This window comes from Xanthomonas sp. GPE 39 (assembly GCF_000963005.1).
GTDB lineage: Bacteria > Pseudomonadota > Gammaproteobacteria > Xanthomonadales > Xanthomonadaceae > Xanthomonas_A.
The window spans coordinates 832,713-890,383 of the sequence record NZ_JZHZ01000007.1 but is presented as its reverse complement, the minus strand read 5'-3'; the positions used below and the strand labels follow the sequence as shown (position 1 = coordinate 890,383).

Sequence of the window (57,671 nt, the reverse complement as noted above, 5' to 3'; positions counted from 1 at the left end):
CAGCGAGTTGGGGATGATGTCCATCAAAAAGCCGGTCATGGTCAGTTGGTGCGACTGCTGCACGTAACTGTCGATCTTGCTCTGGTCCAACGTCGCCAGATTGGCATTCATGCCCGCGCCGGGCTGCACCACATGCGCGACGATCATGCCCACCACCAGTGCCAGCGTGGAGAAAAACAGGAAATACACCATCGCCTTGACGAAGACCCGACCCACCGTCTTCAACTGCGTCATCCCGGCGATACCGGTCACGATGGTCAGGAAAATCACCGGGGCGATGATCATCTTCACCAATTTGATGAATGCGTCGGCCAGCGGTTTGAGTTGTACAGCCCAGGCCGGATCGAGATGGCCGAGGACGGCACCGACGACAATGGCGAACAGCACCTGGACATAAGTGTGCCGGTAGAACGGTACGGGCTGCGACCCGCGACCTGCCGCTGGAAAAGGACTGTGCATCTGAACGCGCTCCGGAACGGCCCGACAACCCGACGCGGGTCGCGGAATGCAGCCTTTGTACGCGTCAAGGCGGTAAAAGCAGATAACCCATTGGTCGTAGTCTTCGTTGCGGGCACCTTCGGCGCGTGGGCGCACGCCCAAACGCGCACGGAAGCCGGCGTCCTCGGGAACCAGCATCACCTTCAGAACAGATGCGTCGCGCCACCCTGCACTTTCGCCAGGACGCGGCCCTTAAGTTGAACGATTCACATATTAATTGTGATTTTATCGTTAAAGAATTGTAGCCAGCGACCGCTATTGCCTAGATGTCAGCCGTTATCGAGGACTGCATCCGCCTCGATGACCGTCTTTCATGCGTCGCCGCCCACGTGTCACATCGCGTCCTGACCAGGGGCTGTGGCGCTTCTTTGACCTTAATCGAGACAAATTCCATCATGCGCCACAGCCTCCTTTTCGCCGCACTGGGCCTGACCGCCGCCGCTCCCGCCATCGCCGCCAACGGCTTCGATAACTGGCCGACCAAAGCGACCTTCAACGACGGCACCACGCTGGCTGCGGTCGGCACCTACCAGTACGACTGGAACACCTTCTCCAACGACAACGCTCGCCTGCTGGAGAACAACCACACGTTCCGGCGCAAGGAATTCGGCGTCCATTTGAATAAGGATGGCGTCTACGACGCGATGGTGGGCTTCGACTTCCAGTCCAAGCAGTGGCTGGACGTGTTCTTCGGCCTGGAAACCAAGGCGCTGTTCGGCAACGACTACGGCCACGTGCGCCTGGGCTACATCAAGGTGCTGGGCGGTCTGGAAGCCGTGACCAGCGGTGCCGCGGGCAGCTTCATGGAAGCCGCGCTCCCGGTGCAGGCGATCTATCAAGGCCGCCGCACTGGCGCGGAGTGGACTTTCGAGCAGCCGCAGTACCTGCTGCAAGCTGCCGTGTACGGTGGCAAAGACCTGCAGGGCCACAATCCCGGCACCACCCAGGCTGTGCATGCCGCGTGGACCCCGTTCAAGGCCGAAGGCGATGTGCTGCACCTGGGCGTGGTGTATTCGCAGGAAAATCCGCGCGGCTATCACAACGGTCTGAACGTGAGCTTCAGCCCCAGCGTGCGTCTGCATACACCTCCTGAAGTCGCGCTGACCCCTGTGAGCCTGATCGATTCTGGCATCTTGATCGACGTCGACCAGATCCGCCGCACCGGGCTGGAAGCGCTGTGGATCAAGGGGCCGTTCTCGCTGCAGGGCGAGGCACTGCGCGCCGACGTGAGCCGCACCAACAGCCTTCCCAACTACAGCGCAGACGGCCAGTACGTGTTCGCCAGTTATGTGTTGACCGGCGAATCGCGCCCGTACAACGCCGGCAACGTCGATATGGTCAAACCGGCCAACGCCTATGGCGCCGTGGAAGTGCTGGTGCGCTACAGCCGCCTGGATCTGAACGACGGCAACGTGCTCGGCGGCAACCAACACGATTGGACCTTCGGCGCCAACTGGTACCTGACCAATCATTTCAAGTTCCAGTTGAACTACGTGCGCGCCGATGCCGAACGCGCCGGCATGCAATTCAAGCCGAACTCGGTGGACCTGCGCGCCCAAGTCCAGTTCTGATCCACCCGTCGCGAGTACGGTGGTCCGGGTACATGCCGGACCACCGCGCGATCACGCGTGCGACACGGCGGACACCGCGTCGCACGCCAGCTAAGCTGATGCGGAACTGGCCATCGTCCTTCTCCGCATGTCCTTCTTTTTGCATCACCGCCACCGCATCCTGCTACTGAGCGGCATCGTCGGCGCAATGGCGGTGGTCATGCTGTTGGCACAGCACTTGGCCGAACAGCGTGCGCGACGCAGCGAAGGCCTGCAACTGCGCCAGCAATTGCAGTTGTATGCGCAATCACTGCAACAACGCATCGAGCGCTATCGGACCATACCGCAGATACTGGCGCTGGACCCGGAGTTGCGCAACGCGCTAGAGCGGCCGCTGAGTCCAGCCACGCAGCGACGGCTGAATCTGAAACTGGAACGTGCAAACGCCGTCACCCACTCATCGACGCTGACCCTGATCGATACCAATGGCCTCGCCCTGGCCGCCAGCAACTGGCGCTCTGCCAGCAGCAATGTCGGGAGCGACTATGGCTTCCGGCCCTATGTGAAACAAGCACTGACTCAAGGCAAAGCAGGCTTCTACGGCATCGGCATGACCACCAACGTGCCAGGTTATTTCCTCTCGCAGGCGATCAAAGACGACGCCGGACGAGCACTGGGCGTCATCGTCATCAAGATCGAGCTGGCCGCAATAGAGCGCGAATGGCGGCATTTGTCCGACATCGTCCTGGTCAGCGACCGTCACGACATCGTCTTTCTGTCCAACCGCGATGTCTGGCGCTACCGTCAATTACAGCCGCTCGGTGCCCGCGAACACGACGAACTGCTGGCCACCCGCCAGTACGCCCAGCAGCCGCTACTGTCGATGCAACGGCGCGTACTGGATACGCTGGAAGATGGCGCTCAGGTGATCCGCATCGACGTCCCCGCGCAGCCGGAGCCACTGCTGTGGCAACGCATCGCGCTACCGGAAAACGGATGGCGACTGCATTTACTGCACGACATCAGGGGGCCGCGTGCCGCCGGCCACGCTGCGGCGCTGGCCGCAGGCGGCATCTGGCTCGCATTGGCATTGCTGGGCCTGTTATTCCAACAACACCAGCGCCTGGCGTGGCTGCGTCAACGCAGCCGACATGAACTGGAATCGCTGCTGCAACAGCATGCACAGGAGCTCCACACCGCACAGGACGGCATCGTGCAAGCAGCGCAACAGGCCAACACCGGGCTCAGCCGCAGCTTGGAACATTTACCACAAGGCGTGGTAATCATCGACACGCAACTGCGTCTTGTGGCGTGGAATTCGCGCTACCTGGAAATCTTCCGTTTCCCGCCAGAACTGATCTGCGTCGGTCGTCCGATCGAGGACGTCTTCCGCTACAACGCACGCCGAGGCTTGCTCGGTCCCGGCCCGGTGGAAGCGGCAATTCAACGCCGCCTGGACCACTTACGCAGCGGTCGCCCGCACATGCGCGAGAGCGAGAAAGAAGACGGCACCGTGTTGGAAATTCGTGGCAATCCGCTGCCTGACGGCGGCTTCGTGACCAGCTATGCCGACATCACCAGCTACAAAAACGCCGCGCGCGAACTGCGCTCGTTAGCCAATGCACTGGAAACCCGCGTCGCCGAACGTACCAGCGACCTAGCCGCAGCCAAACGCGAGGCCGAAAACGCCAACCGCTACAAAACCCGCTTCGTCGCTGCGGCCGTCCACGACCTGTTGCAGCCGCTCAACGCCGCACGCATGTTCGTCTCGGCGCTACGCGGCAAGTTGCACGACAGCGACACGCGGCAAATCGCCGACCATGTCGACAACGCACTGGTGGCGCAGGACGCGATCCTCAACAGCTTGCTGGATATCTCGCGACTGGAATCGGGCACGCTGAAGACTCAGGTGCAGGACATCGCACTGGACCCGCTCCTGCGAGCACTGACGCACGAGTTCGGCATTCTCGCCGAGGACCGCGGCCTGCGTCTGAACTACGTGCCAAGCCGGGCCACGGTGCGCAGCGACGCGACGCTGCTGCGACGCATCCTGCAAAACTTCCTATCCAATGCGCTGCGCTACACACCAAATGGATGCGTTCTGCTGGGCTGCCGGCGCGATGGCGCCAACCTGCGCATCGAAGTCCACGATCAGGGCCCTGGCATCCCCGATGCGCTGCAGCAAGAGATCTTCGAAGAGTTCCGCCGGCTCGGCGACGGCGTCGCCCAGGATCGCGGCGCCGGCCTGGGCCTTGCAATCGTGGAGCGCATCGGACGCCTGCTCGGACACCGCATCAGCCTACGCTCGCAGTTGGGGCGTGGCAGCGTGTTCGCTGTCACCGTGCCGCTGGGCGATGCCGCCGCCATGACGCAACCGCAGGCACCGGCTGCAGTGGCCAGCGACAACGGCGACGATCCTATCCTCCACGGCTGCAGGGTCTGGTGTATCGACGACGACCCACGCGTATGCCAAGCCAACAGCGCCTTGCTAACGCGCTGGGCGTGCCGAGTAGAGCTGGCAGCCAACCCGAAGCAAGCGCTGGCCGCAGCGCAGCCGCTACACGCACCGGAGCTAGTGCTACTGGACATCCACATGGACGAACACGATGGACCCAGCCTGTTCGCGCAACTTTGTGCCCGCTGGCAGGCTGAACCGCGCTTGATACTGGTCACTGGCGAAATGGACCCGAGGTTGCGCGCACTCGCCCAGCAGCACGGCTGGGGCTTGCTGGTCAAACCGGTCCGCGCGCCGGCCTTACGTGCCCTGATGACGCAAATGCTGTTGCGACGCGGCCAGAACATCTGATGACGTGTGGATTGCAATACCAACAGAATCGAAGACGATGCCATGCGGGCCAATCCTCAACCCCCGACCGCGCGCGTGGAGCAATCGACGCGCCGATATCGGCGAAGCAGTCGGCCTTGGCGATATACAGAAAATCCCTAGGCCGCAACCACGGCTCACGCCTCACCTTCCGGTTCCAGCGCCTTGACCAGCAGTGCAGCCTGAGTCCGACTATGACATTCGAGCTTCTTCAAAATGCCTGTCACATGGACCTTGACCGTGTTCTCGGCCAAACCCAGTGTGTAAGCGATCTGCTTATTGAGCAGCCCATCGGCCAGGCACAGCAGTACCCGGAACTGTTGCGGCGTGAGTTGGGCCAGACGGGCCGCCAACTGCGCATCGGCCTCCGAACGGGCGACTGTCAGCGGCGGGAACCAGGTACCACCGTCGAACACCGCCGCCACCGCCACCCCGATGGTTTCGGCAGGAGACGACTTTGGAATGAATCCAGCGGCACCGAACTGCTGCGCACGACGGATCACGCGTGGATGGTCGTTGGAGGAAATCACCACCACCGGTACATCCGGGCGCTCGCCACGCACATGCAAGAGCGCCGAAAAGCCACGCGCACCGGGCATCGCCAGATCCAGCAAGACCAGATCGGCATCGGCATGCGCGGCCAGTGCGTCATCCAAGTTGGCAGCGCTTGCCGCCTCCACGACCTGGGCGCGCGGCAACGACTGCCGCAACACATGCAACACAGCAGCCCGAAACAGGGGGTGGTCGTCAGCAACCAGGATCTTCGGCCCATCCATAGCGCATAGTCTGACATGCGCATCGGCGGCAAGGCAGTAACACGCACTCAAGCCAGGGGCCATTCCGGCCGATAATGCGGCGTGAGCACATTTCTCTCCACACTGACCCGCTGTTCGTCGCACGCCATTTACGGCTGCCTGCTAGGACTGCTTTTGACACCGGGTGCAGCCCTGGCGGTGAACAGGACCACGACCAGCAGCCTGGAGCACTTTGGCCTGGACGAGGGCTTGTCGCAACTGACGATCAATGCGTTGCAAAGCGACGACCAAGGATTCCTGTGGGTCGCCACGCAGGAAGGCTTGAACCGCTTCGACGGGCATCAGTTCCGCGCCTACCGGCGTGAACTCGATAGCAGCGAAAAGCAAAGCCTGGTCAGCAGCAGCATCGACAGCCTGGCCTTCGAATCCCAAGGCAAACGCCTATGGGTAGGCAGCAACGATGCCGGGCTGGAGGTGATCGAACTGACCACCTGGCGTCGCCACCGGCTCAATACGACCGATGGGCTGTCGAACAACCGTATCACCCAGATCCTGCTCGATCCACACGGAGGCGCATGGCTCGGTACCGAACGCGGTATCAATCGTGTGGATGCCACAGTGCGCCAGATACGGCAACTGGGCGGGGACACCTCCGTGGTGGGCTTGGATTGGATGCCGGATGGCAAACATGCCGTGGCACTGGACCGAAATTGCCGGCTGTGGCAACTGAGTCCCGACACCCGCCAGGAACTGCCGACGCCACACGGCATCGACGAGTGTGTGGCATTGAAGTCCGGCCCGGAAGGACTATGGCTCGCCTCGTCCAGAGGCGGCCTGTTCAAGCTCGACGCGCACGGTGCCTTGCTGGCGCATTGGACAACAGCGCAACTGCTGACAGACGGTGGCGACCTCACTGCGCTGATTCGGCTCAAGGACGGACGGATACTGGTTGGCACCAGCAATGGGCTCGTCACGCAATTGGGTCCCAATGGCCACGGCCCGCTGCGGCTGACCTTCGACACTCCGGTACACAGCAGCATCACCCGCTTCTACCAGACTTCCGAAGGCAACTGGTGGATCGGCACCTATACCGAGGGGTTGTACCGGGTACGGCCATTGTCGGCGATGATGCGCAACGACGAGGAAAACCTGAACGATACCCACGACTGGCCCAGCACGAGCGTGCGTAGCATCTGGCGCAATGGTGAGCGCATGCTCATCGGCACCGATCAAGGCCTGCTGATGCGCGACAATAACGCCGCCCCCTGGCGCATCCCACCTGGACTGGCGAGCGCGGCGATCCGCGCGCTCGTCGCCGATTCGGACGGTTGGTGGCTGGGAACGCGGCACGGGCTCTGGCATCTGAGTCACGACGGCAGATTGCGGCAACTGGAAGGCCTGTTGGACGAACAAATCAGCGACCTGCTGCTGGAAGGCAACACGCTCTTGGTCGCCACCCGGCGTGGTCTGAACCGTGTGGTCGACGGCCACATACAGGATGACCCGCGCGACGCGCCACTGGCCGGTCATCAGCTGACCCGGCTCTACCGCGATGCCGACAACACGCTGTGGATCGGCTGCAACGACTGCGGCCTGTGGCGCATGCGCAACAATCAGCCTGCCGCGCCCTACCATCCGCAGGGCGCAGAGTTGTATCCCTCGATCTGGTCGCTGTACGCACACAACGGCACGCTCTGGGTGGGCACGTTCTCCGGCGGCCTATACGCCATCGATCTCAAACGCGATACCGCGGTCCGCTACAGCGATCGCGAAGGACTGGGCAGCAATGTCATCTACACGATCCTGCCGGACATGCAGGGACGGCTATGGGTGAGTACCAACAACGGATTGAGTGTGCTCGATCCCGCCACCGGGATCGTGCAGAATCTAGGCCGACGCGACGGGCTGCCAAATCAAGAGCACAACAGCGGCCATGGCTATCGCGATGCACAGGGGATGCTGTACTTCGGCGCCCCCCAGGGCATGGACGTGATCGATCCGAAAATCTTGCCACGCCGCAGTGCGCCGGCACGCGCCGTGCTGACGGATCTACGCATCCTCAATGCAAGCGAAGGCCGTCATAGCGGCGCCAGTTATACCGAGACCAACGTGGTCTATGCGCATCACATCGCGCTGAATTACCGCGATAACGTGTTCACCGTCGGGATGACCGCGATCGACTTCGCCGCACCCGGCAGCGCGCGCTTGCGCTATCGCGTGCATGGGCTACAGCAAGGGTGGATCTATCCACAAAACGCGTACAGCGAACTCTCGGTCAGCCATCTACCACCGGATCGTTACATGTTGGTGGTGCAGGCCGCCGGCCGCGACGGCCAGTTTGGTGACTCACGCGCACTGGAGATCGAGGTACTCCCCCCACCATGGCGGCACCCGCTGGCCTATGCCTGCTACACACTGTTCGTCCTGGTGTTGATCGGTCTGGGATTACAAAGGTTCCGCCGCACGGTCAACCGCGAGCGCGAGATGGTGGAACTGCTCAACCTCACCGTCGCCGAGCGCACGCGCCAACTCGAACACGCCAATCAGCAGTTACTGCAGAGCAATCATCAACTGGAGTCCGTCACCCGCATGGACCCGCTGACCCGCGTCGCCAATCGCCGCGAGCTGCAAGACTGGCTGGCACGCGAGTGCCCCGCGCTACTGAGCGCATTGGAAGATGGCAGCAGCGGCGACGCCTTGTATTTCTTCATGATCGACATGGATAACTTCAAGCGCATCAACGACGACTACGGCCACCTGACAGGCGATGCCGCACTGGTGCATTGCGCGGAGATCTTGCGCGGACTGTGTGGCGAACGCGACCTGTTGGTGCGCTGGGGCGGCGAGGAGTTCATGCTCGTCACCCGCCTCCCCCGAAATGGTGCTGCCGAAACACTGGCCGAACGTCTGCGTGTGGCCGTGGCAACGCACCACCTCGCGCTGCCCGAACGCGAACTGGCGATGACCTGTTCGATCGGCTACGCACCGTGGCCATTCGTCGCCGCCTGGCCGACACTGGGCGACTGGGAACAAAGCGTGGGCCTGGCCGATCGCTGCCTATACGCAGCCAAGGGCGCAGGCAAAGACGGATGGGTCGGCCTGGCGCCTGGACCAGCCCCGGAGCGACCGCGCGTGCATGCGCTGTTGGCAGGCGGTGCTCCGGAAGAACTCGGCGACAACGTGCGCATCCTGCACTCCCCAGAAAAACTGCCGCGCTTCGCGCGCTGAGCGGCCACACATGGCCGGCTTCAGCGCGGACGAGGTGCGCGGCATGCCACCACGACGAGTCCACAGAACTGGCCCAGGTTGCGACACATCCACTGTGTTGGGATAGGCCAACGGTCATTACAGCGCCGTACTACTCGGCTGGCATACACTGCAATTTCAGCCTCACCTGCCGCCTCGCTCGATCGCATGCCCGACAAACCCGAACCCGCTGTGCCCAGCGCGCGTCTGCAGATGGCCGACATCGCGCGCATGGCCGGCGTTTCAGAATCGACCGTCTCGCGTGCACTGGCCGACAATCCGGTCGTCGCCGAGCGCACGCGTGCCTACATCAAGCAACTCGCCAACGAAGCCGGCTACCGGGTCGATCCGATCGCACGCAGCTTGCGTGCGCGACGCTCGAACATCATCTGCGTGGGCGTGCCGCTGATGCACGCGCACGAACAGCCGCTGTCGGACCCCTTCATGATGACCATGCTGGCGCTGCTCGCCGATGCCTTGACCGCGCGCGGCTACAGCATGCTGCTGTCCAAATTGCATCAGCACCAGGACCATTGGGTCGAAGACCTTGCGCGCAACAGCCGCGCCGACGGCATCATCATGCTCGGCCAGAGCCACGAACATGCCGCACTCGACGCCGCTGCGCGTGGCGGTCTGCCGATGATCGTGTGGGGCAGCCGCATCGACGGCCAGGCCTATACCAGCATCGGCAGCGACAACCTGCGTGGCGGTGAACTGGCCACCACGCACTTGATCGAACACGGCCGTCGCCGCATCGCCTTCCTCGGCGACGAGGCACTGCCGGAGGTGGCGCCGCGTTTCGCCGGCTACCGGCGCATGCTTGAGGCACACGGACTGAGCTTCGACCCGCGCCTGCACGCACGCAGCCATTTTCTCAGCGAGGACGCCTATCGGCTGACCCGCGCAATGCTCAAAAAAACCGCGCCGCCGGATGCGGTATTCGCCGCGTCGGACAGCATCGCCATCGGCGCGATCCGTGCTCTGATCGAAGCCGGACACCGCGTTCCGCAGGACATCGCACTGATCGGTTTCGACGACATTCCATTGGCTACCTACAGCCAACCACCGCTCACTACCGTGCGTCAGGATCTCGCTCACGCCGCCACCGCACTGGTGGACGGCGTACTGAGTCTGATCGCGGGCGAAGTCGTGGCCTCGGTGGAATTACCGGTGAGCCTGGTGGTGCGCGACTCGGCGTGAACCGCAGCAATGCCTGGCAATTCGTACACGCGCCGCGTCGCGGCACCAGCCGTCAGTTGCTGACGTCGTTCGCCTGACGTGTTTGCCATCGCGCAACCGGGCTCCTCACCAACAGCATCGCCACCGCCGCCGCCAGCATCAGACCACCCGCCAGACGGATCACATTGCGCGGATCTCCCTGCAACACAGAGTCGTAATACAGCGGCAAGGTCACGATCTGAATCAACATCGGCAGCACGATAAACAGATTGAACAAGCCCATGTACACGCCCGTGCGCTCGGGCGGAATGCTGTTGGCCAGCATCAAATAGGGATTGCCCATCATGCTGGCCCACGCCAGGCCAATGCCGACCATCGGCAGCAACAACAGCCATCGATCGTGGATCGACGGTAGCAGCCACATACCGACGCCCGCAGCAATCAGGCACGCAACATGCGTGAACTTGGGACCGACCCGGCGCGCCACCGGCACCATCGCGAACGCGGCCAGGAACGCAACGAAGTTGTAGAAGCCACCGATCTGACCATTGACCAGGCCCGCCTCGCGGAAACCATGCGAATCGGCCGCCGTGGTACCGAACAGCGTGGTCGACAAGGACAGCACGATGTACTGCCAGTAGCAAAACATCGCATACCACTGAAACAGCATCACCAACGCCATCTGCCGCATCGTCGGCGGCATTTGCCGGATCGCATCGACAATCTCGCGCACGGTAGCCAGTGGCCCGACGGACGCATGCCGCAAGCGTTCCAACGCCTGCGGCGACAACTTCGGCTCACGCACGCTATAGGCGGTGAGCAGGATCGAGACAGCGGAAAACGCCGCGCCGATGGCGAACGCAGCGATGGTGACATAGGGAATGTGATGCGCATTGGCCGCATCCTGGTTCATACCCAACCACACCAGTAGCGGCGGTGTCGCATAGGCCAGTGTCTGAGCGAGGCCGGTGAACGCGCTCTGGGTCAGATAGCCCAATGGACGCTGCGGCTGGGTCAGCACGTCGCTGACCAAGGCACGGTATGGCTCCATCGCCACGTTGTTGGCCGCGTCCAATAACCACAACAAGAGCACCGCCATCCACAACGCAACACTGAAAGGCATGGTCAACAGGCACACACTGCAAACCAGCGCACCCACCACCATGTACGGCATACGCCGGCCCCAACGGGTCACGGTGCGGTCGCTGAGCACACCGACAACTGGCTGCAATACCAGCCCGGTCATCGGGCCGGCCAGCCACAGGTACGGCAAATTGGCGTGGTCCGCGCCCAAGTAGTTGTAGATCGGACTCATGTTGCTCTGCTGCAGTCCAAAGCTGTACTGCACGCCAAAGAAGCCGGCGTTGAGCGCCAGCACGCGCGCGAGCGGAAGCAAGGGGCGATCAGAACGCATGAGCATCAACCTAGATGAGCCAGGTGCGCGGGAGGCACACCGCAGCGGCGAGCGGATGGTGATTTTCCTGCAATCGTTTGTAACGCTGCACCGCAACATCCGCATCATTCAAAAATCAAACAAAAAATAGCTTGATGCTCGATGGCGAATTTTGCTGCAATGCAAGTTGCAATCGATTGTAAGTACGCGTATCTGTCACTCGCCCCACCTTTTGCACGGGGCGTGCCCGCCAACGCTGTCGCGAGCACGGCCCGTCCCACCGTCATCACTTGCTTCGGGAGAGAACGCGATGCACCCCTCTTCAATCCGCCTGCAGACCCTGGCTCTGGCCGTTGCCGCAGCGCTGTCCGCACCAACTGCCGCCCTGGCGCAGCAGGCCACCGCTGCCACGAGCGACACGCCCCAGGCAAAAGGCGATGTGATCAGCCTGGACTCGGTGTTCGTCACCGGCACCGCCACGGCCAAGAGCAAACTCAAATCCAGCGTCTCGGTCAGCACCGTCGGCGCTGAGGCGATCGAACAATCCGCGCCGCGCAGCACCGCCGAGATCTTCCGCAACATCCCCGGCATCCGTTCCGAATCCAGCGGCGGCGAAGGCAACGCCAACATCGCCGTGCGCGGCCTGCCGGTCGCATCCGGCGGAGCCAAGTTCCTGCAATTGCAGGAAGACGGGCTGCCGGTGCTGGAATTCGGCGACATCACCTTCGGCAATGCCGATATCTTCCTGCGCTCGGACTACAGCCTGGAGCGCATCGAAGCGATCCGCGGCGGTTCGGCCTCGACCTTCGCCAGCAACTCGCCCGGCGGCATCATCAACTTCATCAGCAAGACCGGGGAGACCGCTGGCGGTAGCGTCGGCCTCACACGCGGCCTCGGCGGCTACGACAACACGCGGCTGGACTTCGACTACGGCGCGCCGTTCGCCGAACACTGGCAATTCAACATCGGCGGTTTCTACCGCCGCGGCGACGGCGCGCGCGATGCCGGCTACACCACCGACAAAGGCGGCCAACTCAAGGCCAACCTGACCCGGTTGTTCGACAACGGCTACGTGCGCGTCTACGCCAAATATCTCAACGACCGCGCTGCCGGTTATCTGCCCGTGCCGACCCTGGTCAGCGGCAGCGATGGCTCGCCGCACTTCGGCAGCATCAATGGATTTGATCCCGGCACCGATACGCTGTACAGCCCGTACTTCCGCAGCAGCACCACGCTGGACGGTAAAAATCGGCCATCGCGGGTGGAACTGAGCGACGGTATGCACCCGCTGTCGCGTGTGTTCGGTGCCGAAGCGCAGTTCGATGTCGGTAGCGGTTGGACCCTGACCGACAAATTCCGCATCGCCGATACCTCCGGTGATTTCGTCTCGCCATTCCCCGCACAAGTGACAGATGCCGGCACGCTGGCCAGCAGCATCGGTGGCGCGGGTGCCGGCCTGCGCTACGTCGACGGCCCGAATGCCGGCCAGGCTTACAGTGGACTGGCAATGCGCACGCATCTGTTCAACGTCCATCTCAACAACTTGGACAATGCGGTCAACGACTTCAGCCTGGCGCGCGACTTCGGCAACGGCAATGGTGGCAGTCTCAACGTTAAGGCCGGTTGGTACACCTCGCGGCAAACCATCAATGCGGACTGGACCTGGAATTCCTACGTGCTCTCGCTCGCGCACCGCGCGCGACTGCTGGACGTGGTCGGCGCCGACGGCAGCCTGCTCTCGCAAAATGGGCTATACGCCTACGGCGTGCCGTACTGGGGCCTGGACAACACCCGCCACTACGATGTGCGCTACGACATCAACGCGCCCTATCTAGCACTGAGTTGGGATCAAGGACCACTGAGCGTGGACGGCAGCCTGCGCTATGACATGGGCCGAGCGCGCGGCAACACGTCCGGCGGCGCGCTGGTCAACAACGTCGACGTCAATGGCGACGGCGTGATCGAGGCACCGGAGCGCAGCGTGGCGACCATCGACTACGCCAATCGCAAGCCGGTCCGCTACGACTGGAATTACCTGTCTTACTCGTTCGGCACCAATTACCTGATCAACGACGACCTGGCCGCTTTCGCGCGCTACAGCCGTGGCGCACGCGCCAACGCCGACCGTCTACTGTTCGGGGTGGTGCGCGACGATGGCTCGGTTTCTTCCAACGAAGCGGTGAACGTGGTCAAACAACTCGAAGGTGGCCTGAAATGGCGCAGCGGCGGCCTGAGCCTGTTCGCTACCGCCTTCGCCGCACGCACCCAGGAGCAGAACTACGAAGCAACCACCCAACGCTTCTTCGACCGCACCTACAAAGCGCACGGCCTGGAACTTGAGGCCGCCTACCGTATCGAGGGCTTCGGCCTCAACGGCGGACTGACCTGGACCGACGCCACCATCGACAAGGACCAGATCACCCCGGCCAACGCCGGCAACACGCCGCGTCGCCAAGCCCGATTCGTCTGGCAACTGACGCCGAGTTACCGCGGTGAGCGCTACGAGGTCGGCGTCAACGCAATCGGCACGACATCGGCCTACACCCAGGACAGCAACCAACTGAAAATGCCCGGCTACACGCAGGTCAATCTGTTTGCCGACTATCGCATCACCGATGCGTTGACCGTCTCGCTCAACGTCAACAACGTGTTCAACACCTTCGGCCTCACCGAAGCGGAGGAAGCCTCGATTGCCGATGCCTCCTCCAACATCATCCGCGCGCGCTCGATCCCGGGCCGCACCTCCAGCATCAGCCTGCGCTACGACTTCTGACCAAGGACTCGACGTCCGCGCCCCGCACGGGGCGCGGTCTCACTCCCATGACTGTTTCCTCTCCCGACACGCTTCCCCTTCTCGCCGCCCACACACTGTGGCAGCAACACCTCCACGCGGATGTCGCCGCGACAGTGCTGCCGCGCCTGCAACTACACGGCGAGCGCCTACTGGCGCCATTGCACGCGCTTTACGGCAAGCACCCAGCGTTTGCGCAATGGATGCCACAGTGGCTCGAACAACTCGCCAACGCCGCCAACGCACGTCCACTGGACCTGCGCCGGCTGGATGTCGAGCGCGCACCCGACTGGTTCGGCACACCGGCAATGCTCGGCTACAGCGCCTATGTAGACCGCTTCGCCGGCACCCTGAGCGGAGTGGGCGAACGTGTACCGTATCTACAGGAACTAGGCATCCGCTACCTGCACCTGCTGCCGTTCCTGCGCGCGCGCGCGGGCGATAACGATGGCGGCTTCGCGGTCAGCGACTATGGCCAGGTCGAGCCGCGACTCGGCAACAACACCGACCTGATCGCACTCACCACACGCCTACGCCAGGCCGGCATCAGCCTGTGCGCCGACTTCGTCCTCAACCACACCGCCGACGACCATCCCTGGGCACTGGCGGCCAAACGCGGCGACTCATGCTACCTGGACTACTACCACCACTTTCCCGACCGTGGCACGCCCGACCGCTACGAACAGACCTTGGCGCAGGTATTTCCGCATACCGCGCCAGGCAACTTCACCTGGGTGGAAGACGCCAATGCCTGGCTGTGGACCACGTTCTATCCCTACCAGTGGGATCTGGACTGGAGCAATCCAGCGGTCTTCGGCGAAATGGCATTGGCACTGCTGCACCTGGCCAACCTGGGTGTGGAGGTGTTCCGCCTGGATTCCACCGCCTACCTGTGGAAACGCCCAAATACCGACTGCATGAACCAGCCGGAAGCGCACACGATTTTGCAGGCACTGCGTGCGCTCACCGACATTCTCGCCCCAGCAGTGCTACTGAAGGCCGAGGCCATCGTGCCGATGGCGCAACTCCCACCCTACTTCGGCACCGCCGCCACTGGCGGCCAGGAGTGCCATCTGGCCTACCACAGCACGTTGATGGCCGCTTGCTGGGTGGCGCTGGCCGAGCAACGCGGCGACATCGTGCACAACGCGATCGCGCATACGCCCACACTGCCGCCGGCCTGCGGATGGCTGAGCTACGTGCGTTGCCACGACGACATCGGCTGGAATGTGCTGCAGCGCGAAGCCGCTGGCGGCGATGGCGTGGCACCGTTCGCGCTGACACGCGTGGCGCAGTTCTACGCCGGCAAACTCCCAGGCAGCTATGCGCGCGGCGAAGCATTCCAGAGCAGTGGCGAAGGCGTGCACGGCAGCAACGGCATGAGCGCGGCATTGGTCGGTATCGAAGCAGCCTTGGCCGCCAGCGATATCGCCGCACTGGAACTGGCCGTGCGCCGCCTGGTGCTGCTCTATGCAGTCGCACTGGCGATGCCCGGCATTCCACTGCTGTACATGGGCGACGAACTGGCGTTGGGTAACGACACGACTTACCGCGAGGATCCGCTGCGCCACCATGAAGGCCGCTGGTTGCATCGCCCGATGATGGACTGGGCGCGTGCCGCGCAACGCCATGACAGCAATCAGCTTGCTGGGCAGGTTTATTCCCGACTGCGTCGCCTGATCGATGCACGCGCGGGCACTGCGGCCCTGGCCGCCGACCAGCCGCTGCGCGCTGTGCCGCTACGCGATCCGGCCTTGCTTGGCCTCGCCCGCGGCGAGGATTTTTTCGCCATCTACAACTTCAGCGCACAACCTGTGGCGGTGAAACTGACGGCGATCACCGGCGAGGGCATATGGCAGGCCATCGCCGATGGCGGCAACGATCCTGCAACGCTGGCGGACTGGGATGACACCCTCCCCGCCTACAGTCTGCGCTGGTGGCGGCGCGGCTGAGCACAATCGCCGTCTCCTCCAGCAATACGCAACGCTTTGCTCTCCCCACGCGCGACCAAGCACTCCCTGCAAGAAAATATCGACTCAACCCGATGATTGTCTGAGTTACTGCATCAACCCGAACAGTGGCTGACAACACATCGCAAGTCACTCTCGAATCGGTACGCACAGCGCACAGGAACCGCCGTGTTCAGCGGCACATGCGGATTTCGAGCACTGCGCGTACCGATCCGGCAGCGATACCGTTGTGTTGTTAGTGACTCTAAATAACCGCGCATTGAATCGCCCAGGGTTCTATAGGCACTCATGACCCTGGCTGCGCGTCGCGCCGCTCACACGCTACAGGCGATCGGTCGCTGTTAGAACCGCGGCGGCGTTTGGGCTGTACAACATCTGGATGTCGTCAAACGCGGCGGCACATGCGTCATCCTGCGTTGGATAGATCACTCGGCTCATCCGCGAACCGTTGAGCAGGCCGAAGAAGCTCTGCACGGATGTAGTGTCGCGGCAGTTTCCGCGACGACTCATGCTGCACACCAGTCCATGGGACACATTCTAGATGTCGCGCTCCTCGGCGACACGGCATCACTCCGCCTTCAGGTGCCGAACCTTAGCGCATTGATCGCGCTCGGCCCGCTGCACGATGCCGGACTTACCGAACTTACCGAGCCAAGCGTCGCTGCACACTCTCGCGCCTAATCATTCGGCCACCTCCACCACCTTGAATTCGGGATCGGCCACCTGACAGGCCGCCTGTCTTTCGAATTCATCCTTATACGGCTTGCTGTTCGCACACACCTGCGAACTTGCCATTTTCCATGCGATGAGATGCCCCGAAAACCCTGAGCAATTCAAACCGAATTTTCGAGGATTTTGCAGAGGCTCCATCAATACCCCCTGCCGCAGACACCGCCCCTGAATTTCCCGCAAGACAGCAGCGATATTTTCAGAGCTGATAATTCCTGGATTTTTTACGCGAAATTTCGCGACACATCATAAATGAGTAGATGCACATCTCAATAAATGATGGCTCATATCACAAGTATTGCGCCGCCAATTACTTGTCGACGGCCTTTTAGTGCGATTCGCGTAATGTTTAATCGCCTGAATGACAGGCAAAAACTCCCCAATGGGGCAAGGAAATAGTTATGTTGAAAACTTCGAAAACCGTCCTGATTGCCTCGAGCATCGTCCTTTTCTCGGCACTGATTGTCGCTGCCGATGCGCAGAGTTGCTGCCCAGGAGGTGGAAATGGTTCTCCAATCTCCACGAATGGTTTCGGCGAGAGTGCACCTGCGGCGGCTAATCTTTCCAACAACCCATCCGTGCGCATCTATCAATTCGAGCGCAATGGCGTGACATACCTGCAGATCAACGACGCCACCGGCCAGGTGCGCGGCGCGATCGCGCGCGTTAACGACATCGCGTGGGTGACACCGATGGGTAAAGACGTGGATGAGGTGAAAACTGTCGAGAAATTCGACAAACTAAATGGCACAGTCGTCAGCAATACCCGCTACTTCACTGTCCAGGTCGCCAATGGCGCACACGGTGACGCCTGGACTGTCACCATCAAGAAATAACCAGCTTCTCCAGTGGTTCGGATACCAGAAAACTGAGTTTGCGCTCATGACGGCGCCGGCAGGAGCCGTCATGAGCCTTGAGCCGGTTGGCCAGCTCGTCCTCGATCTCACCCACATGACGCTCCGTGGTCTTGCCTCCCGGCATGCTGGGGTCAGCCTCAATACTCAACATGACCCCGCGCCGGCCATTGGCCGTCCACACCCTTGCAGCAATCCGATGACGTCCTGCACTGGGCAAAAGCTCCATTGCGTTGAACACGCAGCGGTAGGCGGCCAGTTGCAAACCAATCGACAGGCTCCGCGAATCGCCACGCAAGCGCTTCTCCACTTCGGTATCGCACGAATTGGCGAACGCGAGGGAATCCAGCGCTCCGTATAGACCATGCGTTTCGATTTCCAGCGGATACAGCGCAGCCACATAATCGTCCAGCAACTGCGCCTGGATGACTCCAGTGCGGTTCATCTCCATGGCCGCGGCGTAGTGACCGTGCTGCTTCAACGACATCGCGATGTCACGGCGCAGCTTATTGATGTGGATGTGAATATCGCTGTATTCGATCACCCGATTACGCAGGGTGCGTTCGGCTGACATATAGCTGGCCTGGGCGACCTGCAGCGCCTGTTGCTCGGCAAACCCGAGCCGCCGAGCCAGATCCAGCACACCGGAGATCCTGGTCCCGAGGATGAACAAAGTGGTGCTGCCGAAGGCGACCAGCATCTGCACGTAGAACGTATCCAAATCGAAGGCACCGATACGATGCACCTTGGGCAGAGACATCGCGACCGCGATGTCGGCCAGCACGATACCAATCGCGGCACCGCGCCAATGATGCGAAAGCGTCAGCCAGAAACCGGGAACGATCATCAGCACCAGCAAGAATTGCCGCACCACGCCGGCAGGCGTATTCATCGCCAGGCAATACAAGGCCACGATCAGGACCGCCGCGATCAAACCATCATGGATGAGACGGCGTGACACCAGCATCGGACCTTCACGGCGCACCCACAGCAGCGCAGGCAGTACGAATACAAGAATGCCCAGATAGTTACCTATCCAGAATTTCAGGGCATTCTCCAGATTAATGTAGTTTGCAGGCCCGTCGAAGAGCCAGTTCAACGCCTTGTTGACCAACACGCCCCACAACGACATCGCCAGGACGACCAGCAGTAGACGTTCCTGCCATACCAACCTATCCGGGACGCGCCGACGAAACCACAGCGGCAGTATCGCCGACATCGGCATCAGCAGGAATGGACTGAGAAACACCCATGTCGCGCTCTCGCCCTGATCGATCATCGGTGCGCGCAAGACCAGCAACGCTGCCGCGTCGCCGAGCAGCAGATAGGGCCACAGTCGCAACGGGACGAACAGCAGCGTAGCCGCGCGCAAACCAGCCGGCAGGAACCATTGGTCCAACGACAGATTCCACACCGCCAGATAGACCGCGCAGTAAATGGCGCTCAGCAAGATTCCATTCGCGAAATTTTTTAATCTAGCCATGCCACATTGGTCCTGGCGGTATTCCGAATTGGCGCAAACATACACGACAGCATCGCGCAAACCAGTAGACATTTTACCCCCTACAAAACCCTGTAATGTCTTTCCTGACAGGGAGTTGCAGAAGACCGGCAGGTGCATGCGATGAGGTTCTCAGCATTAACACCGCTGCCATCCCAGTAGAGCCACAGCTGCGGTCAATGACGCCATACACACCACACACTGTCGCAACCACCACGCCCTGCAACGCGCACCGCACAATGGGTCAAGCCGCGCCCCCACAATTCGGGCCATGAACAGCCGAGAAGCCCCGCCATTCAGCACCCCAGGCGGTGCGCGATGCGACGCGTGCGGCACCCCACCCGCCACCTACCAATTTGCCGACCACAGCCGCATCGGCGACACTCAATGGCACTCTCTGTTGCAAAAATATGAATGAACCACGACACCGGCCTCATCGACATCATCGCGGTCGGGCTCGGCTTGGCATTCCTGCTCGGCACGCTCGCCCACCGCCTCAAACTCTCGCCGCTGGTCGGCTATTTGCTGGCCGGCATCTGTGTGGGGCCGTTCACTCCCGGCTTCGTCGCCAACCAGGGGCTGGCGCATCAGCTGTCCGAGCTGGGAGTGATTTTACTGATGTTTGGGGTCGGCCTGCACTTTTCGCTCGAAGACCTGTTGGAAGTGAAATGGATCGCGATCCCCGGCGCGCTGGCGCAAATCGCGGTCGCGACCCTGCTCGGCTGGAGCCTGGCCTACAGCATGCATTGGCCGACGCTGCACGGCTTGGTATTTGGCCTGGCGCTGTCGGTCGCCAGTACGGTGGTGTTGCTACGAGCGATGGAGGAACGGCGCTTGCTGGAAACCCAGCGCGGACGCATCGCGGTCGGCTGGCTGATCGTGGAAGATGTGGTGATGGTGCTGGCGCTGGTGCTGTTGCCCGCGCTGGCCGATGCCCTGGGCGACAAAGGCGCCGACATTGGTTCGGTCCTCGACACACTGGGCCTGACTGTGCTGAAGATGGCAGCGTTCGTGGCGGTGATGTTGCTGGTGGGCCGCCGCGTCATTCCATGGGCGTTGGAGAAAGTAGCCGCGACCGGCTCGCGCGAATTGTTCACGCTGTCGGTACTGGCAATCGCACTTGGCGTGGCGTTCGGTTCGGCCACGCTGTTCGGGGTCTCGTTCGCGCTGGGGGCCTTCTTCGCCGGCATGCTGCTGAAGGAGTCCGAGCTCAGCCATAAGGCCGCCAGCGATTCGCTGCCGCTGCGCGACGCGTTCGCCGTGCTGTTCTTCGTCTCGGTCGGCATGCTGTTCAATCCGCACATTCTGCTCGAACATCCATGGCAGGTGCTGGTGACGTTCTTGATCATTACCGTGGGCAAGTCACTGGCCGCCTTCCTGATCGTGCGCGCATTCGGCCACCCCACCCGCATCGCCCTGACCATCTCCGCCAGCCTGGCGCAGATCGGCGAATTCTCTTTCATTCTCGCCGGCCTGGGGATGCGCCTGGCGATCCTGCCGGAGAACGGGCGCGATCTGATTCTGGCCGGGGCACTGTTGTCGATCATCGCCAATCCGTTGCTGTTCAGCTGGCTGGACCGGTGGCAGGCACGTCAGGCCGCACAGGCACCGGTCACGCCGGAACCGGAACTGCCCCCCGGCCCATCCCTGGACGTGGCCGGACATGCCATCGTGATCGGCTACGGCCGGGTCGGCAGCACGCTGGCCGCAGTGCTGCGCACCTATGGCGTACCGGTATTGGTGGTCGACGACAACCGCGAACATGTGGAGCGCGCCCATGCCGACGGCCTCCCTGGCATTCGTGGCAGCGCCACCGCCGACCTTGTCCTGGCCGAGGCGCACCCGGAAAAGGCCACAATCGCGATTCTGGCGATCCCGCAGCCATTAGAAGCCGGCGAGGCGCTGGTCAAGCTGCGCGCACTGAACCCGGAGCTGACCCTGCTGGCGCGCGCCCACAGCGATGCCGAGGTCAAGCACCTACTCGACCATGGCGCCGATGGCACCGTGATGGCAGAACGCGAGCTGGCCCACTCGCTGGCGGACATGGTGATGGCGACACCGCCATATCGGGCATTGCGCAAGGCAACGCACTGAGGCCAGGGGCTGAGCCGACCTGGACAAGCAGAACCGGAGTTGGGAGCCGCCTGCCCGCAGCCTTGGAAGCATCACACCATCGCACACGCATGCACCGGGCTGCGCTCAATCTGCCACAAAGCCGATGTCCGCCCACGCAGACAAACGACCATGGCGCACAGAAATCGCCGGCGGGGCTTTCATAAAAGCCAATCATATTGATAAGCGTTATCGTTTATGAGAGAGTAGGGATTCTTTCCCACTGCCGCTCGCCTTCCCCCATGGCCTGCAAGATCGGGTTACTCAATTCCATCCCAAGCCCCCTGCTGTGCGAGATGTTCGGCCATGTCGGCTACGACTTCGCCGTGCTCGATCTGGAGCATGTCCTGCGCTCGCCGACGGAACTGGAGCACGCGATCCGCGCCTGCGAACTGGGCAACTGCGAAGCGTGGGTGCGGGTACCGGAGGTCGATGCCAAGCTGATCGGCCGGGTGCTCGATGCCGGTGCCCGCGGCGTGGTGTTGGCTGGACTAGAAAACGCCGAACAAGCCGAGCGTGCCGTGGCCGCTGCGCACTTTCCGCCGCATGGCCGACGCGGCATCAGCGGCGGGCGCGTCACCGGCTTCGGCAGCGTCTGCTTGACCGACTATCTCCAACGTACCCACAGCAGCGTGCGTGTGGTGCCGATGATCGAAAGCGCGGCGGGCGTGCATGCTCTGCCGCAGATCTTGCAGGTCCCCGGCGTGTCGCTGGTGATGGAAGGCGCGCTGGACCTGGCGCTGGATTTGGGGCTTGGTCCGCAGCCAACCCATCCGCAGGTTTGGGCGCATCTGCTGGCAATCGCCGCCACCTGCCGCGACGCCAACGTGCCGTTTTGCCCCAATCCACGCGATGCAGCGCAACGCCGACACTGGCTAGCGCAAGCGGATCTGCAATGGTTGTTCGCTGGCGAAGATCGCGCGCTGCTACAAACCGCATTGCGGCAGCACGCGACCGATCTACGCAATCACTGAGCGCCCTCCTGACGTCTTCATCATGAGCACGGCATTTCCTCCCGCGTTTTTGTCCATCGCCATCGCACTCGCCCCATCGAGCGGATACGCGCAGCAGGCGCAGGACCTCGACAAGATGCACGACGCACAGACGCAGATCCAGCAGCTCGATGCAGTACAGGTACAGGGCAACCTGCTCGGCCGCGCCAGCGCCGAAGACGTGCAGCACTATGCCGGCAGCCGGCAGCTGATCGACAACGCGCAACTGCGCGGCTTCGCCAACCGCTCGCTGGACGACGCGCTGCAGCAGGTACCGGGCATCAAGATATTCGACGAGACCGGAACCGGCGCGCTGCCGCAGATCATGCTGCGCGGCCTGTACGAGAGCCGCAGCGGTCGGGTGCAGGTGCTGGAAGATGGCATTGCGTTGGCACTGGCACCCTACGGGCAAACCAGCCTATCGCTGTTCCCGGTCGACCTGAACCAGATCGACCGGATCGATATCGTGCGCGGCGGCGCGGCAGTGCAGTACGGCCCCAACAACGTCGGCGGCGTCATCAATCTGATCAGTCCAGACATTCCCAGCACATGGACCACCTTACTGAAACAAAACCTCACAGCTGGCGGCGCTGGACATTTCCTCGGCAACAGCGCGATCAGCACCGGCGGCTATGCCAACGACCACGTTGGCCTGCAACTGGACGCGAACTGGACCAAGGGCGATTACTGGCGCGACCACAGCGCCACCGACATCAAGAACCTGCGCCTGCGCACGCAATGGTGGCTGGCGCCTGACAAACTGCTCAAGGCCAGCGTACAGCGCTACGTCGCCGACATGGACCTCGCCGGTGCGCTGGCACCGGCCGACTACCGCCACAACCCACGCCAATCCACACGCCCGTTGGATACCTTCAGCGGACGCACCACCCGCACCTCGCTGGTCTATCAACAGGACTTCGGCGACCTGGGGCCGTTGCAGGATTTGCGTCTGGAGTGGAGCAACTTCAGCGCGCGCAGCAGCCGCGACTTCGTGGTCGGCCTGCGCCAGGATTCCTCCGAGACCTGGCGCGCGGACCTGCCGCCGCAACTGCGGCAGAGCGCACCGCGCGACTTCCGCGTCTACGGGAGCGAGCCGCAACTGCACTGGAGCATGGGTAACAGCGCACTGCGCCAACACTGGACACTCGGCGCGCGGGCGATCAACGAAGACATCGACTTCCTGGTCGGCACTACCCGTCTGCGCGACGGCGTCTATACCCTGATGCGCGATTGGCGCTTCAAGGACCATGGCATCGCCGCTTACATCAGCGATGCCATCGCGCTGGCCAATGACCGCATCACCCTCACCCCGGGGCTGCGCTACGAACAGGTCGATGCGCATTACGACAACCTCGCCAACGGTGCGCGCACGCGCAACAAGACCAGCGACGCCCTCCCCGGTGTAACTCTCGGCGTGCAGGCCAACCCGCAGTGGTATGTGTACGCCGACGCACAACGCTCGCTGCGCGCGCCGCAAGTCACCCAAATCATCTTCGGCGACAACCTCGACGCCGAGCAGGCCTGGAACTACGAGGTTGGCGCGCGCTACCAACCCAACGCGCATACCTACGTGCAGTTCGGCGGCTACCTGATCGACTTCGACAAGCAGATCCAGCTCGACAACACCACGCGCAGCTACCGCAACCTCGGCAAAACCCGCCACCAGGGCAGCGAGGTGGAACTGCAGTGGAGCCCAGCACGCTTGCCCACACTGACCTTCAACGTCGGCTATGCGTATTTGGACGCATACCAGCAATCGGGGAATGACGACGGCAAGCGCGTGCCTTACACCTCACGCAACCAGTTGACGCTCGGCGCCTGTTACCAATCCGGTCGCACCACGGTCACGATGTCCAGTTACTATTTCAGTCGCGCCTTCAGCGATGCCGCCAACAGCGTGCAGGAAAACGCGATTGCCTCGGTCGGCGCGCTGCCCTCGTATTGGGTGTGGAACGCACGCGTGAGCCGGGTGCTCAGCGAAGCCGACGGCCACCAGCTCAGCGCTTGGCTGGCAGTGAACAATCTATTGGACCGCAACTACTGGTACCGCGGCATCGACACCAGTCCGTGGGGACGCCAGCCCGCACCTGGCCGCAGCGTTACTTTCGGCCTGCAATACCGCTTCTGATCGTCGCCGGCGTCGTACCACGACATCAGCGACGGCAACACCGCGCACGGTAACGGTGCGGTGCCGCCCGCGAACGACGCGGGCCGATGTAACGGACGCCCCCGCGTCCTCTCCCGACCCAGCATGCGCCCGATGCGCCGCTAGGCAACCTCGCAACCCGCCGCAGACGCGGCGCGCCTGCCGTGTCCGCCCGCTCGCGGCCACGCAGGCATGCGCACGCCTGCGTTCGACGAGCAGCACACATGACTTCACACGCGTCTCCCCTGCTGATCCTCAGCCACATCTGCCATCGCGCAGTGACCGATGGTTTCCTCCCCGCCGCCCAACGCCTGGGCGTGCCGGTCTTGCTGCTGACCGACCACGGCCACGCTCATCTTGAGCACTTCCACCATCACCCGCCGGCCGGGACAGTGCAGGTACTCGAATGCGACGTGTTCAATCCGCTCAGCGTGCTCGATCTGCTCGACACCATGCCAGTGCAACCATGCGCGGTGTTCAGCAACAGCGATCACCTGCAAACCAGCACCGCGTTGGTCGCCACCGCGCTTGGAGTGCCCGGCAAGGACTGGCCGATCTGTTACGCGGCCAAGAACAAGGCCGCGATGCGACAGCGCCTGCGCGCGCACGGATTACCGACACCCTGGTTCTGTTGTTTGCCACCGGGCGCGGCGCCACCGACGCAAGCACCATGGCCGCTGATCGCCAAACCGCGCGAAGGCGTCGCCAGCCAGGACGTGCGTCACTGCGCCGATGCCGCTGCGTTGCAAACGTATCTTGACGCGCTCTGGCAGCGCCAGCCACAACGCAGCGTCTTGCTGGAAAGCGTACTGGACGGGCCGTTATTTACCTTGGAAACACTCGGCGACGGACAGCGATTGCAAGCGCTCGGCGGCTTCGATGTGCGCCTGTCGTCACCGCCGTATTTCGTCGAATGTCAGGCGCGCTGGCGCGGCGCGGTCGATACCCCGCTCGTGCAGCAAGCGTTGGCGCAATTGCATACCTTCGGCATCGGCTTCGGTGTTTGCCATAGCGAATTCATCCTCACCGCCGACGGCCCGGTCCTGGTGGAAATCAACTATCGCAGTATCGGCGACGGGCGCGAATTTCTGCTCGATCGCCTGTTCGGTGGGCGCTGGTTCGATAGCGTGCTCGGCCTGCATCTAGGACAACCGCTGCCGACGCTGCACGCGTGCCGCGAACATGCGCTAGTGCGCTACTACGTCGCAGAACGCGAGGGCATTCTGACACTCGCCAGTGCCGATCAATCTTGCCGCGACACGCGATGGGAAACGCACTATCGCTGCCTGCGACAACCAGGCCAGGACATCCGCTTAAGCCATTCCAACAAGGATTATCTGGGCGCGCTGCACGTGCTCGCCGACACCACAGACGACCTGCAACATGCACTCGTCAACGCCGAAGCGCCGCTGCAATGGCACATCGATGCCAACGCCGGAGCAACACAATGAATCAAAATCACGACGCCGACCGTCACTACATTGCCGTGCGCATCATCGATGCTTGCCTGCGCGAGGATCTGCACGGCATCACCAGCCGCGGCAGCATCGCCACGCCGCCGCCCGCCGTCCTCGCCGCTTGGCCGCAGCCGATCGCCGAGGTCATCTGGTGGCGCATCGCGCACCTGCCAGACGGCGAGCTATGGCTTCCACTAAGGTGCCAAGGCTATCTGCAGGAACTCAGCGCGTGCAGCGACGGCTGGATCCTGCACACGAGGCAACGCAGCGTGTTCGAATCCGGCACGCCCCAATGGCTGGCGCGAATGAGCGCTGGATGCGACGCGCAAACGCAGACACTCCATCGCGCCTATGTCGAGGAGGCTGATTGCGCAGTCCGTCAGCGTCGCCTGGCGCGACAAGCCTACCTGCAACAGCAACCGCTGCTGGCCGCCGCGCTGGATGCCAGCGACGCGCACGAACGCGCCTACCGCTGCGAACAACTGGCCAGCCACCGCGATCATCCCTTCTATCCGACCGCGCGTGCCAAAGTCGGCCTGGACGATGCCGACATGCCGCGTTACGCGCCGGAGTTCGGCCCGAGTTTCAACCTGCGCTGGCTAGCGCTGCCGTCCGCGCACATTGTGCAGACCACGCCACCACCGTCATTCTGGCCACAACCGAGCCTGCTCGGGCTGGATCCGGCACTGGACGCCAGTCATGTCGCATGGCCAGTGCATCCCCTGCTCTTCTCACGCCTGGGCGAGGCGGATTTCCCCTTACCGGCAAGCGCAATCATCGCACCACAACCCTGGCTACAGGTGCGTCCATCGCTATCGCTGCGCACAGTGATCCCACTGATGTTTCCGGATCACCATCTCAAACTGCCGGTACCGATGCGCACCCTCGGCGCACTCAACCTGCGGCTAATCAAACCATCCACGCTGTACGACGGACACTGGTTCGAATGCGTGCTAAGCGACATCGCCGCGCACGATGCGGTGCTGGCTGCACGCTACCTGCATGTGGACGAAGCACACGCCGGACATGTCGGCGATGCACGCCATCTCGCCTATCTACTACGCCGCTATCCGCCACTGCCGGAGGCGACACTGGTTCCGGTGGCCGCACTGTGCGCACCAATGCCCGACGGTCGCCCGCTGGCGATGCACCTGGCCGAACGCTTCCATGGCGGCGACCTGACCGCGTGGTGGGACAGTTATGCCTCGCTGATGTGCCAGGTGCATCTGCGGCTGTGGCTGCGCTATGGCATCGCGCTGGAAGCCAACCAACAAAACAGCGTGCTGATCTACGCACCCGAACGTTCACCGCGCCTACTGCTCAAGGACAACGACGCGGCTCGGGTGATGCTCTGGCGGCTGCATGCGCAACGACCAACGCTGGCCGCGCTGGGGCCGCCACGCGATGCGCGCATCGCGGTAGACGACGACAACGCGCTGGCCCGGATGTTCTGCACCATCATCCTGCAACTGAACCTGCAAGCCGTGCTGGAAGGATTGGCCCAATGGCGCTCAGCGCTGCGCGCGCCGCTATACACCCGCTTGCGCGCATGCCTGTACGACAACCTGCATGCGCTACGCGCCGACGGCATCGACACCACACCGGCACAAGCGCTGCTGGCCGCGCCGCGACTGCCGGTCAAGTATCTGCTCAGCGCCGGCAGCCTGCTCGGCAAGAACCTCACCGGCGCCACCGATATCAACAAGTTCTACGGCGATAGCGCGCCCAATCTGCTACGCGACGCGCTGCATGTACCCGCGCCGACGACCGCGACGCAGAGCACACCATGAAGCGCATCCTCGCTCCCGTGCTGGCCGCACACTATCTGGCCGCTTTCACCGCGCTGGGCATGCCGCTGTTCCTGCCGCAAGTGCTACAGCAGCTCGCACCCGGCGCGGCCATCGGCTGGAGCGGGGTGCTGTACGTGCTGCCCACCCTGTGTACCGCACTCACCGCCAGCACTTGGGGCTGGCTGGCCGATCGCTACGGACGCAAGCGCTCGCTGCTACGCGCGCAACTGGGGCTGGCGCTGGGCTTCGCCATGGCGGGCTTCGCCCCGAACCTGGGCTGGCTGATCGTCGGTTTGGTCGTACAAGGCACCTGCGGCGGCTCGCTGGCCGCGAGCAATGCCTATCTGACGACCCAAGCCCAGCACGGACCGCTGGCACGCGCGCTGGACTGGACTCAGTTCTCCGCGCGTCTGGCGATGGTCAGCGCACCCAGCCTGCTCGGTCTGGCCACCGCACTGGGGCCGGCGCAATCGCTGTACCGCGATCTGGCGTTGCTGCCGCTGCTGGCGTTCGCGCTGAGCTGGCCTCTGCCAGCGGATCCTCCGCACCACCGCAACGCGCCGACCAATATCGCAAGCACAACGCACGCGGACACGCCACAACGGCAATGGACGCTGTGGGCAACGCAATGCCTGTTCTGTTTCGCGATGGTCGTGACGTTTCCATACTTCCTGCCGTATGCGCAGGTCCATGGCATCGACAACAGCGCTGTCGCCGGCCTGCTGTACAGCCTGCCGCACTTGGTCTATCTGATCCTGCTGCCATGCTGGCGTGGACGCGACCGCAATGCCTCGCCGTTGCCTGCAGGCTTGGGATTATTCGCACTGGCCTGCCTGCTTCACAGCGCATCGCTCACGCCCCACTGGCTGATCGTGGCACGGCTGCTGTTCGGCCTTGGCATGTGGATGGCCCTGCGCGGCCTCAATCGCAGCCTCGCCGACATCGCTGGCGGACACAACGCCGGACGCTTGTTCGGACGTTTCGATGCGGCCGGCAAGTTCGCTGGCGTCGCCGGTGGCGCACTGGCTGGCGTCTTGGTGCAAGGCCATGGTGTGGCATCGCCATTCCTCGCCGCTGGCATCGCCGCGCTGTTGGCGCTGCCGCCAGCGCTGTTGCTCACATCCGTTCGGAGAAACCTCCATGTCCCTGTTGCCGATACATGACCCCTGGCACGACACCCTGGCGCAAGCACACGCGATGACCTGCTGGCTCAATTGCTATTTACGCGAAATCGCACTCGGACGCGGTATGGCCGATCTGGATTACCGTGGTTTGGACCGTCCCGGCAGCAGCAGCGCTGAGGAACGCTGGCTGCGCCTGCAACTGCCTTCAAGCGCAACATTGTGCGTGCGCCTGGCGCATGCCGACGCACTAGGTCGCTGCCGCTTCGCTTCCGCACCGTATCTAAAAACCGATGGCCGCCCCTGGCACTGCCTCGATGCCGCCGCACTGGTGCGTGTGCTGCTGCAAGAACTGAGCAACGGCCAAGCGCCCAACCTGGCGCTGCTCGCACAGAGCGACAACAGCATCGCCATCACCACACACTTGCTGGGCAACGCAGCCGCCGCGATGCCCAGTGGCGATGCGTTGATCGATGCCGAGCAATCGATGCTGTGGGGCCATGCATTTCATCCCACACCCAAGAGCCGCGAAGGTGTGCCGCTAGCGCAAGTGCTGGCCTGTTCGCCGGAAGCGCGCAGCCAGTTCCCTTTGTTCTGGTTCCGCATCGATCCGCGCCTGTACCGCGCCCAGGGCGTGGACGTGCGCGCCACCCTGGCACAGGCCAGCGGCAGCGCTGGTCTGTATCCCTGCCACCCATGGGAGGCCGAGCGCGTCCTGGCGCATCCACTCCTGCGCCAGGCGCAAGCACGCGGCTGGATCGAGCCACTGGGCGAACGCGGCCTGAGACTACGCCCAACCTCATCGGTGCGCACGCTCTACCACGCCGAGCTGGACTACTTCCTCAAGCTGTCGGTGCATGTGCGCCTGACCAACTGCGTGCGCAAGAACGCGTGGTACGAACTGGAAAGCGCGGTGGCGCTGACCCACCTGCTGGCACCGGCCTGGCGCGCGCTGGCGCAGCGCGTGCCTGGGTTCCACGTCTTGCTGGAGCCAGCGGCCACCGATCTGGATTTTTCCGCGCTCGATCCCGATACGCAAGCCTGCCGCGAACTCGGCGAGAGTTTCGGCGTGCTTTATCGACAGACGATTCCCACCGCGCAGCGGCAACGATTGCGTCCGCAGGTGGCAGGGGCGCTATTCACCTGCGACGCGAGCGGCCAGCCGGCTTGCGCCGCGCCGTTGCGCGCACTGGCGCAGCGCCACGGCGACAGCCTTGATGCAGCCACCTCGACCTGGTTTCGCAGCTATGCACGCCTGCTGCTGGACGGTGTGTGGAGCGCATGGTTCGCCTACGGCATCGTGCTGGAACCACATTTGCAGAACACCGTGATCGGCAGCGTCGATGGCCTACCGACACAGTTATGGATCCGCGATTTGGAAGGTACCAAACTGCTGCCCTCGCGCTGGCCTGCCACACGTCTGCACGGCCTGTCCGAAGCCGCGCGGCAATCGCTGTACTACAGTGCCGAACGCGGCTGGAACCGCATCACCTACTGTGCGCTGGTCAATAACCTGGCCGAAGCGATTTTCCATCTCGCCGACGGCCACGCGCATCGCGAGCAGCGACTCTGGCGGATCGTCGGCGACATCGCCAAGCACTGGCAACAACGCAACGGCACACAGCCGGCATTAGAAGCTTTGCTGGATGGCGCGCCGTTACCGGCCAAGAACAACCTATGCACCCGTCTGTTGCAACGCGCCGACCGCCATGCCGACTACAGCGCCTTGCCCAATCCAATCGGTATATCGACGCGACGACAGGTGGCCGCGTGAGCCTGCACATCGATCCGACACCGCTACCCGCCGCGCTGACGCAGCTACGCGCACAGGCCGATGGTCCCATCTGCGCTTACGTCTACGACCTGGCCGCACTGCATGCACACGTATCGAGATTACGCACGCAATTACCTGCAGAGTGCGAACTGTTCTATGCCGCCAAGGCCAATGCCGAACCCTCGCTGCTACGCACATTGGCCCCCTGGGTAGACGGCTTCGAGGCCGCCTCCGGCGGAGAACTGCAATGGCTGCACCGCCACCAGCCAGGACGGCCACTGCTGTTCGGCGGCCCCGGCAAGCTCGACACCGAACTGCAACTGGCCACCAGCCTGCCCAACTGCAGCGTGCATGTGGAAAGCCTGAGCGAATTACAGCGACTGGCGCACATCGCCGCGTCAGCACCGCGTCCGGTTTCGGTGTTTCTGCGCTTGAATATCGCGGTACCCGACATGCCGGATACACGCCTGGTCATGGGCGGGCGGCCGTCGCCATTCGGGCTGGACCTGCTCGACCTGGACGCGGCACTGCGCCTGCTGCGCGAGAGTCCAATGTTGCGCATGGATGGATTCCACTTCCACCTGATGTCGCACCAGCGCGATGCGCAGGTGCACCTGCGGCTGATCGCCCACTACTTGCAACTCGTGCAAGGCTGGCGACAGTCCTACGCACTGGGGCCGTTGATAGTGAACGCCGGTGGCGGCTTCGGCGTGGACTATGCCACACCAGAAGCCTCGTTCGACTGGGCCGCGTTCTGCACCGGACTGCCGCCACTACTGCGCGCGCACGGCGCCGATTTGCGCCTGCGCCTGGAGCCGGGGCGCTATGTCAGCGCCGCCTGCGGCTGGTACCTGATGGAAGTGCTGGACATCAAGCGCAGCCATGGCGCGTATTTCGCCATCGGCCGCGGCGGCACCCATCACTTCCGCACGCCCGCTGCGCAAGGGCACGATCACCCATTCCGGGTGCTACGCGGTACGCAGACGCCAGTGCTATGCGATGCACGAGTGACCCTGGTCGGACAATTGTGTACACCCAAGGACGTCATGGCACGCGCCCAGCCAGTCGCCGCGCTGGCGCCGGGAGACTGCCTGGCGTTTTCGCTGGCGGGCGCCTACGCCTGGAATATCTCCCACCAACAGTTCCTGATGCATCCACCACCACAGATGCTGTTCCTGGACAACACCGCGCAAGCGCCCAGGCGCTGAAGGTCATGGCGATGCACCATCCACACCGACCGTCAGCACAAGCCCTGCCTCGTGCAGATTGATCCAACGCCGATCGGATAAATACCTTCGCATGGAAATGACACGCGCAAGACCGCGCACGCATTAGAGCGAACTGACCTGCCGCTGTACTACGCTGGCGTGGTCGGCGTTGTCGGGGTCGGCGTTGTCGATGTCGGCGCTGGATGCGGGTCCGCGTGCAGCGGCATGCCAGCATGATCCACCGGGATCGGAGCGTAATCCTCACCGAATGCCACCTCGCCCGGCCTCCAGCCTGCACGACACCGCACCGCGCCCCAGAACCGCTTCAACGCTTCCAGTTGCAACGCCACCAGTCCAAGGTCGTTGTCGCGATCGACCATCGGATCGCCAACGCCGGTGGGCCGCACCGGCTCGCCATACAGCGAGGTGCCGAACAACACATCCCAAAACGCGAACACCTGGCCGAAGTTGCAGTTGTGCAGGTTCGGTCGCTGCGGATCCACGCGCATGTGGTGCAGACGGTGGAACAGCGGATCGACCAGAATCTTGTTCATGACCGGACCAAAGCCGAAACGCACGTTGGCATGCGAATAGTTCTGCACCAGTTCCCCGAACAACATTAACCAGGCGAATTCGTCGGCCTGGATGCCGAACACGATACCCACTGCGGCCAGTACGAACGACTCCAGCATCGAGTCAAGATAGTTGCCGCGGTCACTCCCCCAGCAACTGAGCTGACGTTGGCTGTGGTGCATGCTGTGCATCGCCCACCACCACGGCAGCCAGTGCTGGACCCGGTGCATCCAGTAGTAGGTGAAGTCATAGGCCAGGTAGTACAGCGCGAACAGCGCCAGCGGATGCCGGTCCAGCCAAGGCCAAGCGTAACGCAGGCCCCATTGCGGCGCGGACGCGGCACTGGCATCGGCACCGCCCAGCGCATTGGCCAGTGGGGTCAGGACCAAGAACGAGAGCAACGGGAACAGCCCGAGCAAGGTTATCCAGGTGTAGTGGAAGTCGATGCGCGCCAAGCGCCGATGTTCCCAACGCTCCGCCGGCCACAGGCTCTCCAGCGGCCGGAACAACACGCCGATGATGCTCAGTTGCAAGAAGGCGATCAGCAGAGACGCGGCGATATCGCGCGGATTATCGCTCAGGCCGGTGAGGTGCAGCGCGGCCAGTAACGGCGCCACCCCACGGTCGGCAAGCACATCGACCAACGTGGACCAAACATGGACAACGGACGCAACCATAGCGAAAGGAAACATGCAGACAACACCATGGCCGAACTGCGGCCTGACAACGTCTCAGCTTGTAAGTACGATCTTTCGCGAAGCTTTCCGTTTCCAACCGCAGCGCATCTCCCCGCCATCGGCGTGCATGCGGCGGTGCTTTTACAAAGCGCAGCGCCGTGCCGAACGCAGCGATGAGCGGTCAAGGCCGTGACAAAACATCTGCATCGCGCCTGCACGGCCACGATCTCACTCAGGAGCACGTTGGGCGACAAACGCCGCAAAACAGCCATCCGCAACGGGCGAGCATGCGCTGCCGGCATGGCGCCAAGTTCATCTGCTTGGATGATCGTTACTGGCAAGCACTTAGCGCGCAGCGCAGTGCGCCTGCACGAAAGCATCGTGTACGGGCATCGGTTCCGCCGCCATCGCGTTGGCCTGCGCAATCCGCGCAAGCCCTGCCGCGGCGTACTCGCTGGGCAATGCAACATCCAGCGGGTCGAAGCCACGCGCCTGCAGCCCCTGCCCTTGCATCACCGCCAACCAACTGGTTTTGCTGAAAAGCGCATCGGCCTCACGCAAGACTCGGCCCGAGTGCTCGAAGAAGCGTAAGCGTTCGGCCAGGGCTCCCGGTCTCGGCATCGCTCGCGCCTGGTACGCGCCAGGCCACGCATTTACGCCCTGGCTTTCCGAAACTCTACAAAGAGATGAATTATTAAACCTGCCAATATGGACAAAGCAGCGAATGCAAGCATCAAACCAAGAACAAGATGCACGATACCACCACGACTAATCGTAAGCCCAGCAACGATCATAAACATTGCAGGAATGGCCAGCATATAGAAAAATATTCGCAGATCTCTTGGCTTATTCATGATATGAAATCGTGACTTATTTATATAATAAAGCAAAAGCGGAATGATACTCACCTTTGCTTTAGTTTTACTTATTGATGCGCCAACTCATATAAGCCGTCGCCAATCAATCCAACTCCGGCAACACAGCCACTACGCCGCCCCCAATAACAAGGCCACCCGCAAGAGCGAACGTAGAGAATCGGCCTCGCTCATGCCGCCGCCAGCCTCGCCACACGCCGCCGCGCACAGTCCATGCCGACATCGGCCACACATCTCCCGCCGCAGAAACACAGACACGCACGCATGCTATCGATCAGTACGTGACCCGGATCGAAGCCCCGAAACGGCGGTCGTTGAGCTGGTACTGCAACGGCGCCGCTGGCGTGCCGATGTAGGTCTGATTCATACGATCGGTCAGATTCACCGCATCGAACGACAACGCCACATGCTTGTTCACGTCGAAACTGAGCGATGCGTCCAGCGAAGCATACGGTTTCTGGAACTGCGGAATGCCGTTTGCGCCGCTGCCATACGTGGTATCCAGATACGCACCGCGCCAACTCCAGGCCAGGCGTGCGGTCAGGCGGCCTTTTTCGTAGAGCGCCACCGCGTTGTAACTGTGTTTGGACAATTTCTCCAACGGCACCCGAGTCGGGATGTTGGAGCCAGGCGTGGCGAAGGGATTGGAAACGCTGCTGTCCACGTAGGTGTAATTGAACTGGAAGCCTAAACCACTCAGCCAGCCAGGCAGAAAATCGTAGAACTGCTGGTAACCGAATTCGGCGCCACGGATCTTGCCATCGCCAGTGTTGAGCGTCGTGCCGATGTCGTAATCCAGACCATTGTAGTTGCGCACCACCGTGCCGCTGGCCAGGAAACCATCCACGCGCTTGTAGAACACGCCGGCGGTGAGCGAGCCGGTGGGAGCGAAATACCACTCCAGCGTCGCATCGTAGTTATCCGAGTGGATTGGATTGAGAAACGGGTTCCCAGAAGAACCACTGGGCCGACCAGTCACTGGATTCACCTGACCCGGCGCACCCAGCGACACATTGGTCGACATCTGATCGAAATTAGGCCGCGCGATCGCTTGCGAATACGCCAGCCGCGCTTGCAGCGTATCGCTCAGGTGCGCGCGCACGTTGAAGCTGGGCAGCACATCGTGATAACTGCGGCGCACCGAGAGCGGCGTCACCGTGCCATCGTCCATGAACAGCGCGCCATCGGAACCCGTCGTGGTCTTGACCAGACGCACGCCGGCATTACCGTCCACACGTAGACCGGCGATCTCGGCCTCGTAGTCGGCATTGACATAGCCGGCCCAGGTCTTTTCGGTCTGATGGTTGAGATTATCTGGCCGGAACACCGTCTGCGGCGCGAAGCCGAACAGTGCCTCAGTCCGCGCCGTGCGATCGAACAAGCCGTTGCCGTTGGCGAATTCCGGATACAAAACACCGCCGGTCAGCGTGTTGCCATCGAAGAAGTGCGGCGACGGGCCGCGCCGCACCAACTCCGGATGCAGTGCGACGTTCGGGTAAACCAGATTCGCCGCACAATCGCGATCAGCGCCGCTGACGCCCAGGCAGGCCGCATTCCAGGTGCCGCGTAGATCGATGCCGGTATCGGCGTAGCGCACGCCAGCGGTGAGCTTGGTGAAGAAGCCACCTTCGGTGAAATACTCCAGATCCGATTGCAGCGCGAGCTGATCGGCGTCGTTACGCTGCAGCGCGTCGGCGATATAGCTGAAACCGTAATTGCGTGGATCGCTGAGCATGGCCGGATTGCGCACGTTGAAGCGCGGCCTGGGGCCATTGAGATTGAAATCGACAATCGACTGATGCGGGCCGGTGGTGCCGTCCTCGTCGCCACGGTCGTACAGTGAGACGACGAAGCCATTACGATCGGCATCGTAGAATGTATCCAGATACTGCGCATCGAAGGTCATCGCCAGCTTTTCGCTTGCATTCCAGCGCAGATTGAGGCTGTAGTTGGTGTTTGCCGAGGTCAGGTCCTGATCGAAGCGCGCCGACTCGAAGACCTGATTCTCCAGCGCACCGGAGGTGGCATAACCTTGGTTATTGAAAGTGAATGCGGCTCCGGGCAAAGGCGAGGTCGCGTTGCGTCGGTTACTCGCATAAAAATACTTGCCTTGTCGAAAGAAATCGTACTGCGTGCGCAGAAACTGCCCTGTCACCAGCACGCTATCAGAGGGTTTCCATTGCAACGCCGCCGCCGCGCCCAAGCGTTTGCGATCACCCCCATCGTCGTATATCTGGAACCCATAAGGAATTTGCGCATTATCCGGCGCGCCGGCGATGGCGCCCGGCTGCACCGGGCCGAACGGACCGGACAAAATGCCGTCCTGGCGGTAGCTGGATCGCCCCGCACCGACATTGAACAGCACTCCGACTTCGCCAAGGTCGGTCTGGAAGCGGTCGCTGTACAGACCGGAAGCCGACGTTCCCGTCTTGTCCGCGCGATCATAATAGTTGCCCTTGAGTGTCGCGCTCAGCACGCGACCTGGGGCATCGAACGGCAGCCGTGTGCGCAGATTCACCACGCCGCCCACGCCCCCTTCGATGATGTTGGCAGGCGGGCTTTTGTAGACGTCGATACCGGACAGCAACTCCGGCGGAATGGCTTCCAGGTCCAGTGTGCGCCCGCCGCTGGCCGAGAACGTATCGCGGCCATCTAGAAAGTTACGCACCTGGGTCAAGCCACGCACGGTGACGGCCGGCTGCGTGCGATGGTCGAAGTCGGTCGCGCCTTCGCCGTAACGGCGTTGGATCTGCACGCCGGTGATGCGCTGCAAGGCTTCCACCGTGTTCGCATCCGGTAGCTTGCCGATATCCTGCGCCTGCACCGAATCGACAATCTGCGTGGCGTCCTGCTTGATCGCCTGCGCCGAGCGCAGGCTTTCGCGCACGCCGGTCACGACCAGACCATCGAGGGTTTTGACATCCGCCGCCGGCGCGGTCGCCGCAGCCTGCTCCGGATGCTCGGTCGGCGTTGGCGGCGCGGCCTGCGCCCACGCCAACATCGGGGTCAACATGGACAGACCCAGGGCGCTGGCAAGCGGATGCCTGCGGCTGGTCAGTGGACGATTCGGCATTCGCACGCTCTCCGGAACTAGCGGAATTGATCTTCGAATCGATGCTGACACGACAAGCGTAGAACGGCACACGAAAAAAGCAGCCATGCATCGGCCTTCATGGCATTCGCAACGGCCATCGTTGCAACAGCAGCACTGACTCCCTGGCGCCGATCTTTATATGATCGTTAAAAGAACGCACGTCGCATCGCAACAATGCCAACGCCAGCACAGTGCGTGGCGCACATGCAGGATCGCGCTATCGGACCGTCCACGCTCGCCGCCGTGGCACCTGCGGGTGCCATCGGCAAGCCGCGACCCGCTCCGGCAACGCGGTCGATGCCGGAGCGGTTGGCCTCACGCTTTAGCGAATAGCAGGCGCCCACCTTCGGCATCGACCTTGATGGTGTCGCCACTGAGGAACTGACCGGACAGGATCTGCTGCGCCAGTGGGTTCTCCAGTTGCGCCTGAATCGCACGCTTGAGCGGACGCGCGCCGTACACCGGATCGAAGCCGACGTTGCCGAGCAGTTCCAATGCGCGCTCGCCGAGTTCGATCTTCAAGCCACGCTCGGCCAGGCGCTTTTCAAGGCCATGCAGCTGGATGCGCGCGATCGCCTTGATCTGCGCTTTGTCCAACGGATGGAACACCACGATATCGTCCAGCCGATTGATGAACTCGGGACGGAAATGCGCCTGCACCACGCCCATCACCGCCGCCTTCATCTGCGTATAGGCCTCGGCGCTATCGTCGCTGCTGAGTTCTTGAATCTGATGCGAGCCCAGGTTGGAGGTCATCACGATGACGGTGTTGCGGAAGTCCACGGTGCGCCCTTGCCCATCGGTGAGGCGGCCATCGTCGAGCACCTGCAACAGGATGTTGAATACATCGCTGTGCGCCTTCTCCACCTCATCGAGCAAAATGAGCGAATACGGCCGGCGCCGCACCGATTCGGTGAGATACCCTCCTTCCTCGTAGCCGACGTAGCCCGGAGGCGCGCCGATCAGCCGCGCCACCGAATGTTTCTCCATGAACTCGCTCATGTCGATGCGGATCATCGCATCGCTGCTATCGAACAGAAACTCGGCCAGGGCTTTGCACAATTCGGTCTTGCCGACGCCGGTCGGCCCCAGAAACAGGAACGAGCCACTCGGGCGATTCGGATCGGACAAGCCGGCACGCGAGCGGCGCACCGCATCGGATACCACCTTGATCGCTTCATGCTGACCAACCACGCGTTGATGCAGTTCGTCTTCCATGCGCAACAATTTGTCGCGCTCGCCCTCCAGCATCTTGTTGACCGGAATGCCGGTCCAACGCGACACCACTTCGGCGATTTCCTCGGCGGTGACGCGATCCTGCACCAGCTTGAATTCATGCTGCTCGGCCTCGTTGGCCGCCGCGAGCTGCTTCTCCAGGTTCGGCAGCAGGCCGTACTGGATCTCGCTCATCTTGGCGTAATCCTGACGCCGCTGTGCCGCTTCCAATTCCACCCGCGCCTGCTCGATCTGCTCCTTGATTTTGGTCGCGCCCTGCAAAGCGGCCTTCTCCGATTTCCACACCTCGTCCAGGTCGTAGAATTCGCGCTCAAGCTTGTCGATGTCGGTTTCCAGATCGGACAGACGCTGCCGCGAGGCATCGTCCTTCTCTTTCTTCAGCATCTCGCGCTGGATTTTCAACTGGATCAAACGCCGCTCCAGGCGATCCAGTTCCTCCGGCTTGGAGTCGATCTCCATGCGGATGCGGCTGGCCGCCTCGTCCATCAAATCGATGGCCTTGTCCGGCAACTGACGGTCGGTGATGTAGCGGTTGGACAACGTGGCCGCGGCGACAATCGCCGGGTCGGTGATCTCCACGCCATGATGTAGCGCATAGCGTTCCTTGAGCCCGCGCAGGATGGCAATGGTGTCCTCCACCGTGGGCTCGCCGACGAACACCTTCTGGAAGCGCCGTTCCAGCGCGGCATCCTTCTCGATGTACTTGCGGTACTCGTCCAGCGTGGTGGCGCCGATGCAGTGCAGTTCGCCGCGCGCCAGCGCCGGCTTGAGCATATTGCCCGCATCCATCGCGCCATCGGCCTTGCCGGCGCCGACCATGGTGTGCAACTCGTCGATAAACAGGATGATCTGGCCTTCGTTTTTCGACAGATCGTTGAGCACGCCCTTGAGCCGCTCCTCGAACTCGCCACGGAATTTGGCACCAGCAATCAGCGCACCCATGTCCAGCGACAGCACGCGCTTGCCGCGCAATCCCTCCGGCACTTCGCCGTTGACGATGCGCTGCGCCAGGCCCTCGACAATGGCGGTCTTGCCGACGCCCGGTTCACCGATCAACACCGGATTATTCTTGGTGCGCCGCTGCAGCACCTGCACGGTGCGGCGGATTTCCTCATCGCGGCCGATCACCGGATCGAGCTTGCCGCTCTCAGCGCGTGCGGTGAGGTCGATGGTGTATTTCTCCAGCGCCTGACGTTGGTCTTCGGCGTTTTCCGATTGCACCGTCTCCCCGCCACGCAAGGTGTCGATGGCCGCTTCAAGTTTCTTCTTGTCGGCACCGGCGGCGCGCAACGCCAGACCCAATGCACCGGCATCATCGACGGCGGCGAGCACGAACCATTCGCTGGCGATGAACTGATCGCTGTGCTGCTGTGCCAGTTTGTCGGTTTGGTTGAGCAAGCGACTGAGGTCGTTACCCATAGACAGGTTACCGGGCTGGCCGCTGACCTTGGGCAGCTTTTCCAGCGCCTCGCCCAAGCGCTCGCGTAGCGCGGGCACATTGACGCCGGCCTGCGCCAGCAGCGGTCGGGTGCTGCCGCCGGTCTGATCGAGCAACGCCGTGAACACATGCACCGGCTCGATGATGGTGTGGTCGCGGCCGACGGCCAGCGATTGCGCGTCGGCCAGCGCCTGCTGGAAACGCGAGGTGAGCTTGTCCATCCGCATGGGGAAATCCTCTGACTAGGGCCGGCCATGCCGGCATGCCTCATCAGATGCGGTTGACTACACTTGTTTCAAGCCCATGCCGCAGCCCCTTAGAACGCACGCAACGCGGCAGCGGGGCACATACACGGCTCTGCGATGCTCACTGTCTACAGCGCAGTGGCGGGACGGCGCGCGTCGTTCAATGCGAATGCACTCTTGCGCCGCTCTCTGCAGCACGATGGCGAAGACAGCTCGCGACGTCTATCGCCCAGATGCTTTCCACACGTCAAGTCTGCGTCAGGCCCGCACGCAACGCTCGCAATTGCGCCTTCACCGCGGCGGCCTGCGTTGGCCCCAGGCGCAACAGTGCCTTCTGCCCGACCGAGAGCGATTCCAGCGCCGGATCGACGAAGCGGAACTTGCCATGCACCGGATCGCTCACCACCGCCAACGGCGCCGACGGCAACGGGGTCTGCAGCAAATGGTCGATCACCTGCACCAAGCGGTCGTTGAAATATCCGTGCGGATACCCCAGCTCCACATAGGCCTGCTGAAACAGCGGATAGAAACGCCGATACGCCGCCACTAGCGCCTTGGGATCGGCATGGGTGAAGGCTTGCACATAGGGCGCATAGCGCTGCGCGTTAGCTTCAGTGATGACCTGCGCGCCACTGGCCTCTTTGCTCACTTGCAATGCGCCGGGGACCGCGGTGAGCGCCAATGCACGCGTGGTGACGCGGCGCTGGGTCAGGTTGTCGACCATTGTCACCAGGCGCTGGATCAGATGATCGCGCAACAGCAACGCCAGTGGAGAATCGCCACCGGCCAGCTTGGTCAGTTCCGCCCAGGCGGCGGCATCACTCTCAGCCAAGGAGGGAATCGCCGCATCGGCCGCATCCGCGGCGGCGGCATCGATGGGATGCTGGATCGGCGGGGGCGGCGGCGCAACCGCTGCGGCTGGCGCAGATGGCGCCGCAGCCGCGACGGGGGCACTGGTCGGCGCTGGCGACGCCGGTGCCACACGCTGCAGCAAACCACTCAGCGCGTCGCGAAACAACCACGCAGCGGCGGCAGCCACCAGCACCGCGACCAAAATCCAGGGCCAAATGGAAGGACGTGGCGGCATGGCAGGACGCGGCGGCATGGAATCAGACTCCGTTGATAGAACTCAAGTCTGACAGCGACAGCGGCCAGCGGGTTCCGACGCAACATGGCCGCTGTTCAGCATCCAACCGGATGCACATGCCACGACGATTGCAGAGACCTCGCATGTTCCCGCCCGCACCCCACCGCGTGCGGGCGCAATCACGCTCAATCCACCACCCGCAGCGCACGCGGCCCTTGCAGCGACAACAGACCGAGCAACGCGGCCAGCAGCAGATAACCACCGGCGAACTGCCAGGCCATCAACTGCGGCACGCCGTGCAACGTCCACGGCAGATAAATACCGCCACGCGGATCCACCGAATGGATCAGGCCAAACAGCGTCAGCCCCGCCGCCACCAACAGGAACCCAGCGGCGCGACGCAAGCGCCCGTCCACCATCGCCGCCACCGTGGCGATCCACAGCATGGCGGTGATGATGAAACCGTTGCCCAGGGTCAGGATCACCGCCAATTCCGGCAACCCGTGGCCGTCCAGTGTGGTGGTCAGCGCGGCCAGATGATCCGGCGCGATCCAACCCGGCGCCTTGATCGCCAGCAGATACGCCACCGACGGCAGAAACCCCAACACCATCGCGCCGGCATGGCGTTTCGGGGTGGCCTGGAATGCCTGGGTGGTGATGTCGATGGACACGTACACGATGATCGGTGCCAGCACCGCCAACGGCAGCCACTGCACCAGCCCGGCGACCAATCCCAACATGCCCCCCAGGCCGATGAAGATCCCGGTCAACAGCGTATAACCGCTGCGCGCGCCCATGTGCTTGTAGGCCGGCTGGCCGATGTAGGGCGTGGTCTGGGCAACTCCGCCGCAGACCCCGGCAACCAGGGTCGAACAGGCCTCGACCAGCAGAATATCGCGGGTGCGGTAATCGTCACCGGCCGCACGCGCGCTCTCGCTGACGTTGATGCCACCAACCACCATCAATAAACCAAACGGCAACAGCAGCGGTAGCAACGGCACCGTATCGGCCAACCCGGCGAGGAAACCCAAACTCGGCCACGGCAACACCAGATGCGGCGCAAACCACTGCGGCGTCTGATGGCCCGGGATGCCCAGCCCTGCCGCATTCAATCCGTAGTAAAGGCCCGTGCCCAGCACCAACGCCAGCGGCACCCCGGGCAGGCCAAACGGTAGGCGGCCCTTAGCGATCAACACGTACATCAACAGGCCCAACACCACCAAGCCGACCACGGGGGTGCGCAAGGTTTCCAGCAGCGGCAGGAAGCCCATCAACACCAGCGCGATACCCGCAATGGAACCGAGCAACGCCGCGCGCGGCAGCGCCCGCGTCACCGCCTCGCCGAAGAACGCGAGCACGGTCTTGAGCGCTCCCATCAGCACCAGCGCGGCCATACCCAGACGCCACGTTGCCAGCGCCGCCGCCTGCGGATCCAGGCCCTGCTGTTTGTAGCGCACGAACGCCGGACCGAGCACCAACAGCGCCATGCCGATGCTGGTCGGCGCATCCAAACCCAGCGGCATCGCGGTGACGTCGCTGCGCCCACTGCGCGCGGCCAGCCGTCGCGCCATCACGGTGTACAGCAGATTGCCGATCAGCACCCCCAACGCGGTGCCGGGAATCATCCGCGTGTAAATCACCTCAACCGGGAACTGGAACATCCCGACCAGCGCCAGAGTGATGAAACCGAGGATCGACAGATTATCAACCACCAGGCCGAAGAAACCATTGAGATCGCCCGCGACGAACCAACGCGGCCGCGTGACCGAGGACACCGACGCGAGGGTCATGGCAGAGCGACCGCAGCAATGACCGTGCGCGTTACGCCACACATTCGCTCAGCCGAACACGCAGCGCTGCGGCATGTCTGGCTCACAACCAGCCAGTGAGGCATCACGGCCATCAAAACGACACCTCCACCGCCTGCCGCGCCCACAGCACCGACTGGTGTCCGGTGGCCTGCTTCCATGCCAGCCGGATCGCCTCGATATCCGCGCGACGCTGCGGCGTATCTTCGTGCAGGATCACCAGCACCTTGGTGTTGAGCCGGTTCGGCTCCTTGGCGCCGCGAAACAACCACTGGCCGTAGGCATCGAACACGGTCAGGCCATCGGGGAAGCGCGGGGTGACCTCTTTATCCAGGAACGCGCGCCAGCGCGCCGCGCTGATCGGCTCGGCCTGCGGGCGATTGGCCGGACCTTGCTCCTCACCGACGCCGAAATACAACTCGCTGCGCACCCACCCCTTGGCCTGCGCCGGGCGGGCGGCATCGCCCTGCAACGCGGCGCTGACCGCACCCGGTGCGGCGGTGGAGGCCGAAGGCGCGACGCCAGTGCAGGCGGTCAGAGCAAGGAGGACAGCAAACAAGGGGGCACGGTGCAGCATCGGCAGGATCTCGGTCGGAATGCAGGTAAGGAGCGCGATGGTAAAGCAGGTCTGCCGCAGCCCAATCACCACCCGCCATGGCACCTGCCCGATGACGTGAATCCACGACACACGCATCACGTTAAAATTGCGATAATATATCGCTTCATCCGGATGGATGCAGCAACACTCACCAGCGACGCCCCCGAAACGAAGCGCCGCTGGTCTTCACGGTCATCGTTTCAGGAGAGTCCCCATGTCGTATGCGTTCGCCACGCCGCTGAGCCTGGCCATCGCCCTGGCCCTGTCTGCCCCCGCTCTGGCGCAGCAGGCCGATCCCGCCGCCACCAATCTGGACACGGTCATCGTCACCGGCACCCGTGCCAGCGGCCGCACCGTGCTCGAATCCACCGCACCGGTGGACGTGCTCAGCGCCGAGGACATCCGCCGCGCCGGCGTGGTCAATGGCGAACTCGGCAGCGCGCTGCAAGCGCTGCTGCCGTCATTCAATTTCCCGCGCCAATCCAACTCCGGCGGCGCCGACCACGTCCGCGCCGCGCAGTTGCGCGGGCTCTCGCCGGACCAGGTACTGGTGCTGATCAACGGCAAGCGCCGGCATACCTCGGCCCTGGTCAATACCGACAGCAAGATCGGCAAGGGCACCACGCCGGTGGATTTCAATGCCATTCCGATCAGCGCGATCAAGCGCATCGAAGTGCTGCGCGACGGCGCGGGCGCGCAGTACGGTTCCGACGCGGTGGCCGGGGTGATCAATGTGATCCTGGACGACGATCCGGACAGCGGCGCGCTGGAAACCAGTTACGGCGCCAACCATACCGACGTGAAGCCGATCCATCGCACCGTCACCGACGGCCAGACCGGCTATGCCAGCGGCAAGGTCGGCACCCGTCTGGGCGAGGATGGCGGCTTCTTCAAGGTCGGCCTGGAACTGAAACACCACGACGGCACCAACCGTGCCGGCTTCGATCAGATCCCGCCGTTCGAAGCGCAAACCCCAGCCAATCTGGCCCTGGCCGGCAAGCGCAATTACGTGCTCGGCGATGGTGCCAGCAAAGACCTCAACGGCTGGATCAACGGCAAAGTGCCGTTCGGCCAGGGCAGCGAGATCTATTTCTTCGGCACCTACAACCAGCGTGACACCCAGGGCGCCAACTATTTCCGTTATCCCGACAGCGTCGCCAACTGGCTGCAGGTCTACCCCAGCGGTTACCGACCGGTGTCGCTGGGCGAAAACCGCGACGTGCAAGGCGTCAGCGGTGCACGCGGACAATGGGGCGACTGGAACTACGACGCCAGCCTCGACTATGGCCGCAACGATTTCACCTATCGGCTGAAACACTCGCTCAACGCCTCGCTCGGCCCCGGCAGCCCGACCCGCTTCAAGACCGGCGACTACGCTTTCGAGCAAGGCGTCGCCAACCTCGACCTGAGCCGCAGCCTCGACGCCGCTGGCGCCACCCACACGCTCGGCACCGGCGTGGAACTGCGCCGCGAGCATTACCGCACCCGACCGGGCGATCCGGCCAGCTACGCTGCCGGCCCCTACACCGACCGTCCCACCGGTGCCCAGGCCGGTGGCGGGCTGACGCCGCAGGATGCAACCGACATCTCGCGCAATGTCGCCAGTCTCTACGCCAGCCTGTCCAGCCAATTCGGCGAAAAACTCTCCACCGATCTGGCCGCGCGCTACGAGCATTACCAGGACTTTGGTAGCGAACTCACCGGCAAGCTCGCCGCGCGCTATGAATTCGCGCCCGCCTTCGCGCTGCGCGGTGCGATTTCCAACAACTTCCACGCACCGTCGCTGAGCCAGATCGGCTACGAGGCCAGCTCCAGCGGCTACGACGCCGCCGGACGCCTGCTGCAAGGCCGGCTGCTGTCGGTCGATAACCCGATCGCGCAAGCGCTCGGCGCACGCACGCTGCAACCGGAGAAATCGGTCAACTACAGCCTGGGCTTCACCAGCCGCATCGATCCGCACTTCGACCTGTCGCTGGACCTGTTCCAGATCGACATCGACAAACGCATCGCCCTGTCGGAAAACATCGACGGCACCGCGCTGACCGACTTCGTCGCACAACGCTTCGGCATTGCCGGCCTGCAAAGCGCCAACTTCTTCGTCAACGCCGCCGACACCCGCACCCGTGGCGCCGAATTGGTCAGCAACTGGCGGCAGGCCTTGGGCGACGGCCAACTGCAACTCACCGGCACCTGGAGTTACGCCAAGACCCAATTGCAGAACGTGGTCGCCACGCCTGCACCGTTGCTGGCACTGAATCCGGACTACGTGCTGTTCGGCATCGAAGAACGCAACACCCTGACCGGCGCCGCACCGCGTACCCGCGCACAACTGGCAGCGAACTGGAGCGATACGCGCTGGTCGTTGCAGACCCGGCTAAGCCGCTACGGCAGCGCCACCCGCATCTTCGATTTCGGTGGTGGCTTCGCGCCGCAGCAGACCTACAGCGCCAAGTGGCAACTCGATGCCGAAGTCGAGTATCACCTCACCGCGCAGTGGAGCGTGGCCATCGGTGGACAGAATCTCACCGACGCCTACGCCGACCGCTCCAACAGCGATATCTCCTACTTCGGCAACCTCCCCTACGACGTGCTATCGCCAATCGGCAGCAATGGCGCGTATTACTACGGACGCGTGCGCTACAGCTTCTAAGAGTCGCCGACGAAACTGCTACGCCCGCTGCCGGGCGGGCGCGGACAGTGCTCGGAACCGCATGTACCCCTTTGTACATTGCGGTTCCTGCGCGCTGTCCGGGCATGCCCGGCAGCGACTGCCGCGGTTTTTCAGCCACGCTACGTCGGCGCATCCGGCAAGCCGAATACCACGCGGGCGACGCCGCCGCCGCCCCGCTCAACTTCTCCCTAACGTGGGCTGGGCGATGATGGGCAAATGGCAGACGCTCGCCCCCTCCGACCGCCGCCGCCACACCTGGACGATGCCTGTGCATTGTTCCTCGACGTGGATGGCACGCTCATCCCATTCGCCGAACACCCCGAACGGGTGCAGTTGTTACCACAGGTGCGCGATGCGATTGGCCGCCTGTACGCACGGCTCGGCGGTGCCGTCGCCCTTGTCAGCGGGCGTCCGCTGACGCAACTGGATGCCTTGTTCGCGCCATTGCGCTTGCCTGCCGCCGGATTGCACGGCCACGAGCTACGCGCCGATGCCACAGCGCGCGCCAGAATATCCGCCGACACAGGAGCATGCCTGCATCTGCTGCAGACCCGCGCCGCACCGCTAGCCAAGACCTACCCGGGCGTACTGGTCGAGGACAAAGGTGCCAGCCTGGCACTGCACTGGCGCGCGGCACCGGCCGCAGCCGAGCAGATACTGACCTTCGCCCGCGAACAGATCGCCACTCTCCCCGGCTATCGCCTGCAACCCGGCGACCATGTCATCGAATTCGTTCCCGAAGGCAGCGACAAGGGTGTCGCAGTGAACACGCTGCTGCTGCAGCCGCCATTCCATGGGCGCCGCCCGGTCTTCGTCGGCGACGATCTCACCGACGAATTCGGCTTCGCCGCCGCCAATCAGGCCGGCGGCTGGAGCGTGCTGGTCGGCCACCGCGCCGACAGCGCCGCCACCTACGCGCTGCCAGATCCACACGGCGTCCACACCTGGCTGCGCGATAACGCCATATGAAGGCGGCACCACCGCGCACGCACGCCCCCTGCACCATCGCCGCCCCCTGTTTTCCGCACAAGGACACGTCCACTCCATGAACTCCCCCAACCTCGACCTCGGCGTCATCGGCAACGGCAGCTTCGGCGCACTGATCGACAAACGCGCCAGTGTGGTCTGGAGTTGCCTGCCGGCATTCGACGGCGACCCCGCATTCTGCGCGCTGCTATCACCACGCGCGCATCCTGGCGGCGACTTCAGCATCGAACTGGAAGACTTCGTCGATAGCGATCAGCAGTATCTGACCAACACCGCGATCCTGCGCACCGTTTTGCGCGATGCGCATGGAGGGTCGGTGGAAGTGATCGATTTCGCGCCGCGCTGGCGCAACAATGGACGCTTCTACCGTCCGGTGAGCATCATCCGCCAAGTGCGGCCACTGACCGGCAACCCACGCATCCGGGTGTTGGCGCGGCCACTGGCCGACTGGGGCGCGAACACACCCGAAAGCACCTGGGGCAGCAACCATGTGCGCTGGCTACTGCCGGACTTCACCCTACGCCTGACCACCGACGTCCCGGTGCGCTTCATTCGCGACGAATTGCCGTTCGTGCTCAGCCATCCGGTCAACCTGGTGCTGGGCGTGGACGAATCGCTGACCCGCTCACTGACCGGCTACGTCCAGGAGGCGCAGGAGCGCACCGAGGAATATTGGCGCGAATGGGTGCGCTATCTGTCAGTGCCGCTGGACTGGCAGGACGCGGTGATCCGCAGCGCAATCACCCTGAAACTGTGCCAGTACGAGGATAGCGGCGCGATCATCGCCGCGATGACCACCTCCATTCCGGAGGCACCGGATACGCCACGCAACTGGGACTATCGCTACTGCTGGCTGCGCGACGCCGCCTTCGTGGTGCGCGCGCTGAACCGGCTCGGCGCCACCCGCACCATGGAACAGTTCCTGGGCTACATCTTCAACATCGCCACCACCGACGGTAGCCTGCAACCGCTGTACGGCATCGGCTTCGAAGCGGCGCTGGAGGAACACGAGGTCACATCGCTGGCCGGCTACCGCGGCATGGGCCCGGTGCGGCGCGGCAACCTGGCCTGGATCCAGAAGCAGCACGACGTGTACGGCAGCGTGGTGCTGGCCTCCACGCAACTGTTCTTCGACCTTCGCCTCAAAGATCAGGGCGACATCCACACCTTCCTGCGTCTGGAGCCACTGGGCGAGCACGCCTTCGCCCTGCACGACGTGCCCGACGCGGGGCTATGGGAATTCCGTGGCCGTGCCGAAGTGCATACCTATACCAGCGCGATGTGCTGGGCCGCCTGCGACCGCCTGGCCAAGATCGCCGCACGCCTGGGACTGGAAGACCGAGTGACATACTGGCGCGAGCGCGCCGAGCGCATCCGCGAACGCGTCTTGGCCGACGCATGGAATCCGCAGTTGGGCCACTTCACCGACACCTTCAACGGCCATCGGCTGGACGCCTCGCTGCTGCTGTTGGCCGACATCGGCTTCATCGCGGCGGACGATCCACGCTTCATCGCCACGGTCGAGGCAATCGGGCGCGACCTCAAGCACGGCGACGCGTTGTACCGCTACGTGGCACCGGACGACTTCGGCGCACCGGAAACCAGTTTCACCATTTGCACGTTTTGGTACATCGACGCGCTGGCCGCAATCGGGCGCACGGCCGAGGCACGCGAACTGTTCGAACGCATTCTCGCGCGACGCAATCACCTGGGCCTGCTCTCCGAAGACCTCGCCTTCGACAACGGCGAAGCCTGGGGCAATTTCCCGCAGACCTATTCGCACGTTGGCCTGATGATCGCCGCGATGCGGTTATCGCGTAGCTGGCAGGAGGCTTCATGAGCCGATTGGTGGTGGTGTCCAACCGCGTGGCCGTCCCGGGCGAGAACCACGCCGGTGGTCTGGCGGTGGGGCTGCTCGCCGCACTCAAGGAACGCGGCGGCATGTGGTTCGGCTGGAGCGGCAAGACCGTGCGCGGCGACAGCGGCGCATTGCACGAACAGACCCAGGGCCCCATCCGCTTCGTCACCATGGATCTGAACCGCGCAGACGTGGATGGGTATTACAACGGCTTCGCCAATCGCACGTTATGGCCGTTGCTGCATTTTCGCTTGGATCTGGTCGACTACGACCGTGCCACTCGCGCGTGCTACCGTCGGGTCAACGCACTGTTCGCCGAGAAGCTCGCGCCACTGTTGCGCGAAGACGATACAGTGTGGATCCATGACTACCATCTGATCCCGCTGGGCGCCTATCTGCGCGAACGTGGTATCGGTTGTCGCATCGGCTTTTTCCTGCACGTACCATTTCCCTCGGCCGACCTGATCCAGGCGTTGCCCGAGCACGCGCAGTTGTTTTCCGGCTTTTATGCCTACGATCTGGTGGGCTTCCAGACCCAACGCGACGTGGACCGTTTTCAGGCTTACGTGCGTCTGTTCGGTGGTGGCAAAGTGATCCAGGATGGCCTACTGGAAGCACCCGGCGGTGACCGCTTTCGCGCTGGGATGTTCCCGATCGGCATCGATACCGCGTTGATTGCGCAGCAGGCGCGTGTGGCAGTATCAAAACGCGCGGTGCGCGATTTGCGCAACAGCTTACGCGAGCGCCAGTTGGCAATCGGCGTGGATCGGCTGGATTACTCGAAAGGATTGCCGGAACGCTTCCTCGGGTTCGAGCGTTACCTCGAGCGGCACCCGAAACAGCGCGCCAGCCTGACCTATCTGCAGATCGCCCCGGTCTCGCGCGGCGAAGTCCCCGAATACAAGCAACTGCGCAACCAACTCGAACAGATCGCCGGCCATATCAACGGCGGGCATGCCGAACCGGATTGGACGCCGCTGCGCTACGTCAATCGCAACTTCACCCACGCCACGCTCACCGGCTTCTACCGCGCCGCGCAGATCGGCGTGGTGACACCATTGCGCGACGGGATGAACCTGGTCGCCAAGGAATATGTCGCCGCGCAGGACCCGGAAAATCCCGGCGTCCTGATCCTATCGCTGCTGGCCGGTGCGGCCAACGAACTGAAAGACGCGCTGTTGGTGAATCCGCACGATCTGGACGGCGTCGCCGACGCCATCGCCACCGCCGCGTCGCTACCCAAGGCGCAGCGCATCGAACGCTGGCAGGCGATGATGGACCATCTGCGCAAGCACGATATCAGCGCCTGGCGCCAGAGCTACCTGCAGGAACTGGAACGCTGAGGCCAGCGGCGCACTGCCAAAGGCTTGCTGAGCTTTCACCGAACAGACCTGTCTGAGTCGGGCAAAACGCCTGTGCCGCAGACGCGGTGGCGCAGCCTCTGCACGGCGATGCAGCAAAGAGCACGCAATGCGAGCAACGCTCAGGCCGGCTCCAACCAGCCTTCGTAGCGAATGAACGGCCCAATCCACGGCAGCGCCACTTCGACCAGGAACGCATACCGGCCATCGCGTTCGTCTTCGCGACAGTGCATGCCGACCAAACAGAACTGCGGCAGCGGCACTACGCCGAACAACCAGGCGCGCGCCGCACGCCATTCGATGCCCGCCCCATCCACACGCAAGGCGAATTCAAACACCATCGCCCCCAGGCGCTCGCGCAATCGTCCATCGTGCAGCCACAACCGCGACGGCATGGCATGTGTGCCGAAGTGGCGCTCCCAGCGTTCACCATGCGCGTCGGCATGGAAGATCACATCAATGGGCGTCAGCCGTTCCGTGCGCGGCAGCCGCAGCAACCAGGCACATAGCGGCAACAGCGGATGACATCCACGCTGGACCTCGGCCTGACCGACGTAGCGCCGACGCGGCGCCGATGCATGCAGCGCACGCAGTACCGGCGGCAACTGCGCGAAAGCCGGCCCCAGCACCTGTGCGAACAGCGACGCGCTCAGTCCGCGATCCACGCCAGCGTCGCCATGCGTCCGGTACGGCCATCGCGGCGATAGGAATAAAAACGCGCCGCGTCGGCGATGGTGCACAGGCCACCGCCGTACACCTGCGCCGGGTCCAATCCGGCTACGGCCAGACGTTGCCGCGCCAGCGCATACAAATCCACGTTCCAATGTCCGGGGCGGGTGGGGACGAACGCATTGGCCGCCGCCGCATCGTGCTGCAGGAACGCCTCACGCACGTTGACGCCGACCTCATAGCGCTGCGGACCGGCCGCCGGCCCCAACCAAGCCTGCAATCGCGACGGCGGCGTGCGCAACGCCGCCACGGTCGCTTCGAGCACACCGCCAGCCAAGCCCTGCCAGCCGGCGTGCGCGGCGCCGATCTCGCGACCATCGCACGCGGCGAACACCACCGGCAGGCAATCGGCGGTCAGGATCGCCAGTACCACGCCGGGTTCGGCGGTCACTGCGGCGTCGGCACTGGGTTCGACGTCGATACCATGCGCCGTCGGTGGCTGTTCGAAACGCAGCACCTGCACGCCATGCACCTGCCGCAGCCAGTGCGGCGGCGACGGCAGCGCCAAGCCAGCCACCAATGCCTCGCGGTTGCGCTGCACGATAGCCGGATCGTCACCGTCGGCGGCGCTGCGATTGCCCAGGTTGAAGCGGTCAAACGGCGGCGACGAGGCACCGGCACCGCCGCGCAGCGTGGTGAACGCGCACACCCCAGATGGAGCCGGCCAATCAGCGCGCAAGGCGAAGTCGTTCATCGGCGCCACGCTGCGCACAGACAACCCGGCTCAGCGCCTGTGGATGCAGATCGCCGCGCCATGGTTAGCGCCGCGCCTGCTCGGCAGCCAACTGCGAATCGGCGCGCAGCACCGTCAGCAGCCGCTGTAGGTCCGCCGGCACCGCCGCCGTGACACGCACCGGCTCGCCATGCAGCGGATGCTTGAATTCCAGGATCTCGGCGTGCAGCGCCTGACGCTTGAAACCGCGCAGTTCAGCGATCAGGGCGTCGGTCGCTCCCTTGGGCAGTTTCAGCGGGCCGCCGTACAACGGATCGCCGATGATCGGGTGCTTGAGGTGAGCCATATGCACGCGGATCTGGTGCGTGCGTCCGGTCTCCAGGCGGCATTCCAGCGCCGTGTGTGCGCGGAAGCGGTCGCGCAGTCGGTAATGGGTGACCGCGTCGCGGCCATCCTCGCGCACCGCCATGCGCAGGCGGTCGCGCGGATGACGGTCGATCGGCGCGTTGGCGGTACCACCGGAAACCAGCGCTCCGACCACCACCGCCAGATACTGCCGATGCACCTGGCGCGCGGCCAGTTGCGCCACCAGCGAGGTATGCGCCTGCAGAGTCCGCGCCACCACCATGGCCCCGCTGGTGTCCTTGTCCAGGCGGTGCACGATGCCGGCGCGCGGCAACGCCGACAACCCCGGGTCGCGGTACAACAGGGCGTTGACCAGGGTACCGCTCGGATTACCCGCGCCCGGATGCACCACCAACCCGGCCGGCTTGTTCAACGCGATCACCTGATCGTCCTCGTACAGCACCTCCAGCGGAATGTCCTCCGGCAGGGCGTGGGTCTGGGTGTCCAGCACCGCGTGCAGGCTGGCGATTTCGCCACCACGCAGCGCGTCGCGCGGCCGCGCCGGGGCGCCGTCGAGCAGGGCATCGCCGGATTTGATCCATTCAGCTAGGCGCGAACGCGAGTATTCGGGAAACAATTCGGCCAGCACCGCATCGAAGCGGCGGCCGGCGGCATGGTCGGGCACGCGCGCCTGGCGCGGGCCGTCGCTGGCGGCATCCTCGGGGAAGTCCGGGGGGGTATTGGGCATTGGCGGGGGCAGGATCGGTCGGAAAATAGGGGGCGCGACGGCCGTAGTCAGTCGCAGGACAGGCCACTAGGCTATCATCGCCCCCTCGCATTCCTGCCGTGTCCCGCCCGAACTCATGATCCGACGCTCCGTCCCGCTGTCCGCGCACGTCCGTTTCATCGCCCTGCTGCTGGTCACGCTGATCGTGGCGACGGGTTGCCACCGCCACAAAAAGGACCCGGAAGAAGGAATGCCGGTGGAGCAGTTGTACCAACGGGCGCACGGACAGATGGAGAGCGGCAACTGGTCCGGTGCCGATCACAGCTTCAAGCGTCTGATCGCGCAGTACCCCTATGGCGAGTACACCGAGCAGGCGATGATCGAAAGCGCCTACGCCCAGTACAAGGCCGGCAAGCACGACGACGCGGTGTCCACCATCGACCGCTTCATCCGCACCTACCCGACCCAGCGCAACATCGCCTACATGTACTACCTGCGCGGGTTGTCCAATTCCAACCGCGATACGGTGTTCCTGCGTCGGTTGTGGTCGCTGGACCCCAGCCGCCGCGATCTGTCCACCCCGCAGCAGGCCTACGCCGATTTCAACACCGTCGCCGATCGCTACCCCAACAGCCGTTATGCCGCCGACGCGCGTCAACGCATGATCGCGCTGCGCAACGTCTTCGCGCAGCACGAACTGGACAATGCGCTGTATTACCTGCGGCGTGGCGCCTGGGTGTCGGCCACCTCGCGCGCCAACTATTTGTTGGAAACCTACCCGCAAAGCGCGTTCCAGTACGACGCGGTGGCGGTGCTGGCCGATGCCTATACCCACCTGGGCAACAAGACCCTGGCCGCCGACGCGCGCCGGGTACTGGAACTCAACGATCCAAAGCATCCCTGGCTGAGCGGTCAGTGGCCGAAGTATCCGTGGATGGTCCGCAAGCTCAATCCGTTCGCCGGCGAAAAATCCGCCGCGACCGGGCAATCCAACTCGCAGATGACGAACTGATCCACGCGGTCCGATCCATCCGCAACGCATCTACCGACAGGGGCCGCCAGGCCCCTGTCGCGTTGTGACACCACCGTGTGCGCCGCCACAGGCATGACCGTGCCACGGCAACCTTGACGCTCCTTTGCGCGAACCTGCGCAATCGGCCATGGCGCGAGCGCCAGCGGCTATGCTGCGCGAATGTTCGAACTGCATCGGGTCACCCGCCGTTACGGCGACACGCTGGCGCTGGACCGGGTCGATCTGCATATCGACACCGGCCGCACCACTGCCTTGATCGGCCCCAGCGGTGCCGGCAAGTCCAGTGTGCTGCGGATGCTGCTCGGGCTGGAATGGCCCGATAGTGGCGAGGTCCGCTTCCAGGGCGAACCCTTGCGCCGCGCCACCTTGCTGGCGCAACGCCGACGCATCGGCTATGTGATCCAGGAAGGCGGGCTGTTTCCGCACCTGAGCGCACGCGACAACGCCGCGTTGCTGGCGCGCACGCTGGGCTGGAAGCGGCCTCGGATCGAAGCGCGCCTGCACGAACTCGCCGCCCTGTGTCGTCTGCCGGAAACGCTGCTGGCACGCTATCCCGCCGAACTGTCCGGTGGCCAGCGACAGCGTGTAGGGCTGATCCGCGCGCTGCTGCTGGACCCGCCGGTGCTATTGTTGGACGAACCGTTGGGCGCACTCGACCCCATCGTGCGCCACGAGCTGCAAACGCACATGCGCGAGCTGTTCGCGCTGCTCGGCAAGACCGTCGTGCTGGTCACCCATGACGTCGCCGAAGCCGCCTACCTGGGCGATACCCTGGTGCTCATGCGCAACGGCCGCGTGCTTCAACAAGGCAGCGCACGCAGCCTGCTGGAGGCCCCAGTCGAGCCGTTCGTCAGCCAGTTCCTGCACGCGCAACGCAGCGTACTGGAGGCGCGATGACCACGCCGTGGCTGGCCCGCACCGCCCTGCTCGGCCTCCTGGTCGCACTGCTGGCGGTTCCGGTGCAGGCGACGCCGGAACCGGTCGTGGTCGGCTCCAAGAACTTCACCGAAGCCGTGATCCTGGGGGAAATCGCCGCCGACGCCGGACGCCAAGCCGGGGTGGAGGTCGAGCACCGGCGTCAACTCGGCGGTACCCGCATCCTGTGGCGCGCGCTGCAACAGGGCTCAATCGACGCTTACGCCGAATACACCGGCACCCTGGCGACGGAACTACTGCAGTTGCCCGCTGCCGACGACGCCGCGCTGCGTCGCGCGCTGGCCCGACGCGGCCTGGCGATGAGCGCGCCATTGGGCTTCGACAACACCTATGCCCTGGGCATGCGCCAGGCGCGCGCGCAAGCGTTGGGCATCGCCCGTCTTTCCGACCTCGCCGCGCATCCAACGCTGAAGTTCGGCCTGAGCAACGAATTCCTCTCGCGCGCAGACGGATGGCCCGGCATGCGCGCCGCCTACCAGTTGCCGCAGCCCCCCACCGGCCTGGACCACGACCTGGCCTACCGCGCACTGGACAGCGGCGCAATCGATCTCACCGACCTGTACAGCACCGACGCCGACATCCCCGCGCACGACCTGCGGGTGCTGCAGGACGACCGGCATTACTTCCCGCGCTATGCCGCCGTCTTCATTTACCGGCAGGACCTGGCACAACGCGCGCCACGCTTCGTACAGGCGCTGGAGAAGCTGGGCGGACGGATCGATGCGGCGGCGATGCGGCGACTCAATGCCCAGGTCAAACTGCAGCATCGCGCCGAGAGCGCGGTCGCCGCGGACTGGCTGGGGATGACCGCACCCGTGCAGGACGGACGCCTGCTGCGGCTGCTGCAACGCACCCGCGAACACCTGACCCTGGTCGGATTATCGCTATGGCTAGCGCTCTTGGTGGCGCTGCCGCTGGGCATCCTCGCCGCGTACCGCCCACGGCTGGGTCAAGCGCTGCTGGCAGTGACCGGCGTCTTGCAGACCTTGCCGTCGCTGGCGGTGTTCGTGTTCATGATCCCGCTGTTCGGCATCGGGGCGAAACCGGCAATCGCCGCGCTGTTCCTGTACAGCCTGCTGCCGATCGTGCGCAACACCCACGCCGGCCTGACCGGCATCGCCCGCGAATTGCGCGAAACTGCGGCGGCCATCGGCTTGCCAACGGGCACACGGCTATGGCGGATCGAACTGCCACTGGCCCTGCGCACCATCCTGGCAGGGATCAAGACCGCTGCGGTAATCAATGTCGGCACCGCCACGCTGGGCGCCCTGATCGGTGCCGGCGGCTACGGCCAGCCGATTCTCACCGGCATCCGCCTGGACGATCTCGGCCTGATTCTGGAGGGCGCGGTGCCGGCTGCGGCTCTGGCGCTGCTGGTGCAGGGCCTGTTCGAAGCGCTGGAACGCTGGCTGACTCCACGCGGTCTACGGCTGGCCGCGCGACGCTGAAGCCACGCCAGCTCGCACTCAGCCGCGTGCGACCTCGCCCATCTCGACAGCGAGGTCGTGCATCGTTGCAATCTCCAGGTGCAGATACGGCGCGATGCGCAAGACATCGTGGCGATGGGGACAGACCACCTGCGCACGCTGTCGCCACGGCAACAGGCGCTGCAACGCCGACGCGGGCGGTCGCAGTGCGAACACATGCGGCGCGTGCCCGGGCGCGATCCAATCGCCCAGTCCCTGCGCCGACAACGCATCTGCGAACGCCACGCTCAACTCGCCCAGCCGCTTGGCGATGCGCGCCGGCTGCCAATGCCGCACCTGCTGCATGGCCGCGTGGGCCATCGCCAGGCGCAGCGGATCGGCGACCCCTCCGGCATCGAAGCGACGCGCGCCGGCACAGTAGCGCGGTGGCACGTCGGCCGGAAAATCCCAGTCGCCACCAGGATCGCGCGCTTGCCAATGCTGCTCGAACGGCACGCCGTGCGCCCGCCAGTGCGGCGAGGCCCACAGCCAGGCCAGCCCCATCGGCCCAAGTAACCATTTATGCCCGACCGCGACGATGAAGTCCGGTCGCCACGCCGCCAGCCGCGCCGGCAGCACACCCAGGCTCTGACTCAGATCCAGCACCAGCATCGCCCCCGCCGCATGCACACGCGGCGCGATCCGGTCCAGATCCAGCAACGTGCCATCGCGCCAGTATGCGTTGGGTAACGCGGCCACACGCACACGCGGCTGTGCGTCGAGCGTCTGCAGCACCGCGGCGGTCCAGTCCTGACCCGGCGTGCGCCGCACCACCACCAGATGCGCGCCTGTCTCCACGCAGCGCTGCTGCCACACCAGCAGATTCGATGGGAACTGGCCCTCAAGCAACAACACCGCATCGCCTGCGGCCAGTGCCACCTGCCGTGCGGCGATGGCCAAACCATAGGCCGCCGATGGCACCATCGCCACGCCATCATGATCGTGTTCGAACACCGTGGCAGCGGCAAGCACACGCAATTGCTCGATCTGCGCGCGCCAATCGTCGAAAGACAAGCGCCAGGACGCAATCGAATCGGCCAGCGCCGCTTGGCCTGCGGCCAGCACGCTAGCCAAGCGCGGGCCCTTACTGGCCGTGTCCAGATAGCGCACGCCGGCCGGCAACACGAAAGCACCCGACGCTACCGGCAGATCGACCACGCACGCCGTGTGCAGATCGCCAATCTCGTTGCTGGAAGCGGCTGTAGACATCGCGCAAGCCTATCGCCAATATCCGCCACGCGTGACGGAATATTCACGGCACTGCCCCAAGACTGGGGAAATGCAAGCAACCTCTCCAGCGGCATCGGCTTCCACCACGCTCTGCGCCACCGCCCTGACGGCACGCCTGCACCATGTGCGCCAAC

General features: G+C 63.7%; 41 protein-coding genes (2 of these 41 cut by a window edge). 24 read left to right on the top strand and 17 right to left on the bottom strand.

From position 1 onward, the window contains the following. Positions 1–459, bottom strand: partial view of a dicarboxylate/amino acid:cation symporter gene (locus XALGPE39_RS03800; RefSeq protein ID WP_045728937.1) — the beginning only. It extends 888 nt beyond the left edge of the window; the window shows 459 of its 1,347 coding nt (coding positions 1–459); its start codon is at positions 457–459; its stop codon lies off the left edge, out of view. A 434-nt stretch (positions 460–893) separates the two neighbouring features. Here XALGPE39_RS03800 and XALGPE39_RS03795 point away from each other — a divergent pair, with 434 nt between their 5' ends. Both XALGPE39_RS03795 and XALGPE39_RS03790 read left to right on the top strand, forming a co-directional pair. Then, positions 894–2,069 carry a porin gene (locus XALGPE39_RS03795; RefSeq protein ID WP_045727052.1) on the top strand — a complete coding sequence of 392 codons (1,176 nt, stop codon included), beginning with the start codon at positions 894–896 and terminating at the stop codon, positions 2,067–2,069. 127 nt (positions 2,070–2,196) lie between these two features. Next, positions 2,197–4,854: a PAS-domain containing protein gene (locus XALGPE39_RS03790; RefSeq protein WP_045727051.1), complete on the top strand. Its 2,658-nt coding sequence runs from the start codon at positions 2,197–2,199 to the stop codon at positions 4,852–4,854. A 155-nt stretch (positions 4,855–5,009) separates the two neighbouring features. Here the strand turns inward: XALGPE39_RS03790 and XALGPE39_RS03785 are convergent, their stop codons facing one another. Beyond that, positions 5,010–5,648, bottom strand: coding sequence for a response regulator transcription factor (locus tag XALGPE39_RS03785; RefSeq protein WP_045727050.1), 639 nt, complete (start codon positions 5,646–5,648; stop codon positions 5,010–5,012). Between the two features lie 177 nt (positions 5,649–5,825). On the opposite strand from XALGPE39_RS03785, the gene XALGPE39_RS03780 reads away from it, so the two are divergent. Then, entirely contained in the window at positions 5,826–8,855 is a 3,030-nt protein-coding gene (locus tag XALGPE39_RS03780) for a ligand-binding sensor domain-containing diguanylate cyclase (protein ID WP_235429739.1), read from the top strand. Positions 8,856–9,041: 186 nt separating this feature from the next. Continuing rightward, positions 9,042–10,073, top strand: coding sequence for a LacI family DNA-binding transcriptional regulator (locus XALGPE39_RS03775; protein WP_045727049.1), 1,032 nt, complete (start codon positions 9,042–9,044; stop codon positions 10,071–10,073). Between the two features lie 52 nt (positions 10,074–10,125). Here the strand turns inward: XALGPE39_RS03775 and XALGPE39_RS03770 are convergent, their stop codons facing one another. After that, positions 10,126–11,466 carry an MFS transporter gene (locus XALGPE39_RS03770; protein WP_045728935.1) on the bottom strand — a complete coding sequence of 447 codons (1,341 nt, stop codon included), beginning with the start codon at positions 11,464–11,466 and terminating at the stop codon, positions 10,126–10,128. On the opposite strand from XALGPE39_RS03770, the gene XALGPE39_RS16565 reads away from it, so the two are divergent. The 3 genes from XALGPE39_RS16565 (at position 11,465) to XALGPE39_RS03760 (ending at position 16,188) form a co-directional block, all read left to right on the top strand. Beyond that, positions 11,465–11,596, top strand: a complete 132-nt coding sequence (locus XALGPE39_RS16565; RefSeq protein WP_255352334.1) for a hypothetical protein — start codon at positions 11,465–11,467, stop codon at positions 11,594–11,596. The two genes, XALGPE39_RS03770 and XALGPE39_RS16565, sit on opposite strands and share 2 nt — an antisense overlap. A 159-nt stretch (positions 11,597–11,755) precedes the next feature. After that, positions 11,756–14,218 carry a TonB-dependent receptor gene (locus XALGPE39_RS03765; RefSeq protein WP_045727048.1) on the top strand — a complete coding sequence of 821 codons (2,463 nt, stop codon included), beginning with the start codon at positions 11,756–11,758 and terminating at the stop codon, positions 14,216–14,218. 47 nt (positions 14,219–14,265) lie between these two features. Continuing rightward, a complete protein-coding gene (locus XALGPE39_RS03760) occupies positions 14,266–16,188 on the top strand; it encodes an alpha-amylase family protein (protein WP_082061817.1) in 1,923 nt (640 codons plus the stop codon). A 699-nt stretch (positions 16,189–16,887) separates the two neighbouring features. Here the strand turns inward: XALGPE39_RS03760 and XALGPE39_RS15460 are convergent. Next, complete coding sequence (locus XALGPE39_RS15460) at positions 16,888–17,076, bottom strand: hypothetical protein (RefSeq protein ID WP_152624811.1); 189 nt, start codon at positions 17,074–17,076, stop codon at positions 16,888–16,890. Between the two features lie 260 nt (positions 17,077–17,336). On the opposite strand from XALGPE39_RS15460, the gene XALGPE39_RS03745 reads away from it, so the two are divergent. After that, positions 17,337–17,771 carry a hypothetical protein gene (locus tag XALGPE39_RS03745; protein ID WP_045727047.1) on the top strand — a complete coding sequence of 145 codons (435 nt, stop codon included), beginning with the start codon at positions 17,337–17,339 and terminating at the stop codon, positions 17,769–17,771. Here the strand turns inward: XALGPE39_RS03745 and XALGPE39_RS03740 are convergent. Next, a complete protein-coding gene (locus tag XALGPE39_RS03740; protein WP_082061816.1) occupies positions 17,761–19,272 on the bottom strand; it encodes an MASE1 domain-containing protein in 1,512 nt (503 codons plus the stop codon). The two genes, XALGPE39_RS03745 and XALGPE39_RS03740, sit on opposite strands and share 11 nt — an antisense overlap. 432 nt (positions 19,273–19,704) lie before the next feature. On the opposite strand from XALGPE39_RS03740, the gene ybaL reads away from it, so the two are divergent. The 8 genes from ybaL to XALGPE39_RS03700 all read left to right on the top strand — a co-directional run bounded on the left by ybaL (position 19,705) and on the right by XALGPE39_RS03700 (position 31,890). Continuing rightward, positions 19,705–21,384 (top strand): YbaL family putative K(+) efflux transporter, encoded by a 1,680-nt coding sequence (gene ybaL / locus XALGPE39_RS03735; protein WP_045727046.1) that lies wholly within the window; start codon positions 19,705–19,707, stop codon positions 21,382–21,384. Between the two features lie 260 nt (positions 21,385–21,644). After that, complete coding sequence (locus XALGPE39_RS03730; protein WP_045727045.1) at positions 21,645–22,376, top strand: aldolase/citrate lyase family protein; 732 nt, start codon at positions 21,645–21,647, stop codon at positions 22,374–22,376. Positions 22,377–22,491: 115 nt separating this feature from the next. Then, positions 22,492–24,522: a TonB-dependent siderophore receptor gene (locus XALGPE39_RS03725; protein ID WP_235429857.1), complete on the top strand. Its 2,031-nt coding sequence runs from the start codon at positions 22,492–22,494 to the stop codon at positions 24,520–24,522. Between the two features lie 242 nt (positions 24,523–24,764). Next, positions 24,765–25,991 carry a carboxylate--amine ligase gene (locus XALGPE39_RS03720; RefSeq protein WP_045727043.1) on the top strand — a complete coding sequence of 409 codons (1,227 nt, stop codon included), beginning with the start codon at positions 24,765–24,767 and terminating at the stop codon, positions 25,989–25,991. Further along, on the top strand, positions 25,988–27,787 hold the full coding sequence (locus tag XALGPE39_RS03715; protein WP_045727042.1) for an IucA/IucC family protein: 1,800 nt from the start codon (positions 25,988–25,990) through the stop codon (positions 27,785–27,787). The genes XALGPE39_RS03720 and XALGPE39_RS03715 overlap by 4 nt, the downstream gene beginning before the upstream one ends. After that, complete coding sequence (locus tag XALGPE39_RS03710) at positions 27,784–28,950, top strand: MFS transporter (RefSeq protein ID WP_045727041.1); 1,167 nt, start codon at positions 27,784–27,786, stop codon at positions 28,948–28,950. The genes XALGPE39_RS03715 and XALGPE39_RS03710 overlap by 4 nt, the downstream gene beginning before the upstream one ends. Further along, positions 28,928–30,682: an IucA/IucC family protein gene (locus XALGPE39_RS03705; protein WP_045727040.1), complete on the top strand. Its 1,755-nt coding sequence runs from the start codon at positions 28,928–28,930 to the stop codon at positions 30,680–30,682. Before XALGPE39_RS03710 ends, XALGPE39_RS03705 begins: the two co-directional genes overlap by 23 nt. After that, the gene (locus tag XALGPE39_RS03700; protein WP_045727039.1) at positions 30,679–31,890 is read left to right on the top strand and encodes a type III PLP-dependent enzyme; all 1,212 of its coding nucleotides are present in this window, start codon (positions 30,679–30,681) and stop codon (positions 31,888–31,890) included. Before XALGPE39_RS03705 ends, XALGPE39_RS03700 begins: the two co-directional genes overlap by 4 nt. Positions 31,891–32,039: 149 nt before the next feature. Here the strand turns inward: XALGPE39_RS03700 and XALGPE39_RS03695 are convergent, their stop codons facing one another. From XALGPE39_RS03695 to XALGPE39_RS03665, 8 genes are all read right to left on the bottom strand, one after another. Next, on the bottom strand, positions 32,040–33,155 hold the full coding sequence (locus XALGPE39_RS03695) for a sterol desaturase family protein (protein WP_052689990.1): 1,116 nt from the start codon (positions 33,153–33,155) through the stop codon (positions 32,040–32,042). 330 nt (positions 33,156–33,485) lie between these two features. Next, a complete protein-coding gene (locus tag XALGPE39_RS15455; protein ID WP_235429738.1) occupies positions 33,486–33,761 on the bottom strand; it encodes a tryptophan 7-halogenase in 276 nt (91 codons plus the stop codon). A gap of 32 nt (positions 33,762–33,793) precedes the next feature. Further along, positions 33,794–33,994: a hypothetical protein gene (locus tag XALGPE39_RS15450; RefSeq protein WP_152624809.1), complete on the bottom strand. Its 201-nt coding sequence runs from the start codon at positions 33,992–33,994 to the stop codon at positions 33,794–33,796. Between the two features lie 295 nt (positions 33,995–34,289). Then, the gene (locus XALGPE39_RS03685; protein ID WP_045727036.1) at positions 34,290–37,088 is read right to left on the bottom strand and encodes a TonB-dependent receptor; all 2,799 of its coding nucleotides are present in this window, start codon (positions 37,086–37,088) and stop codon (positions 34,290–34,292) included. Between the two features lie 336 nt (positions 37,089–37,424). Then, positions 37,425–40,010 carry an ATP-dependent chaperone ClpB gene (gene clpB, locus XALGPE39_RS03680; RefSeq protein WP_045727035.1) on the bottom strand — a complete coding sequence of 862 codons (2,586 nt, stop codon included), beginning with the start codon at positions 40,008–40,010 and terminating at the stop codon, positions 37,425–37,427. Positions 40,011–40,275: 265 nt separating this feature from the next. Next, the gene (locus tag XALGPE39_RS03675) at positions 40,276–41,115 is read right to left on the bottom strand and encodes a DUF3014 domain-containing protein (protein WP_045728932.1); all 840 of its coding nucleotides are present in this window, start codon (positions 41,113–41,115) and stop codon (positions 40,276–40,278) included. 185 nt (positions 41,116–41,300) lie between these two features. Further along, positions 41,301–42,905, bottom strand: coding sequence for a hypothetical protein (locus XALGPE39_RS03670; RefSeq protein ID WP_045727034.1), 1,605 nt, complete (start codon positions 42,903–42,905; stop codon positions 41,301–41,303). A gap of 112 nt (positions 42,906–43,017) precedes the next feature. Next, complete coding sequence (locus tag XALGPE39_RS03665) at positions 43,018–43,500, bottom strand: DUF3574 domain-containing protein (RefSeq protein ID WP_045728931.1); 483 nt, start codon at positions 43,498–43,500, stop codon at positions 43,018–43,020. Between the two features lie 235 nt (positions 43,501–43,735). Here XALGPE39_RS03665 and XALGPE39_RS03660 point away from each other — a divergent pair, with 235 nt between their 5' ends. The 4 genes from XALGPE39_RS03660 (at position 43,736) to otsA (ending at position 50,380) form a co-directional block, all read left to right on the top strand. Beyond that, positions 43,736–46,171, top strand: a complete 2,436-nt coding sequence (locus XALGPE39_RS03660) for a TonB-dependent receptor (protein WP_045727033.1) — start codon at positions 43,736–43,738, stop codon at positions 46,169–46,171. A 237-nt stretch (positions 46,172–46,408) separates the two neighbouring features. Further along, positions 46,409–47,161: a trehalose-phosphatase gene (gene otsB / locus XALGPE39_RS03655; RefSeq protein ID WP_045727032.1), complete on the top strand. Its 753-nt coding sequence runs from the start codon at positions 46,409–46,411 to the stop codon at positions 47,159–47,161. 76 nt (positions 47,162–47,237) lie between these two features. After that, positions 47,238–49,019, top strand: coding sequence for a glycoside hydrolase family 15 protein (locus XALGPE39_RS03650; protein ID WP_045727031.1), 1,782 nt, complete (start codon positions 47,238–47,240; stop codon positions 49,017–49,019). Then, positions 49,016–50,380, top strand: a complete 1,365-nt coding sequence (otsA, locus tag XALGPE39_RS03645; RefSeq protein WP_045727030.1) for an alpha,alpha-trehalose-phosphate synthase (UDP-forming) — start codon at positions 49,016–49,018, stop codon at positions 50,378–50,380. The genes XALGPE39_RS03650 and otsA overlap by 4 nt, the downstream gene beginning before the upstream one ends. Positions 50,381–50,520: 140 nt before the next feature. Here the strand turns inward: otsA and XALGPE39_RS03640 are convergent, their stop codons facing one another. The 3 genes from XALGPE39_RS03640 to rluD all read right to left on the bottom strand — a co-directional run bounded on the left by XALGPE39_RS03640 (position 50,521) and on the right by rluD (position 52,893). Then, on the bottom strand, positions 50,521–51,063 hold the full coding sequence (locus XALGPE39_RS03640; protein WP_045727029.1) for a DUF4166 domain-containing protein: 543 nt from the start codon (positions 51,061–51,063) through the stop codon (positions 50,521–50,523). Further along, positions 51,048–51,821, bottom strand: coding sequence for a peptidoglycan editing factor PgeF (gene pgeF / locus XALGPE39_RS03635; RefSeq protein ID WP_045728930.1), 774 nt, complete (start codon positions 51,819–51,821; stop codon positions 51,048–51,050). The genes XALGPE39_RS03640 and pgeF overlap by 16 nt, the downstream gene beginning before the upstream one ends. A 64-nt stretch (positions 51,822–51,885) precedes the next feature. Then, positions 51,886–52,893: a 23S rRNA pseudouridine(1911/1915/1917) synthase RluD gene (gene rluD / locus XALGPE39_RS03630; RefSeq protein ID WP_045727028.1), complete on the bottom strand. Its 1,008-nt coding sequence runs from the start codon at positions 52,891–52,893 to the stop codon at positions 51,886–51,888. Positions 52,894–53,008: 115 nt separating this feature from the next. Here rluD and XALGPE39_RS03625 point away from each other — a divergent pair, with 115 nt between their 5' ends. The 3 genes from XALGPE39_RS03625 to XALGPE39_RS03615 all read left to right on the top strand — a co-directional run bounded on the left by XALGPE39_RS03625 (position 53,009) and on the right by XALGPE39_RS03615 (position 56,289). Then, positions 53,009–53,884, top strand: coding sequence for an outer membrane protein assembly factor BamD (locus XALGPE39_RS03625; RefSeq protein WP_045727027.1), 876 nt, complete (start codon positions 53,009–53,011; stop codon positions 53,882–53,884). 180 nt (positions 53,885–54,064) lie between these two features. After that, positions 54,065–54,802: an ATP-binding cassette domain-containing protein gene (locus XALGPE39_RS03620; protein ID WP_045727026.1), complete on the top strand. Its 738-nt coding sequence runs from the start codon at positions 54,065–54,067 to the stop codon at positions 54,800–54,802. Continuing rightward, the gene (locus tag XALGPE39_RS03615) at positions 54,799–56,289 is read left to right on the top strand and encodes a glycine betaine ABC transporter substrate-binding protein (RefSeq protein ID WP_045727025.1); all 1,491 of its coding nucleotides are present in this window, start codon (positions 54,799–54,801) and stop codon (positions 56,287–56,289) included. The genes XALGPE39_RS03620 and XALGPE39_RS03615 overlap by 4 nt, the downstream gene beginning before the upstream one ends. An 18-nt stretch (positions 56,290–56,307) precedes the next feature. Here XALGPE39_RS03615 and XALGPE39_RS03610 read toward each other — a convergent pair whose 3' ends face one another. Beyond that, positions 56,308–57,516, bottom strand: coding sequence for an aminotransferase class V-fold PLP-dependent enzyme (locus tag XALGPE39_RS03610; RefSeq protein WP_045727024.1), 1,209 nt, complete (start codon positions 57,514–57,516; stop codon positions 56,308–56,310). A 70-nt stretch (positions 57,517–57,586) separates the two neighbouring features. Between XALGPE39_RS03610 and egtB the strand changes: the two genes are divergently transcribed. Then, positions 57,587–57,671, top strand: the start of a protein-coding gene (egtB, locus tag XALGPE39_RS03605) for an ergothioneine biosynthesis protein EgtB (RefSeq protein WP_045727023.1). 1,205 nt of this gene lie beyond the right edge of the window; only the first 85 of its 1,290 coding nucleotides appear in the window; it begins with the start codon at positions 57,587–57,589; its stop codon lies off the right edge, out of view.

What these genes read in the sequence shown, in the direction of transcription:
- XALGPE39_RS03730 (WP_045727045.1), top strand. Translation starts at nt 21,645, where the DNA reads ATGGCCTGCAAGATCGGGTTACTCAATTCCATCCCAAGCCCCCTGCTG.
- XALGPE39_RS15450 (WP_152624809.1), bottom strand. Translation starts at nt 33,994, where the DNA reads ATGAATAAGCCAAGAGATCTGCGAATATTTTTCTATATGCTGGCCATT.
- XALGPE39_RS03675 (WP_045728932.1), bottom strand. Translation starts at nt 41,115, where the DNA reads ATGCCGCCACGTCCTTCCATTTGGCCCTGGATTTTGGTCGCGGTGCTG.
- XALGPE39_RS03765 (WP_045727048.1), top strand. Translation starts at nt 11,756, where the DNA reads ATGCACCCCTCTTCAATCCGCCTGCAGACCCTGGCTCTGGCCGTTGCC.
- XALGPE39_RS03720 (WP_045727043.1), top strand. Translation starts at nt 24,765, where the DNA reads ATGACTTCACACGCGTCTCCCCTGCTGATCCTCAGCCACATCTGCCAT.
- XALGPE39_RS03790 (WP_045727051.1), top strand. Translation starts at nt 2,197, where the DNA reads ATGTCCTTCTTTTTGCATCACCGCCACCGCATCCTGCTACTGAGCGGC.
- XALGPE39_RS03775 (WP_045727049.1), top strand. Translation starts at nt 9,042, where the DNA reads ATGCCCGACAAACCCGAACCCGCTGTGCCCAGCGCGCGTCTGCAGATG.
- XALGPE39_RS03745 (WP_045727047.1), top strand. Translation starts at nt 17,337, where the DNA reads ATGTTGAAAACTTCGAAAACCGTCCTGATTGCCTCGAGCATCGTCCTT.
- XALGPE39_RS03795 (WP_045727052.1), top strand. Translation starts at nt 894, where the DNA reads ATGCGCCACAGCCTCCTTTTCGCCGCACTGGGCCTGACCGCCGCCGCT.
- XALGPE39_RS03670 (WP_045727034.1), bottom strand. Translation starts at nt 42,905, where the DNA reads ATGACCCTCGCGTCGGTGTCCTCGGTCACGCGGCCGCGTTGGTTCGTC.
- XALGPE39_RS03770 (WP_045728935.1), bottom strand. Translation starts at nt 11,466, where the DNA reads ATGCGTTCTGATCGCCCCTTGCTTCCGCTCGCGCGCGTGCTGGCGCTC.
- XALGPE39_RS03665 (WP_045728931.1), bottom strand. Translation starts at nt 43,500, where the DNA reads ATGCTGCACCGTGCCCCCTTGTTTGCTGTCCTCCTTGCTCTGACCGCC.
- XALGPE39_RS03625 (WP_045727027.1), top strand. Translation starts at nt 53,009, where the DNA reads ATGATCCGACGCTCCGTCCCGCTGTCCGCGCACGTCCGTTTCATCGCC.
- otsB (WP_045727032.1), top strand. Translation starts at nt 46,409, where the DNA reads ATGGCAGACGCTCGCCCCCTCCGACCGCCGCCGCCACACCTGGACGAT.
- XALGPE39_RS03760 (WP_082061817.1), top strand. Translation starts at nt 14,266, where the DNA reads ATGACTGTTTCCTCTCCCGACACGCTTCCCCTTCTCGCCGCCCACACA.
- XALGPE39_RS03785 (WP_045727050.1), bottom strand. Translation starts at nt 5,648, where the DNA reads ATGGATGGGCCGAAGATCCTGGTTGCTGACGACCACCCCCTGTTTCGG.
- XALGPE39_RS03725 (WP_235429857.1), top strand. Translation starts at nt 22,492, where the DNA reads ATGCACGACGCACAGACGCAGATCCAGCAGCTCGATGCAGTACAGGTA.
- XALGPE39_RS03740 (WP_082061816.1), bottom strand. Translation starts at nt 19,272, where the DNA reads ATGGCTAGATTAAAAAATTTCGCGAATGGAATCTTGCTGAGCGCCATT.
- XALGPE39_RS15460 (WP_152624811.1), bottom strand. Translation starts at nt 17,076, where the DNA reads ATGGAGCCTCTGCAAAATCCTCGAAAATTCGGTTTGAATTGCTCAGGG.
- XALGPE39_RS03715 (WP_045727042.1), top strand. Translation starts at nt 25,988, where the DNA reads ATGAATCAAAATCACGACGCCGACCGTCACTACATTGCCGTGCGCATC.
- rluD (WP_045727028.1), bottom strand. Translation starts at nt 52,893, where the DNA reads ATGCCCAATACCCCCCCGGACTTCCCCGAGGATGCCGCCAGCGACGGC.
- pgeF (WP_045728930.1), bottom strand. Translation starts at nt 51,821, where the DNA reads ATGAACGACTTCGCCTTGCGCGCTGATTGGCCGGCTCCATCTGGGGTG.
- XALGPE39_RS03685 (WP_045727036.1), bottom strand. Translation starts at nt 37,088, where the DNA reads ATGCCGAATCGTCCACTGACCAGCCGCAGGCATCCGCTTGCCAGCGCC.
- XALGPE39_RS16565 (WP_255352334.1), top strand. Translation starts at nt 11,465, where the DNA reads ATGAGCATCAACCTAGATGAGCCAGGTGCGCGGGAGGCACACCGCAGC.
- XALGPE39_RS03695 (WP_052689990.1), bottom strand. Translation starts at nt 33,155, where the DNA reads ATGTTTCCTTTCGCTATGGTTGCGTCCGTTGTCCATGTTTGGTCCACG.
- XALGPE39_RS03705 (WP_045727040.1), top strand. Translation starts at nt 28,928, where the DNA reads ATGTCCCTGTTGCCGATACATGACCCCTGGCACGACACCCTGGCGCAA.
- XALGPE39_RS03710 (WP_045727041.1), top strand. Translation starts at nt 27,784, where the DNA reads ATGAAGCGCATCCTCGCTCCCGTGCTGGCCGCACACTATCTGGCCGCT.
- XALGPE39_RS15455 (WP_235429738.1), bottom strand. Translation starts at nt 33,761, where the DNA reads ATGCCGAGACCGGGAGCCCTGGCCGAACGCTTACGCTTCTTCGAGCAC.
- XALGPE39_RS03610 (WP_045727024.1), bottom strand. Translation starts at nt 57,516, where the DNA reads ATGTCTACAGCCGCTTCCAGCAACGAGATTGGCGATCTGCACACGGCG.
- ybaL (WP_045727046.1), top strand. Translation starts at nt 19,705, where the DNA reads ATGAACCACGACACCGGCCTCATCGACATCATCGCGGTCGGGCTCGGC.
- clpB (WP_045727035.1), bottom strand. Translation starts at nt 40,010, where the DNA reads ATGCGGATGGACAAGCTCACCTCGCGTTTCCAGCAGGCGCTGGCCGAC.
- XALGPE39_RS03660 (WP_045727033.1), top strand. Translation starts at nt 43,736, where the DNA reads ATGTCGTATGCGTTCGCCACGCCGCTGAGCCTGGCCATCGCCCTGGCC.
- XALGPE39_RS03615 (WP_045727025.1), top strand. Translation starts at nt 54,799, where the DNA reads ATGACCACGCCGTGGCTGGCCCGCACCGCCCTGCTCGGCCTCCTGGTC.
- XALGPE39_RS03620 (WP_045727026.1), top strand. Translation starts at nt 54,065, where the DNA reads ATGTTCGAACTGCATCGGGTCACCCGCCGTTACGGCGACACGCTGGCG.
- otsA (WP_045727030.1), top strand. Translation starts at nt 49,016, where the DNA reads ATGAGCCGATTGGTGGTGGTGTCCAACCGCGTGGCCGTCCCGGGCGAG.
- XALGPE39_RS03650 (WP_045727031.1), top strand. Translation starts at nt 47,238, where the DNA reads ATGAACTCCCCCAACCTCGACCTCGGCGTCATCGGCAACGGCAGCTTC.